The sequence below is a fragment of the Burkholderia sp. MSHR3999 genome (assembly GCF_000833595.1).
GTDB lineage: Bacteria > Pseudomonadota > Gammaproteobacteria > Burkholderiales > Burkholderiaceae > Burkholderia > Burkholderia ubonensis.
Map to the genome: position 1 here is coordinate 112,640 of NZ_JRFO01000001.1, position 57,671 is coordinate 170,310.

Below are 57,671 nucleotides of genomic sequence, written 5' to 3' on the forward strand. Positions count from 1 at the left end.
TTGACGAGCGATTTGACTTGCGAAAGCGGTGATCCCCGGTTCACCGAGATACGCGCGGAACCCGGTGTCGCCGTAGCCGTGCCAGGGGCTTTGCAGGAATAGCTCCCACGCCATGTGCCACATCGTGAGCCGCAGGCCGCCCGACGTGTCGCGATTTGACCCGTTCAGCCACATGTCGAGTTCGTGGTAGATGCTGGCGACCCGCGTCGATGTGTCGTCATGCAAGGACAGGACGATCGCGATCGTGGCGATGCCGAGCGCCGCAAGCGCGACGAAATGCTTGGCGCTGATCGACGGGCGCTTCAACACCAGCCACAGCGCTGCAGCAATCGGAATCAACAGGTACGCGGTGCGGGTTTGCGAGCCCACCACGAGATACAGGCCGGCGACGATACCGACGATCGACAATGCGCGCGCAGGCCGTGATTGACCTGGCTCGATGCCGAACAGGCTGAACATCGCGAGGATGAGCGCATAGACGCCGAACATGTCGGTGTCGACGAAGTAGGTCGCAAAACGCCCTCCCCAGATCGCCATCGCGTGTGGATCGAGCTTCACCTGGACGACGAGGATCAGCAGCGCGACGGGCGCGACGACACCGATCAGCCGCGCGAAATCAATCCGTTTGTAGCGGAAATAGAACAGCACGGCGATCGAGAGCAGGATGCGCGACGGCGCATCATAAGCCTTCGCGATCAAGTCGCCGCGCAGCGCTTGCCCGATGAGCACCGAGACGATCGGCAGCGCAAGCGCGATACACATCCACCACACCGCCGAATTCGAGCCGCGCTCGCGTGCGTCGCGCCGGATCGAGCCCGCTGCCGCCAGCGTCGGCGCCAGCAGCAGGAGCAGGCTCGCGTTGGTCACGCCACGCAGCGACAGGAACCCCATGATGCTCGCGGCCGCCACCACGATCACATACGCGTCGAGCCAGGGAGCGCCGGGGTGCCCAACATAGCGTGCAATACACTTGTTCATCATGATCGGTCGATCGGTGGAAAAACGTTCGTCGTTGGCAAGTCACGGCACCGGCTTGCGCGCGTGGTGCGAAAGTGTCGCGCTCAATGCGCGGCCGGCTCGATGAGCCACGTCGCGTACTTGTCGCGCGCGCCGGTAATCTGGGTCGGGAATTGCGGCGCCTCGACGGGCTGCGGCGCGTAGCGCAGCGGTCTGTCAAGCACGTCCTTCCCGGAACGGATCCGGCTCTCGATGAATTGCTGGTCCTGGAATTCCGGCTTCACGAATTTCTGGTCGGCGATGCTCTTCATCTTCACGATCATCATCTCGGGGCTCGTCACCCACGAGAAGTGCCAGCCCGCGTCGCGCACGTGCTGCACGCGATACTTGCGGAACCACGAGCGCTTCAGCGAGCGCAGCAGCCCGGACGACTTGTACGAGCGGACCGCGTTGACGTTGTTGAAGAACTGCTTCAGATGACGAAGGGTCGTGATCCGCGTGCCGATCCAGTCGGCGAATCCGTCGTTCTCGAGCAGCCGGTTGTTCAGGAAGTACGCGTAGCAATATTGGTGAAGGTCGGCGCGCAGGTAACGGCTCGGATCGTAGAGACGAATGCATTCGGGGCGCGGAATCTCGTCGAGATCGGACACGAGGATCAGGTCATCGGGCCTGGCGTCGTGAAGTCCGTTGATCAGGTAGCTGCGCTGGTAATTCTCGTTCTTCCAGTAGTCCGGCGGACCGGGGGGCAGGTGATCGACCTCGAGATAGCGGATCTTGTCCTTGAAGCGCTCGAAGCGACGGATGTCGAAGTTCAGCGGCTTCGGGTCGCCGACCTGCGTGTAGCGCGATTCGGCGATGACGAAGTAGTCGACGTGATCCCACAGAATCTCCATCCGGAGTTCCAGCAACATGTCTTCGTTGAAGTAGCAGAAGCAGTCGTAAACCTTGGGGGCCGTCGTATTGGACATTCAGCAAACACTCCAGATCACGGATTCGAGCGCGCCGAATCCCGGTACATAGCCGGATGCCGGCATGCGGCGCGGACATCGCCGCGCAGGAAAGAGTCGCGTGCGCAGGCGCACGTCAGAGCCATTCGAAGTCCTGCTCCTTGCGGGTGCCGTGCACGGTCATCCCGTAACGTGCGAGCTCCGTGTCGTGCCACGCGCGGTTCTGCCGGACACGCCGCATCTTGTTCAGCTTGCGCGTCAACCAGCTCTGACGGAGCAACTGGTAGTTCGTGCGATTGCCGAGGCCGCTTCGCGCGGAGAGTCCGCGCTCGCGCTTCATGGCGGTCTGCGTGATCGAGCCGTAGTGATGAAGCCATGCGCCGCCGACGATCGCGGACGGAATCCGTGCCTTGTCCAGCTCGTCGAAGAATAACGTATCTTCATAGCCGAGCAGGCTCGGCGTGGCGCGAAAGTAGCCGGCCTGCATCCAGACGCTGCGGTGCACGAGCAGGCAGACCGCGTGGCGCGCGCCGGGGCGCTGCACGTCGCGCATCTTATTGCTCCACGCGGTTGCGAGCGAATCGAAATCGTAGTCGAGCGGGCCTTCGATCATGGCCGGCGACGCGACGAGCAGGCCAAGCCGCTCCGCCGTGCCGATCAGGTTTTCGATCCAGTTCGCGGAGACGAGGACATCGTTGTTCATCACGACCGTCCACTCGGCTTGCTGATGCAGGATCCCCTGGTTCCATGCGGCGCCGCAGCCGAGGTTGTCGCGGTTGTGAACGTAGCCGCCGAGCGGCAGCGTCTGCAGATATTCGCGCGTCGAGTCGGTTGACGCGTTGTCGACAGCGACGACGCGATCAAGTGGCGTCCCGTGCTTGACCATGCTGTCAATACACTGACGCGTATAGTCCACTTGGTTGTAGCAGGCAAACGTAATTGAATACTTGTTTTTGTCCATGCGGACGCTTCCCCGTGCGCGGATGAAAATGGTGCAAGGCAGTCAGTTTTTATTGCGGAATTATACACAACCACCTGTCCGGATTCGGCTGGCGCAACGTAGCAAACACTGGTCATTCACCCGCGGTGCAAGGTAAAGACGGCGAGTTTGCTCAAGAAGCGAACTTGCTGCTCGCGTAAGGAATGAAGGGAGTTCCTGGTTGTTTGAGAAGGTGTGAAACGAAGATTCCGCACGTCCAGCGACCGTGTCCCGTGGCGTTCCGCCGTCAGCCAGGCGAGGCGAGTGTCGGCGCACCGGCCACCGTCGCTTTTGTCTGAAGCCATCAATCTGCAATCCAAACTACTTTGGGGCCTCGAGGCGTACCACGGCACGGCTTCCCGTCGCTTTAGCGTAGCGGAACGGTGTGCGCAGCCACGGCATCGTGCGATCACTCTCCATGTAAGCGATGGTCGAATGGGGCGTCCGCATCCTTTCGGCGACCTGTTCCTGAGTCAATCCGGCACGTGCAGCCGGGTCGGCCAGCACGCGCTTCTCCACGGTTGCAAGTTCAATCATCGTTCAATCCTCCATTATCCGGGCGAAGGCCGTTTTGATGGTTCGGCGCGGTATCTTCAGCGCCCTCGTCACGCTTCCCTCTAGCAAGCGCACATGAGGCAAGCGAACGCATTCTCATGAACACACAAGGCCGCGTTTATGTATCGATGGCGCAACCTATTCACCCAGCGTGATATCGAGAAACCAACTCGCGATGCGGTCGAAGTCGATCAGCCCCGGGGTGTGACCGCCATTCGGCGTAACACATTCAGCGACGGATAGGCGCTTCCGGCTTCATGGCGCCGGATTTGCAAGGTGGAGACGCTGGCGGCATCGGCCAATCTGGGGGGAAGTGCCTTCGTCTTCTACACGAATAGTGACAATATTTTCTACGCGAGGGGATTTCTCGTTCCATTGCCAATATAAATTGCTTTTATTATTAATATGCATTATTGGCAGAACGGGATATATTCGCTGCGGACTGCGGACGTGTGATATTACGAAGCGGCGTGGCCGGGTTCGATGAGTTCGGGTATTTCGTGGGAACTGGCGATGCGATAAGCGGATCGGAAAGGATGTTTTAAATCTCGCCTTTTCAAAATCGCTGCCTGCGTCCTTGGCTTCGGCGCTGGTCGGATAGGAACCGACCATGCCTGATCACAATCGCCTCCCTCCCGGTGAAGCGACGGGCGTTGCACTTCTTCCCGTTCGGCGATCTGAAGCCCGCGTCACGCCACGTTTTCCTACAGTCGCCTTTCATTTGTAAAAAATCGTGAGAATCAGCCGCCAGCGTGGGTTTAACTCCCGTTCAAGGACGCAAATCGGCAGACGAAAACCGTTAGAATCGCCGGCAACATGAAGTTCGGGGACGGCCGTCCCCACGAGAGAGCGTGTTGTCGCCGGACAACAAAACAACAACGGATTACGCATGAACATGACCGACTTGGTCCAGGCCATTCGTGGCGGCCTGATCCAGCAGGATCGTTTGCTGAAGACGGACATTCCGTCGTTGCCGGGCAATGCGCTCGTGCCGCGCCGGGCCGTGACCCATTCCGAACTGGGCCGCGACTTCAGCGTGACGCTCGACATGGTGTCGACCGCCGGCGATATCGAACTCAAGAAGCTGATCGCTCAGCCGATCACGCTCTGGATTCAGCAGGCGAACAAGTCGTATCTGCCGATCAACGGCTACATCCATACGGCCCGCAGGCTCGGCGCGGATGGCAGCCTGTCGAGCTATCAGCTGACTTTCGCGTCGTGGATGCACTTCCTCAAATTTCGCAGTGACATGCGGTACTGGCAGGACATGCCTGTCGACGCCATCATCGCGGACGTTTTCAACGCGCATCCGCAGGCCCGAGGGCGGTTCCAGTTCGTGCTGTCGAAGCCGCTGCCTTCGCGCTCGTATTGCCGCCAAAGCGAGACCGACTGGAACTTCGTGCATCGCCTGATGGAAGACGAGGGACTGTTCGGCTTCTGGCGGCATGACGAGGACGGCAACGCACACACGCTCGTCGTGACCGACGACCTGTATGCGGTCGACGATATGTCGCCGAAGTCCGTTGGATTCTATCGGGCGGGAACCGGCAGCGAAACCGACGCATTCACGCAGTGGGCCGGTTCGCGGACCCTGCAGAGCGCGCTGCACACGACGCGCACGTTCGACTACAAGGCGCCCTCCGCACCGCTGAATCCGAAAGGCACGACGTTGCCGACGAAGGCCGATCAAGGGAATCTGCCCGAGCAGGCCGAAGTTTACGAGTACACCGGCGCCTACACGTATCTGGATCAGGATCGCGGCGAGCACCTGTCGAAGATTCGCCTGGAGGAATGGGAGTCGCGTGCGAAGCGATTCTTCGGCGCGGGCGGCGTTCGGGGAATCGATGCCGGCCGGCGCTTCGTGCTGACCGACCATCCGGAGCACGACCGCGATCCGGACCGCGAACGGGAATTCGCGGCCATCAAGGTCTCGCGGTTCATCGAGAACAACCTGCCGCTCTCGGCGCAGGAAGCGAACTTTCCGCACAGCCTGCAAAGCGAACTGGCGCAAGCGAAGGCCGGCCGCTCGGGAGAGGCCGCGTTCAAGGTCGCGCATGAGGACGGCTCGGCGGGTTTCTATCTCGTCGAAGTCGAAGCGCAACGCGCGACGGTGCCGTACCGTAGCCCGTTCGAGCACGAGAAGCCGGTGATGCAGCTCGAGACGGCGATCGTGGTCGGTCCGAGCGGCGAAGAGGTCTACACGGACGAACTGAACCGGATCAAGGTGATGTTCATCTGGGATCGACAGAATCCGGGCAACGAACGCGCATCATGCTGGGTGCGCGTCGCGCAGTCGGATACCGGCGGCGGCTACGGGAGCGTGCACGTGCCGCGAGTCGGCGAGGAAGTGCTCGTCGGTTATCTCGGCGGGGACTGCGACAGGCCGATCGTCCTGCACCGCATCTACAACGGCGCGGTGAAGCCGCAATGGCATAGCAACGGGATCCTGTCGGGCTACCGGTCGAAAGAGTATTCGGGCGCCGGCTTCAACGAAATGGTGCTCGACGACGCGACGGGGCAGAACCGTGCGCGGCTGTTCAGCAGCAGCGCGAACTCCGGGCTTCACCTCGGCTACCTGATCGACCAGAGCGGCAACGCGCGTGGCGCGTATCTTGGTTCCGGTTTTGACCTGAAGACCGATTCGTACGGCGCGGTGCGCGCCGGGCGGGGTCTGTACGTCACGACGCATCCGAAGCAGGCGAACAGTCAGCCGCTCGACGTGAAGGAAGCGCAACAGCAGCTCGTCAATGCGGAAAGCCTGGTCGACACCCTGTCGGAAGTCAGCGAGCAGCACCATGCCGAGCCGCTCAAACCGGGCTACGACGCGTTGAAGAAGTTCGTCGATGCGACGCAGGACAGCGTGGCCGGCAGCGCGTCGGGTGGACGCACGGCAGGGGGCGGGACCGGCAGCGCAAATGCGTTCAAGGAACCGGTGATGCTGCTCGGCAGCCCGGCGGGCATCGCGTTGTCGACGCAGCAGAACGTGCATGTGGCGGCGGACCAGCATCTTAATCTCGTGAGCGGCCGGAGCACGCACATCGCCAGCGGCAAGTCGCTGATCGCGAGCGTCGCCGACAAGCTGAGCCTGTTCGTGCAGAACGCGGGGATGAAGCTGTTCGCCGGCAAGGGCAAGGTCGAGATCCAGGCGCAGAGCGACAACGTCGAGATGACCGCGCAGAAGACCGTCAAGGTGCTGTCGTCGACGGCCACGGTCGAGATCGCGGCGGACAAGGGCATCATGCTGACCTCGGGGGGCGCGTACATTCGCATCCAGGGAGGCAACATCGAGATTCACGCGCCCGGCAAGGTCGACGTCAAGGGCGCCCAGCACCTGTTCAACGGCCCCGCGAACATGTCGTACCCGTTGCCGCCGCTGCCCACGGGCGAACTGCTGGGCAAGCACAGCCTGCGCTTCGCGGCATTCGGCGCGGATCACGTCGCCAACGATATCGGCTGGGTCGGCAAGCCGTTCCAGATCGTCGACAGCGCGAACACGGTCCTTCACGCCGGACAGATCGCGGCAGACGGCCGGCTGCCGCGCGCAATCGTCGACCAGCCCGACACGCTGACGCTGCGGATCGGCTCGGACACCTGGCAGCCGCACCCGGTCACGACCGAACAGCGCGTGGCAGGCGAAGAGCATGAAGCCGAGACTGAACTGTCGCCCGACGATGACCCGTTCCACATTGCAAGCGAGGATCGCGGCGGGCAGTTCGTCGACGCCGATCATCTCGCGACCCTGATCACGCCCACCGTGTTGGCCCGCATTCTCGAAGGCGAAGCGTAACCCATGAAGACATCCCGTTTTTTGCGTAGCGTCGCGGCCGCCGCGACTGTCCTTGCCGCTGCCGCCCTGCCTTTGCGCAGCGCGCATGCCGAACAATATGAGCGCGGCGCCGTTCGCTGGAACGTCAAGGACGGTACGCTGATGTTGGTCTCCGGTGTGTTGTCGGACAATGTCCGCCTGCGTTACCGGAACTACACGCTCTATCTGCAGGCCGACGATCACACGCTGTACCTGATCCCGATCGTCAACGACAAGAAGAAGCTCAACGACTACAGTTTGTCGTTCAGCACGTTCAATGGCGGCGAAGAGACCATCACCGACGCGCTCGTCACCGTGAAAGGTCCGAACGTCTACCTCGTCACCGCGCACAAGGATGCCGTGCGCGGCTATAACCAGCCTGGCGTCGTGACCACGAAGACGTACCGCCTGTTCGCCGGCGGCGAAGCGGAATGGACCTATTACTTTGCCCCGGTTGCGGAGGGCAAGTACGCCGAGCAGCAGGACTATACGGTTGAACGCGCACTGTCCGAGACCGCGAAAGGTCTGCACTGAGTTCGTCATCGCGAGCATCACAACATGCCCAAATTCATTTCCGCGACACACGACAAAGCGACGCTGACGGTGCAGTACGTCGCCGACAATGGCGACATCCTGCTGCGCAGCGGCGGCACGATCCCGTGGCGATTCAACAATCCCGGCGACATGCGGCCGCCGCCGATGCACAAGGGCAAACGGCCCCCAGGCGTCGTCAGGACCCATATCGGCATCGGCGATTCCAAGAGCGGCGAGTTCTATATCTTTCCGGACTACGACACCGGCTGGAAAGAAAAATTTGCGTTGCTGCGCCGGAAGTACAACGCGATGTCGATCTCCGATGCGATGTATGTCTACGCGCCGCCGAAGGAGAACGACACGGAACGGTACATCGGGGCGATTTGCGAGGGCACGGGATACGACCGCACGCGCAGGCTCGACTCGATGAGCGACGCCGAACTCGAGTCGATGATGACCGTGATGAAGCAGCACGAGGGCTACAACAATCTCGTGAACACGCGACACGAACAGTGGATTCGCACGGCATCGGTGACGCTGTCGAACGGTGCGCAGCCCATCCCCGACCAGAAAGTCGTGGTGCGGGCCAAGGGCAAGGAGATCGTCGCGAAAACCGACAAGACCGGCCAGCTTCCTCTGATGCCGTTCGAGGCAGCCGGCGAGCAAATCCAGTTGTTCATCGAGCATGCCGCGGGGCTCAAGCAGATCGGCGAGATCGTGACGCAGGCGAAATCGGCCGCTTATGTGTTCTTTCACGACCTGATCACCGTGTCGGCGCCGACGGGCAGTCATTTCGCGAAGGATCCGGTCCGTCACGACAAGCCGGCGGGATTTCGCTATCGAATCGTCTCTGGCGATACGCTCGGCAAGATCGCCGCGAAATTCAAGGTGAGCGTCGAGCAGTTGCAAAAGGACAATCACCTGCATTCGACGCGAATCTTCGCCGGCGATTATCTGTACATCAACATGCCGAAGCCCGAGGACGGACATTCGCCCCATTCACGGGCGCAGCAGAAGCCGAAGCCTGAAGCCGCGCCGAAGCCGGCAAGCAGCGACCGGGGCGGCGCGCACGACGGCGGTTCGGCATCGAACGAGAAAGCGGGCGACCTCAGCGATATCGTGGCGTCAGTGCTCGGCCCGGTGAAGTCAGCCGGCGCGGGTGGCGCGCCCGGTGCGGCGAGCCAGCCGAAGCCGGCCAGCCGAACCCGCGAAGCACATCCGAGCGCGGGGGCTTCGCATGGCGAAGTGGCCAGCGCGGAAGCGCCGCACACCGAATCGGACGCGGCGGCCGCATCGGCGCCCGCGGCATCGTCGCTCCCCGCGGATGCGGCGAAGTCCGGCGGCGCGAATGCCACGCTCGATCGCAGCAAGCAGGGGCAGGGGCATCCGATGGCGGTGTTGCAGCAGGGTTCCAAGGAGGCACCCTGGATGGCGTTCGCGATCGAGCAGGCCAAGCTTTGGCATGGACAGAAGGAAGCCGTCATCACGAAGACGATCAACTACCATAACGAAGTCGGTGTTCACCTCAAATCACTGGTCGGGGACGGTAATCCGTGGTGCGCGTCATTTGCCAACTGGTGCCTGAATCAGGCGGGGTATGCGATGACGGCGTCGCCGGCGGATTCGCAGTCGTTCCGGTTCAGCAAGAATTTCGTGAAGATCGACAAGCCCGTGTTTGGCGCCGTGGCGATATACAAGCATCGCAAGGGCGGCCACGCGGCATTCGTCTATGCGCAGACGAGCACGGGCGCGCCGATTCTGCTGGGTGGCAACCAGAGCGATGCGATCAATTTCGGCACGCAGTTGCCGTCCGAGCTGAAGGGGTTCTTTGTCCCTGCGACCTATCTGCAATTCGCGAAGGAGCAGTTGGCCAAGGGCGTGAAGCTCGAAACGAGCACGCCGAAGGATCTCAACGATGAATTTCACATTGCCTTTGCCAAAAAGAAGAAAAATGCAGATCGTTAAGACGTGGTGCGTATCCGTGGTGTTTTCGATGGCAGTGGCGGGCAGCGCGTCCGCCTTTGCGCGACCGCCTTCTGAAGACTGCCTTACGCAGGCGGAAGTCAAGCAGCTCGACCGTGATTTCTGGGCGACGTTCCCGTCGCCCGACGCGTTCGCGGCGTATTCGGCGCCCAAGCTCACATTCGGCACGAACATCGCGGAGCTTTCGGAGTCGCTCGCGCATGCGTCCGGCGGCCCGGCGCGCGCGCGCGCTGTTGCGACCTTCCTTGGACAGCATCCGGACGTGTTCGGTGCGTTCAAGACCATGCATGACTCGACGTACGTGTATTACCCCGGCCGCGATCACCATCCGGATGCGGCGCGCACGTCGTCGACGCTTCCCGCGAATCAGTGCGTATCCGAGTTCAATTACGCGATCGATTTGAGCCGCGTTCAATGCGTAAGCGGTCAACGTCTCCGCGCATTCAGCTTGTCGTTCATCAAGGATCGCGGGCGTGTGATGCTGCGCAGCGGCGTGATCGGGCTGGATGAGTGCAACTGAAGTGCGAAGTTCGAAACGAGCACGCCGAAGAATCTCGACAAGAAATTGCGCATCGCTTTTGCCGAGAAGAAAAATGCAGATCGTCAAGACATGGTGCGTATCCGTCGTGTTGTCGATGGCTGCGTTGGGCAGCGGGTCCGCCTTCGCGCGTCCGCCTGCGGAGGACTGTCTGACGCAGGCGGAAGTCAAGCAGCTCGACCGCGATTTCTGGGCGACCTTCCCGTCGCCCGACGGGTTCGCCGCGTATGCGGCTCCTGGCTTCTCGTTCAATACCAACGTCGCAGATCTGTCGCAGTCGCTCGCGCATGCGCCAAAGGGCCCGGCGCGCGCGCGGGCCGTTGCCACCTTCCTTGGCCAGCATCCGGACCTGTACGGATCGTTCAAGACGGCGCTCGATTCGACGTACCTGTACTACCCGGGGCGCGATCACCACCCGGATGCGGTGCGCACGTCCGCCACGTTTCCCGCGAATCGATGCGTGTCCGAATTCAACTTCGCCGGAAACGAGAAAAGCAGCCAATGCGTGTACGGTCAGCGCACCCGTGCATTCGTTTTGTCGTTCATCAAGGATCGCGGGCGTGTCATGCTGCAGACCGGCATGCTCGGGATGGAGGCTTGCAACTGAACGACGCGCCACGCATCTCCCGATATCCGCATGCCCCGTTCTTCCCGCCACAAAAGCGTATCCTGACACGGTGTCGTGCAACGGCGGCGGCGCATCGATTCCGGCCGCCGCCCTGAGCGCGGCCGGCCGTTCCTACGCATCGCCCGCCTCCCCTGGCGCCGATATCCGGCCCGCCGCGCACGTCTTTAATGGAGGCGTCATCATGTCAGTCACGCACCATTCCGCAGGCTCCACGGCCACGGCAAGCGAGATTCGCGAGATCGTCGGTCCGATGGAAGACGAAGTCATCGCGCAGATCCTCGACATCGGCCCGACCAGCGCCGAAGTGCTGGATGCATACACGTGGCTCAGGGCCGACGACCGTCAGCAAATCAAGCTCGAACGCGAACTGCACGGCAAGGCCGCACGCGTGCTTGAAATCCTCGAGCAGGAAGAATCCGACGGCGACGACTGAACTCGCTGAACATCGAATCGCGCCGCGGGACGCGCCGTGCATGGCGTGCGGAGGGCGCTTGCGCGCCCCTTTTTTGGTGTCACGTACGCGTCACGACGACCCAATATGGTTTGACGTTCTCGCGACGGTGGCTTCGCCATTCGTGCAAACGCGCCGCCCAGGTCCGATATGCCGGCCGGGAACGTTTCCAGGGAGCGGAGCGCATCGCGCCATGCGGTGGAACCGCGAAGGTTCCACGCACGCGCCGCCGGCGACACCACGCGCGTGCCGCACGTGGCGACGCGGGATCGCGCGCATCAACCGCGCGCCTGCACCATTTCATTCCAGAAGATGATCGAAGGCGGCTCGTGCCGAACCGCCGGAGACACAGGGAGACACCGGGAGAAAAGGACCATGCTGAGTCCGCATGAATTCTCGTTGCTGCTGCGCATTGCACGTGCGCCGGACAGCGTCGATCTGGCCAATCCGGCCTTTACCGTGCTCGTCGAAAAGCACCTGGTGGAAGACACGCAGGCGCGTGCGCATCCGGCCGCCGCGCGCGCTGCGCTGACGCCGGTCGGGCAGGCATTGCTCGCACGTTTCGACGCGGCCGCCTGAACCGAAAGCAGGGCCATCGGCCGCCGCATCGATGCCTGCGCCGCGCTCGCCAACCGGCCGGCGAGCGCGCCGAACGATGTAATCGATTACTGCGCGACCGGCACCGTCACATCGCTGCCGAACCAGTGCATCGAAATCTTCTTCAGCGTTCCGTCCTGCTTCAGCGACGTCAGCGCGTCGTTGATCGCCTTCTCGAACTTCGGATTGCCCTTGCGGAACGGGATCGCCATTTCCTGCTTGCCGCCGTTCAGCACGGCGCCCGGGCGCAGCGGCAGGTTCGAGGTCTTGATCATGTAAGGCAGCATCAGGCGATCGTCGAGGGTCGCCTCGATCCGGCCGGCCGCGAGGTCGCGCAGCTTCTCCGGCGCGCCCGGATAGGTCTGCACCTCGATGCCGGGCACGGCCCGCGCCATCTGGTCATAGTTGGTGCCGAGCGTCACGCCGAGCTTCTTGCCCTTGAAATCCTCGAGCGACTTGAAGTCGCGCTTGTCGTCCTTGCGCTGGATCAGCTGCGCGGCGGAATATGTGTACGGCTGGCTGAAGTCGAGGACTTCCTTGCGCTGCGGCGTGATGGTGACCTGGTTGACGATCACGTCGAACTTGCCGGCCTGCAGGCCCGCGATGATGCCGCTCCATTCGGTCGGGACGAACTGCGTCTTCACGCCGAGCTTGGCGGCGACCGCCTTCGCGACGTCGACGTCGAATCCTTCGAGCTGCCCCGACGTGCCGCGCGAGTTGAACGGGGGATACGTGCCCTCCAGGCCGATCCTGAGCACGCCGGCCTGCTTCACCGAATCGAGCAGGTCCTCCGCGTGGGCGGCAACGGCGGTGAAGCCCAGGACCGATGCGAGCAGCAGGCCCGAGAGCAGGAACTTCGAAGGTTTCATCGCGTATCTCCAGAGTGATGTTGTAAAAGCCCGGCAGCGCCCGCTTGCCGACGACGGGCGCGAGACGCAACCGGGGTGGCCGGCAGGGCGCCAGGCGGCCGAAAACACGGGTAGCTAGACACTACTCGCAACCAGACGCGACCGGTAGCGGAATTGGCCCTGATTGCAACCGTCCGGGTGGCGGGCGGGTTCGGATGACTCCGTTAAATCAGGTCATTTATCTGATTTAACGTGCATTTTGCCGGTAAAATGCGCGCTGGCAGGAATTTGAAGATGCGCCATCCGAGGGTGCTTTAAAAGAAAAAACCGAGGCCATAAGAACATGCAGAACGTGATTGCCGCGCTGCGCGGGGGCTTGCTTCAGCAGGACCGCCTGCTGAAGCTCGACACGCCGCTCGGCGCGAACACGCTGACGGTGCAGCGCGCCGTCGGCCGCTCGCGCATCGGGCGCGCATACGAATTCACGCTGGACGTGCTGGCGGCGGACGGCGATGTGGAACTCAAGAAGCTGATCGCGCAGCCGGTGACGTTGTGGATCCAGCAGGCCGATCGCGACTACCGGCCGATGCACGGCTACGTGCATACCGCGCGCCGGCTGGGCGCCGACGGCGAGCTCACGACCTACCAGCTCGTGTTCGCCGATTTCACCCATTTCCTGAAGTTCCGCCGCGACCAGCGGATCTGGAGCGACGCGCCCGTCGACCAGATCATCAGCGACGTGCTGAACCGCCATCCGCAGGCGCGGGGACGTTTCCGCTTTGCGCTGTCGAAGCCGCTGCCGAGCCGCTCGTACACGCGCCAGCATGAGACCGACTGGCATTTCGTGCACCGGCTGATGGAGGACGAGGGCCTCTATTGCGCATGGCAGCAGGCCGACGACGGCCAGTCGCACACGCTCGTGATCACCGACAACCTGCAGGCGTTTGCGCCGCTGTCGCCGGAAACCGTGCGTTTCTATCGCGGGAGCGCCGCGAGCGAGACGGACGCGTTCACGCAATGGAGCGGCACGCGCACGCTGCAGAGCGTCACGCGTACGACGCGTACCTTCGATTACAAGAATCCGTCCGTGCCGTCGAACCCGAAAGGCACGACGCTGCCGACGATGGGTACGCAGGGCGAGCTGCCCGACCAGCTCGAGGTGTACGAGTACACCGGCGCTTACACGTACCTGGACCAGTCGCGCGGCGACCACCTGACGAAGGTCCGGATGGAGGCGTGGGAATCCGAGGCGAAGCGCTTTCGCGCCGCGGGCGGTGTGCGCGGCATCGATTCGGGACGGCGCTTCACGCTGTCGGATCACCCGGAGCACGATCGCGACCCGGCCGACCAGCGCGAATTCGCGGTGATCGAGGTCGCGTGGTGGATCGAGAACAACCTGCCGGTGTCGAGCGGCAGCGCGAGTTTTCCGCATAGCCTGAGCGAGGCGCTCGCGCAGGCGCAGGCCGGCTGCGCCGCCGATCCGGCATTTCGCGTGCCGCACGGCGACGGCTCGGTCGGCTTCTACCTCGTCGAGGTCGAAGCGCAGCGCGCGAGCATCCCGTACCGCAGCCCGTTCGAGCATCACAAGCCGGTAATGCATCTGGAGACGGCGATCGTCGTCGGGCCGCAGGGCGAGGAGGTCTACACCGACGAGCTGAATCGCATCCGCGTGCAGTTCGTGTGGGATCGCGTGAATCCGGGCAACGAGAACGCGTCGTGCTGGGTGCGCGTCGTGCAGTCGGATACCGGCGGCGGCTATGGCGGCGTGCACATCCCGCGCATCGGCGAGGAAGTGCTGATCGACTACGTCGGCGGCGATTGCGACCGGCCGTTGGCCGTGGGCCGCGTCTATAACGGCGCAGCGAAGCCGCAATGGCATAGCGACGGCATTCTGTCCGGGTACCGGTCGAAAGAGTATTCGGGCAGCGGCTACAACCAGCTCGTGATGGACGACGCGACCGGGCAGAACCGCGTGCAGCTGATGAGCAGCAGCGCGAACAGCCTGCTGCATCTCGGCTACCTCATCGACCAGAACGGCAACACGCGCGGGTCATATCTCGGCAGCGGGTTCGATTTGCGCTCGGATGCGTATGGCGCAGTGCGCGCGAGCCAGGGCCTGTACGTGACGACGCACCCGAAAGCGCCGAACAGCCAGCCGCTCGACGTGAAGGAAGCGCAGCAGCAGCTCGTGAACGCGGAGAGCCTCGTCGAGGCGCTGTCGGGCGCCAGCGGACAGCATCAGGCCGAGAACCTGAAGGACGCGCACGATACGCTGCGCGCATTCACCGACGCGACGCAGGACAGCGTGCCGGGCAGCGCGTCGGGCGGACGCACGGCGGGCGGCGGCACCGGCAACGCGAACGCGTTCAAGGAGCCGGTGATGCTGTTCGGCAGCCCGTCGGGCATCGGGATGTCGACGCAGCAGTCGGTGCACGTGGCGGCGAACGATCACGTGAACATCGCCAGCGGACGGAGCGTGCACGTCGCGGCGGGCAAGTCGCTGCTGGCGAGCATCGGGCAGAAGCTGAGCCTGTTCGTGCAGAACGCGGGGATCAAGCTGTTCGCCGGGAAGGGCAAGGTCGAGATTCAGGCGCAGTCGGACAGCATCGAAGTGACCGCGCAGAAGACGGTGAAGGTGCTGTCGGCGACCGACAGGATCGAGATCGCGGCCGACCAGGGCATCCTGCTGACGAGCGGCGGCGGCTATATCCGCATCGCCGGCGGGAACATCGAGATCCATGCGCCGGGGAAAGTCGACGTAAAAGGCGCGTCGCATGCGTTCAGCGGGCCGGCGAGCATGGGGTATCCGCTGCCGAGCCCGCGGCCGGATCAGCCGGGGCAGTTGGAGTTGCTGCACAAGTACGTGAACGGCGAAGCGGTCAAGGGCGGACTGTTCACGGTAAGGGACGTGAACGGCGCCGTGCTGAAGAAGGGCGCGCTCGACGGCAACGGCTATACGGTCGTGAGTGGCTTGCCGCCCGGTGCGGTGCGCGTCGAGTTCGGGAAGGACCCGCGCGAGTCGGATCAGCCGGCGAACTACTTCAAGGAGGCGAAGTGGCCGGCCGAACCTGTCGAGCCATCGCCCGAAGCCGCGCAGGCGGCTGCGACCGGTCAGCTCGCGAGTCAGTTGCAGGGCATGGCGCCTGCCGCGGCGAGCGCGGCCATGGGGCTCGTGAGCGGCGGGGCTGGCGCCGCATTGGGCGGGCTGGCGAGTGCCGCCTTGCCGGCTGCGGCGAGTGCGCTGGACGGTGCGGGCGTGGCATCCGCGTTGCAGACGGCCACGCGCCTGAGCGGCGCCGCGAAGCAGGTGGCCGGGATGGTGCAGGCGGCGCGCCAAGGCGGGCTCGCGGCGTTGGCCGCGCCGGCCGCGAATGCCGCGCTGAAGGGGGCGTTGCCTGGTATTGCCGGGAAGGGCGGCCCGATGGTGGCGTCCACGGCAGGCACTGCGGCGGGCGGCATGAAGCTGCCGACCAGTGGGTTCGGCGGACCGCTGAAATCCTGAGAGGGCGGCGCATCAGCCGCCAAGAACAACAAATCGCGACTTGAACGAACAACAACATGGCTCAACAACTTCCACCGGGCGCTGAAAAGGAACAGGCCGTTACCTGGCTCAGCGACATTTCACCGAAGGACGTCGCGCAGGGCGGCAACCGCTTCGATGCGTGGTTGCGCAAGATCAGTGGCAACCACGTCACGTTCGAGGACGTGAAGACGTTTGCCGGCGCGGTGCCGATCGTCGGCAACATCATGGCGGCGGTCGACGCGCTCGGCGATATCGCCGCGATCGTCCAGAAGCGCGGCGGCCAGGTGCTCGATTACATGAGCCTGGCGATCAACCTGATCGGCATCATTCCGTTGCCGCCGACGCTCGCGCCGTTCCGGATGTCGGCGCGCCCGCTGCTCGCGCTCGTGCGCAACCAGTTGCTGATCACGCGCAGCAATCTTGGCGCGGCGATCATTTCGGTGCTCGTCACGCATATCAACGCGACCTGTGCGACCGAGATCGAGGATTTCCTGAACAAGCTGAAGGCCGGGCTCGTCGAGCTGCTCGATGGGTGCGCGTCGAAGGCGGAAGAGCTGATGGTCGCGATCGCGACGGGCATGGACAAGGCGCTGCACGGCCAGCTCTTCGACAACAGCGGCAACCTGAAGCGTGCGGAGCAGCTCGCGAAGAAGATGGGCGATAACCGGCCGTGGTACAGCACCAGCCGGGTCGGCGACGGGATCGCGTTTGCGTGGGAGGGGTACAAGGCGCTCGGCAAGACCGTCGGGAACAAGGTGACCGGCGCCGCCGCGAAACTCGCGCCGGATGCGTGGCTCGAGCCGTTTCGCGGCACGGTGGCGTTTCTGCGGACGGAGGCGCCGAAGGTCGCGAAGTCGATTCGTTCGCTGGCCGGCAGCGAGGAAGGCAAGATGATGTGGCTCGTGCTGCAGCTGATCGAGGCTGTGGGGCGGGCCAGGGCGCGTGGGAAGCTGCATGAGAAGCAGGCGGATGTGAAGCCGGGAGGGAAGAGCCACGCCGAGAAGGAAAAGGCGCAGGGCGGGTTGGGGGCAACCGAGAGTCAGGCGCCGGTGGAGGGCCCGGGCAAAAGCAGTTGCAAGGCATGCGGGCTTGGAGAGTCGCCGGCGTCGATCGATTTCGCATTCGGGGACGAGCGGTTTTCCCACGTCGATTTCGACCTGCCGGGTGCGCTGCCGCTCGTCTGGGAGCGCACGTACCGGTCTCGGCTGTCCGCCTACGACAAGGGCGAACTCGGCGCGCGCTGGATCACGCCGTACACGACGCGCATCGATATCGACGGTGGCCAGTGGCGTTATCGCGACCCGGAGGGGCGCAGCGTCGACTATCCCGCCCTCGCGGCCGGCGACGTACACGACGACCTCTCGGAGAACCTGACGCTGTCGCGCCTCGACGATACGTGGGTGACGATTTCGTACGGCCATGACGCGCTGCACGTGTACGAGCGCCGCGGCGACGCGTTCCGCCTCGCGATGCAGAAGGACCGCGCCGGCAATACGATCACGCTCGACTACGACACGCTCGATCGCCTCGCGCGGCTGATCGACGCGAACGGCAACGTGCTCGCATTCGAGCACGACAAGCATGGCCGGATCGTGCAGATCGAGCAGGTGCTCGCAGGCGGCGAGCGTCGGACGCTTGCACGCTACGAATACGATACCGCCGGCGACCTCGTGCGCGCGGTCGACCGTCACGGCAACGCGCGAACCTATCAATACCACCGCCACTTGATTACCCGCTACACCGATCGCACCGGCCGCGGGATGACGCTCGAGTGGGACGGCGCAATCGCCGATGACAACGCGAATGCGAAGTGCGTACGCGAATACGCGGACGACGGCAGCCTCGACATCCGTCTCGCGTGGAATCCGAACATCCGCCTGACCTACGTGACCGACGCGCTCGGGCAGATCACACGCTACTACTTCAACATTCACGGCTACGCGTATCGGATCGTCTATCCGGACGGCAACGAGGAATGGTTCCGGCGCGACGAGCATCACAATCTGGTGCTGCATATCCTGCCGGACGGCAGCATCGAGCAGATGCGCTACGACGCGCGTGGCAACCTGACGCATCACGAGCGGGCGGACGGCAGCGTGGTCGAGATGGCCTACGACGACAAGGACCAGATGGTCCGGATGACCGATCCGAATGGTCATGTGTGGCGGCGCAAGTACGATGAGGCTGGTAACGTCGTCGAGGAACTCGATCCGCTCGAACATGCGACGAAGTACAGCTACAACGATAAAGGGTTGCCGACGGAGATCACCGATGCGAAGGGTGGATCGAAGGCGCTCGAATACAACGACGCCGGGCAACTGGCGAGATATACGGATTGCTCCGGCAAGAAGACCGAGTGGCGTTACGACGACATCGGCCGCGTGATTGAGGCGAAGGATGCGGCGGGCGGGACGATTGCCTACCGCTACGGTTCGAATGGACAACTCGCAGAAGTGCGTTCGCCGGCGGGTGTCGAACACGTGAATTACGACGCGGAAGGTCGGTTGCTGCGGCATACCGATCAGCTCGACCGCTCGACACGATACAGCTACGACGCGGTGGGCCGGATCGCGAGCCGCGCGGATGCGTTGGGACAGACGCTTGCATATCGCTACGACCGCCTCGGTCGACTGTCTGCGTTGACCGATGCGAACTTCGCGACGTATCAGTTCCAATACGATCCGGCGGGGCGGCTGATCGAGGAAACCGGCTTCGACGGGAAGGTGACGCGCTACGAGTATGACCCGGAGAGCGGCAGCCTTCTTGCGCTTAACGAGGCGGGTAGCGTGACGTCGATGGAAATCGACGCGCGCGGCCGCTTGATGAAGCGTGCGGCCGGCGACAGCGAAGAGCGTTTCGCGTACGACCCGAGCGGACGGTTGGTCGAGGCCGCGAACCGGTACAGCCGTGTGCAGTTCTTCTTCGATCCGGTTGGCAATCTCGTTCGGGAGCATCACGCGTATAGCGTATTCGGCGAATCGCGCAGCTATGTCTGGCATCACGAATACGACGAGCTCGGCAACCGGCGGCGGACCGTACGTCCGGATGGCCATGCGATCGACTGGCTGATGTACGGCTCCGGACACGTGCACGGGATGCTGCTGGATGGCGAGGAGCGTGTGCAGATCGAGCGCGATGATCTGCATCGGGAGACGGTGCGGATGCTGTCGAGCAAGGTCGGGCAGCGCACGATGTACGACCCGGCCGGGCGAGTGTTGCAGCAAACGGTTCAGCGGACGACGTCGCCGGCGCCGTTGGCGGAGCGGCGGTATCGCTACGATGCGGTGGGGCAGCTGTCGAGAATCGAGGACAGCCGCAAGGGCGGGACCGACTATCGATACGATCCGGTCGGGCGGCTGATCGAGGCGATCAGTCCGGTCGCGAAGGAGCGGTTTGCGTTCGATCCGGCGAGCAACATTATCGATCCGGTTCAGCAGCAGGCTGCGCCGGCTTCGCGACCCAGTCCGGTGAGGCCGGAAAGTACGCTGCCGGCGGAAGTGCCGAAGGTGCTCGGCAATCTGCTGAAAGCGTATGCGGGGATGCACTTCGAGTATGACGCGCGGGGGAATTTGGTCCGCAAGCGTACGCCTGCTGGTGAGCAGGAATACGAGTGGGACGAGTTCAATCGCTTGCTGGCTGCGCGGGTTGCGGAGACGTCGCGGCAGAGTCAGGCGCGGTATTTCTATGATGCGTTCGGCCGCCGGATCGCGAAGGAAGTGAACGGCGAGCGGACGGTGTTCGGGTGGGATGGCGATGCGCTCGCGTATGAAAGCGACGGCGAGCGCGGCACGCACTATATCTACGAACCGGGGACGTTCGTGCCGCTGGCGCAATATGTGACTGAACCGGTGGAGGGCATCGCGACGCCGGTGTGGAAGAGCACGGACCGGTACGTGCCGGAGGACGATCCGCTGCAAAAAGTGCCGGAGCGCCGGGCGGATGCGAAGCTGTTCTATTACCACTGCGATCAGATCGGCACGCCGCAGTTGCTGACCGATGACGACGGCGACGTCGTGTGGGAAGCGTCGTACAAGGCGTGGGGCGAAGCGCGGGAAGTGATTGCGCGGGCGTCGAAGGCGTCGGGGATCGTGCCGAGGAATCTGTTGCGGTTCCAGGGGCAGCAGGTTGATGAGGAGACGGGGCTGGCTTATAACCGGCACAGGTATTACGACCCGCAGAGTTGTAGATTCGCTTCGAAGGATCCGATCGGATTGGCGGGCGGGAGCAACGTCTATCAATATGCGCCTAATCCGGTCGATTGGGTTGATCCGATCGGACTGGCGAAATGCCGCCCCTGCCCCAAGGAATGCGAGAAGATTCTTGACGAGGCTGGCATTCAGGTGGGGAGCCATCGCGACATGCAGAAGGCAGCGGGTGGATTGTATGATTCGCACCACATCTATCAGGACGCTGCGGTGAGCTCATTGCCGAAGTACGGTTACTACGATGCACCAGCAATCGTGCTTCAAGGGCGAAATGAAGACGGTAGAACGCGTGGAACCCCTCACTATAAAGCAAACCGTGTTCAAGACCAGGCGGGTGGGGGTACTTTGGCCGCCGAGCGGCGTATTGGTTATAAAGCAATTAGAAGGGCGGGCCTAACGCCTGACCAAGCTAGATGCGCTCTTATGAAGGCGGATGGGTACTTCTCTGGCATCGGCGCGTCCGGTGCATCGGCAACGACCATTCCTAAGCGGAGGAAATGAAATATGCAAGCATTTGATAGAGATGAAGCCTATCGGCTCATGGATGATCTTCTAAAAGGAGTCCGTGGCAGGGTAATGGAAGATTTGGCGAAATTTGGGGTGACTCATGATATTTTTGAGGAAATTGAAGAAGAGTTGCAACGATCCGGGGAGGATGTCGAAAAACTGACTTTGCCGCCGCTCAATTTGGCATTTGTTCCGGATAAGACTGGCCGAATTCCATTTGATATATTCGAGACGGATGTCAATTCAAAATCGCGACGAGTTGCATGTCAATTGTGGTCTGGGGGTGAAAAGGCAGAATTGACACTGGTGGCGGATTTGTCAATTGAGCAGGGTGAAATGTCTCTTGCTTTTAGATTGCTGGAGACGCAGTGAGTATTGTTTCTTTGCCGTGAACGGGTGTTGTTGCATGGTTTCTTTGCCAGTATTGGTTAAGTGATGATATTTGATGGGCCGCAAATGCGGCCCATTGCTTTTTTGGGTAGCAACGGGCAAGCAAGAATGCAGATTTGACGGGGAATCGCGACGCCGGTGTGGAAGAGCACCGATCGGTACGTGCGGGAGGACGATCCGCTGCAGAAGGTACCCGAGCGGCGGGCGGATGCGAAGCTGTTCTACTACCACTGCGACCAGATAGGCACAACCCAGTTGCTGACTGACGGCGATGGCGACGTCGTGTGGGAGGCGTCGTACAAGGCGTGGGGCGAGGCGCGGGAGGTGATTGCGCGGGCGTTGAAGGCGGCGGGGATCGTGCCGAGGAATCCGTTGAGGTTCCAGGGGCAGCAGGTTGATGCTGAGACCGGGCTGCACTATAACCGGTATCGGTATTACGACTCTCGCATCGCGCGCCTCATCTCAACTGATCCGATTCGGATACTAGGAGGCTTGAACTCGTATCGATATGTACCGAATTCGACTGTTTGGGTCGACCCATTGGGGCTGACGGCAAAGAAGGTGTTATGTTATGCATTGCTCGCAAAAATAAAAACGAAAACAACGCTTCTTAGGTTGGAGATGGATAAATATAGCCCGAAGGACGCTGCTTTGGGTGGACATACTCACGCTCATGGAATTACGGTGCCTGGCGGTCACTATAAAGAGATACGGGATTTGCAGCGCGGCATAAAGAATTCGCTTAAAGATTGCACCGATAAGGATTGTCATTGCGAGTGCAATCTAATTAAGGCTCGGCCGATATTGGATTCTGCGGATAGGTATTCGAATAAAGAGGTGGAAATTCCTCCTGGTGTTGTTTGTATACCGATTGCGAGTAATAGATGATGGGTGATGAAGTTATTGTTGATATTTTTGAGGCTGCCGATGAATTCGCGGCGGGTAACTTGTCGCCAATAACCAGGCTGCTGCCAAGAATTGACAGAGGGGGGTTTCTTGAGGGGGGCGATACTTTTCTATGTTGTGAGGAGTCGAGAAATATTTGACTTTATCGACGAAAAGGGAGTGAATTTTCTACAGAAAAATGAGCTTACCGGGCATAATCTTTTGCACGATGCGATTCTGGAGGATGGCTCGGAAATTTTTGAGAAAGTGCTCTCATGGTATTCGAGTCGGGGTGTGGTTGATGATCCAGATATTAACGGGATAACACCATTGTCGTCGGCGTTGAAGTTTGGAAAGGTTGAGCGGGTTGAGAGATTGATCGATTCCGGTGCAAATATGTTGTCGGTTGCATCAAATGGTGTCACGCCGATTAAGCAAGCCTTGTATTGTCTTGGGGGCGAAGATGTTGCGATTTCTGAGTTGGATGTGTTGTTTAAAAAGGGAATTGCGGTAAGTTCGAGCGAAATTCAAGATCTTGTCGAGTCCGCGGTGTTTCTGGGGAGGAAGAAAGTTTCGAAATGGATTGAGGATAATGTGAGGCTTGGGTGAGCTGAGGGGCGTCATTTCATCGTGCGACTCCTCAGGGTCTCGGCATCGCCAGACTGAAGCTCAGCTGCCGGGCGGTGCGCAGTGCAAGCGGAAATGCCCGCCGGTGAAGACCCCGCCGGAACGAACCAAACGGTCGATCGGCTTCGCGTTTGGTGATGAATGGATCGCTCACGACGATTTCACGATCGATGGTCCGTTGCCGATCACGTGGCAGCGCACTTATCGCTCGTTCTTCGCCGCGAACGATGAACGCGGCGAGCTTGGCGCGCGCTGGATCACGCCTTACACGACACGCATCGATATCGTCGATTCGAAGCTGGTCTATCACGACGCGGAAGGCCGCAGTCTCGACTATCCGCTGCTCGCCGCAGGCAGCGCCCACGACGATCTTGCCGAAGACCTCACGCTGCTGCGCCTCGACGATCGGTGGTTGACGCTGACGCGCGGACACACGCTGCTCGAGGCGTACGAGCGGCATGGCAATGTATTCCGCCTTGCGTTCATCAAGGATCGCGCGGGCAATCAGGTCACGCTCGATTACGGCGAACAGGGCCGGCTGTATCGACTGATCACGCCGCATGCGCAGGTCGCGTTTCGCCATGATGCGCACGGACGCATCATCGAAATCGCACACCATAACGCTCAGGGCGAACGCCTCGGCACGCTCGCGACCTACGAATATGATCGCGACAACGATTTGATTGCCGCGGCCGACCGCTACGGCAACCGGCGCGAATACCGCTATCGCGACCACCTCGTCACGCGTTACACCGATCGGACCGGCCGCGGCGTCAATCTCGAATGGCGCGGCACCAGCCCGACGGCCAAATGCGTTCGCGAATACGCCGACGACGGCAGCGACGAAGTGCGGCTCGCGTGGCATCCGGACTTCCGGATGGTCAGCGTGACCGATGCGCTCGGCAACGTCACGCATCACTACTACGACGTCAAGGGTTTCTCGTTCCGCGTGATCCATCCGGATGGCAGCGAGGAATGGATGTATCGCGATGCGAATGACAATCTCGTCCAGTTCATCCATCGCGACGGCACTGTCGAACACTTGTCGTATGACGCGCGTGGCAATTTCGTGCGCCACCAGCGTGCCGACGGCAGCGTAGTCGAGATGGCATACGACGAGAAGGCTCAACTCGTTCGCGTTACCGATCCGCTCGGGCATCCATGGCTGCGCGAATACGACGACGCGGGCAACGTGGTCGCGCAGATCGACCCGCTTGGCCGCAAGACAGAGTTTGCGTACGACGGCAAAGGGCTCGTCACGCAGATCAAGGACGCGAAGGGTGGCGCAAAGTCGTTGAAGTACGACGAAGCCGGACGGCTGACGAGCTATACCGACTGCTCGGGCAAGACGACACAATGGACGTATGACGAACAGGGCCGGCTGGTCGCGACGAAAGATCCGGCGGGCGGTACGACGACGTTCCGCTATGGCGTGAACGGGCAATTGGTCGAACTGGTCTCGCCGGCGGGCCGAGAACAATTGAGCTACGACGCGGAAGGACGTCTGCTGACTCGTACCGATCCGTTGAGCCGAGTGACGCGTTACGGGTACGACGCAGCGGGGCGTATCAACATCCGGACCGATGCGCTCGGACAGGTGCTTTCATACCGTTATGACCGGCTGGGGCGTCTTGTCGCGCTGACCGATCCGAATCATGCGACTTATGCATTCCAATATGACGCGGCCGGCAGGTTGATCGAGGAGATCGACTTCGACGGAAAGGCGACGCGCTACGCATATGACGAGGCGAGCAGCCGTCTTGAATCGGTCGACGAGGAAGGCCTGGTCGTGCGGATGTCCCATGACCGCGGCGGTCGGCTCAGTGGGCGTTCGGTTGAGGATCAAGAGGAGCGCTTCGCTTACGATCCTTTAGGGCGCTTGATCGAAGCAAGCAATCGACACAGTCGCATCCATCGGTTCTTCGATCCGGTCGGCAATCTGGTGCGTGAGCATCACGCGTACGACGTATTTGGCGAGCGCAGGAGTTTCGTGTGGCATCACGATTACGACGAACTCGGCAATCGGATCAGGACGGTTCGACCGGATGGTCACACGATCGACTGGCTGACTTACGGCTCCGGGCACGTGCACGGCATGATGCTGGACGGCAAGGAGCTCGTGCAGATCGAGCGGGATGATCTGCATCGGGAGACGTTGCGCACGCTGGCGAGCAAGGTCGATCAGCGTACCGTTTACGACCCGGCAGGGCGATTGCTGCAACGGACGGTGCAGCGCGCGAATGCGCCCGCGCCGTTGGCGGAGCGCCGTTATCGTTACGACGGTGCGGGACAACTCACGCAGATCGAGGACAGCCGCCGGGGATTGACGGACTATCGCTACGATCCGGTCGGTCGGCTGATCGAATCAATCGGACCGGCAGGCAAGGAGCGGTTTGCGTTCGATCCGGCGAGCAATATCGTGGATCCGGGGCATCCGGAAACAGCGCGTCCTGCGACACGCTCGAGTCCGGTGCGTCCGGAAAGCACGTTGCCGGCCGAGGTGCCGAAGGTGCTCGGCAACCTGTTGAAGCGGTATGCCGGACAGCGTTTCGAGTATGACGCGCGCGGGAACCTCGTGCATCGAATGTCTCCGGCGGGCGAGCAACATTACGAGTGGGATGCGTTTAACCGGCTGCGGGCGGCGCGGGTGGAAGAGGCGTCGCGAAGGAGTGCGTCGCGGTATTACTACGATGCGCTGGGTCGGCGGATCGCCAAGGAGGTGGACGGCGAGCGGACCACGTTCGGCTGGGATGACGACAGGCTGGCGTACGAGAGCGAAACGCAAGGCAGTACCCATTACGTGTACGAGGCGGATTCATTCGTGCCGCTGGCGCAGTACGTGAGTGCGCCGGTCGCAGGGATTGAGACGCCGGCACGGACGGAGGCGGACCGATACACGCCGGAGGACGATCCGCTGCAGCGCGTGCCGGAGCGAGTCGGCGAAGCGCACGCGTTCTATTACCACTGTGACCAGATCGGCACGCCGCTGCTGATGACCGACGAACTGGGGGACGTGGTCTGGGAGGCTTCGTACAAGGCGTGGGGCGAAGCGCGGGAGGTGATTGCGCGGGCGTCGAAGGCGGCGGGGATTACGCCGCGGAATCTGCTGAGGTTTCAGGGGCAGCAGGTTGATGGGGAGACGGGGCTGCATTACAACCGGCATCGGTACTATGATCCGGCGTCGGGACGCTTCGTGTCCAAGGATCCGATCGGGCTGGATGGTGGGATCAATGTCTACCAGTACGCGCCCAATCCAGTGCAGTGGGTCGATCCGTTAGGTTTGTCGAAGCGTTGTCCCTGTGATTGCCCAGCAGGAACAATAGATCCCTCTCAGGTGCATTTTATGCAAAGCAGCGCAAAGAATGTCACAGGTGACTACACGGTTCTCGGGAACGCACAAGGTTTGCGGGATGGAACACTCGATCCTAATATATTGAAGACCAAGATTTGGAAGGATGGTACTGGGAAGCTGTGGACGCTCGATCACCGGCGGCTCGCGGCATTCAAATTGGCACGCAAGTGCATGCCATATCAAATGGCGTCACAAAAAGAGATCGATAATCAGATGTGGAAGATGAGTACCAAGAATGGTGGGACATCTATCCGCTTGAAGATGGAGGATGGTCAGTCAATGACCGTTGAGTGAAATGACGATTGACAGAAAGAGAGTGGCGGAAATCAAGACAAGGGAAGACTTTGTTGATTTTATGGTTGCCTTTGTGAAATCAATAAGAAGTGGGGAGCCGATCGAGAACAACACTGTTGATTCGTATCTTGAGGCAATGGCTTCCTGGGTTGAAGATATGGATGGCTATTACGAGAATATGGGTATAGCTAATGAGGTGAAGCTGGATACGATGAATTGGAGGGTTCTCGCGGATATTGTGGTTGCCGCAACAATGTATGAATAGACTGAAGTAAGAGCCAAGGGCCGCGTGAGCGGCCCTTGTTGTGGTGTGATGAGTCGAAGCTCGGTGTTCAGGTAGCGGTGATGGTGAGCTTGCCGTGTTCGACGTGAACGCGGAGCTTCTGCCCGGCGTGGAAACCTGCATCGTGGGCGAGCCACCGGCCGGTGATCTTGAGCCACAGGTACAGCGGCTCGCAGTGGCTGTCGTCGTAGAGGGCCTGCCGTCCGTAACGGTCCATGTCGCGCTTGCGCTGCATCGTGATGAACCGTTCCGTGACGGGGGGACGTGCTTTAAGATTGGTGTCAGCCATGATCAACTCCTGCGTTGAGTTGGTGGTGGTCAGCGGGCCGTGGGTGTTGGCGCACTCACGGCCCGCGCTTCGTTTACAGCTTACTGTTTCGCTTGTTTGCTACCTGATTCTTGATGATAAGTGCATCGAGAAGCTCCCTCGCGAGTTCACGGGCATGTGCGGGCATCCGCGATACCGCCTCGAATTGATACCGCAAGTCGTCGTCAGGTCCGCGCTCATCGTGATCGAAGACGATGGCGTCAGCGCTGACGCCTAGCGCGATTGCCAGTCGACGAATCACGTTCAGGGACGGGTGAGCGTTCCCACCTTCATAGCGCCGGATTTGCAGAACGGCGAGCGCGGCCGCATCCGCTAGGGCTTGCTGGGTAAGGCCACGCGCTTTGCGTAGCACGTTTAAACGTTCCGAGAATTCCATTCGCCAGATCCAAGGTGAGGGCGTTCGCTTTTGAAACGAATGCTGACATTTTTGGGGTGTTCGAGGAGCGCCTGCTAGATACTCAATATAGACCGCTTTTAATTTCGAGATGCTTGATTGGCCGAAGGTTATATAAGTCGAACACGGTTCCGTACCGCGGTATGAGTACGACCCGCAGAGCGGCAGCCTGCTTGCGGTGAACGAAGCAGGGGCGGTGACGTCGATGGATGGCGACGCGAATGGTCGCCCACTAAAGCGCGCGAATGCGCCCGCGCCGTTGGCGGAGCGCCGTTATCGTTACGATGGGTCGGGACAACTCACGCAGATCGAGGACAGCCGCCGGGGACTGACGGACTATCGCTACGATCCGGTCGGTCGGCTGATCGAATCAATCGGACCGGCAGGCAAGGAGCGGTTTGCGTTCGATCCGGCGAGCAATATCGTGGATCCGGGGCATCCGGAAACTGCGCGTACTGCGACACGCTCGAGTCCGGTGCGTCCGGAAAACACGTTGCCGGCCGAGGTACCGAAGGTACTCGGCAACCTGTTGACGCGGTATGCCGGACAGCGTTTCGAGTATGACGCGCGCGGGAACCTCGTTCATCGAATGTCTCCGGCGGGCGAGCAACATTACGAGTGGGATGCGTTTAACCGGCTGCGGGCGGCGCGGGTGGAAGAGGCGTCGCGAAGGAGTGCGTCGCGGTATTACTACGATGCGCTGGGTCGGCGGATCGCCAAGGAGGTGGACGGCGAGCGGACCACGTTCGGCTGGGATGACGACAGGCTGGCGTACGAGAGCGAAACGCAAGGCAGTACCCATTACGTCTACGAGGCGGATTCATTCGTGCCGCTGGCGCAGTACGCGAGTGCGCCGGTCGCAGGGATTGAGACGCCGGAACGGACGGAGGCGGACCGATACACGCCGGAGGAAGATCCGCTGCAGCGCGTGCCGGAGCGAGTCGGAGAAGCGCATGTGTTCTATTACCACTGTGACCAGATCGGCACGCCGCTGCTGATGACCGACGAACTGGGGGACGTGGTTTGGGAGGCTTCGTACAAGGCGTGGGGCGAAGCGCGGGAGGTGATTGCGCGGGCGTCGAAGGCGGCGGGGATTACGCCGCGGAATCTGCTGAGGTTTCAGGGGCAGCAGGTTGATGAGGAGACGGGGCTGCACTATAACCGCAACCGTTACTATGACCCACACTCCGGCCGGTTCATCAGTAAGGACCCGATTGGGCTGGCCGGTGGACTGAACGGGTATCAATACGCGCCCAATACGACGGGATGGGTTGATCCACTTGGCTTGACCAAGAGCTGTTGCGATTGCAAAAAGTCCTACCTCTATCGAGGAGTACACGCTAACCACCCAGCCATCGATCAGGCAAGAAACGGTGTTGTGGAACCAGCGCTAAAATCTGGCGGGGTCTCTGCGAGCGAGCACAATGAAGGCGGGGTGTCCGACAAAAGCCAATTTACGTCTTGGAGCCGTAGTGAAGAGATTGCACGGTGGCATGCGAACAAGTCGGGGCCAGGCGGTGTCCTTCTTCGCGTCCCCACTGGGGCTCCCGGAAAGGATGATTGCTGGTCTTGGGAAATGTCGGACGATGTTTTCGCGGAAGACGAGGTCTTGCTCAAGGGGAGAAGGACCGGTATCGAGGTGCTGACGCCATGACGCTAACAGAGAAAATCGAAGCTCATTTTCGCGTAAGTGAAAAGTGCAAAGGGTTTCTTTTGACAATTCAGCCTCATCTTCGCGATGAGGAATTCGAGCTGACTCTCGGCATCACGTCGGGACAATCAGTCGCGGAAGCTCTAGGCACAGCCCGAATACAAAAGAAAACCACAGGCCAAGCGGGAATTCAGTCTTTTGGCTTCGTCGAGTTAATTGCCGCGCTGGAAGAGATGCCGCCTCAGCATTTGATTGGTGTGGGAACCTTATCCAGTAATAATTGGGCTGGGCGAGTCGTGTTCACGCTATACGGTCCGAAAGATTTTATTGGCCTCGTAATCGTGAGGCGGCGGGACGGTTCACGCAAGAAAGTGCCGCCAAATTGGGACGGTACTCGTGAGGGGCTCGGGTAACATGACGTATGCCTGATTAACAGGCTTCTAGAGAGTTGACTGGTCTGCACTATAACCGGCATCGGTATTATGATCCGGGCTTGGAGCGGTGCATATCGAAGGAGCCGATTGGGTTGGCGGGTGGGATCAATATTTAAGGCCACGAAAGGCTCCGGTACTTAGGTAGGTGTCGGTGTGTATGAGGTGTCAGGGGAAATATAGTCGATACTAATTCCATGAGCCTAGCACTGAATTTTAGGGGTGGAGGGCGCTATGCCATGGGATCTCGATAGGTTTAATTGGGCTGAATACTCGACCGCTAATGGGAGTGCGGTGGACGTGCCTGCGGCAATCATCGGACTCGGAAGTGCTAAAAGTGAAGACGAGGCGGATGATTTTTATTGGAAGATCGACAATGTTGTAATCTTGCAGGGAAGCCTGTATCCGTCCGCCCTGCCGACGATTCCGTGTGTGATTGATGCAATTCAAGGTGCAACGGAAGTGTCTCGGGCAAGGCTGCTTGAGATTCTCGCTCAGATAGGCTTGGCTAGCGTAAAGGAGGATGGACATCCCGACGAGGATTTCCGTTTGGCATGTCTTTGCGAGATTTCAAGGGGTGTATCTCTATATTTTCATTTTATCGAAAGCGAGAATATGGATGAGGTCCTTAACTGTATTGATCTCATTTCTATATGTGCGATTCATGATAGATTGCTGAAGTCGAGGGCTATTTGGTTTCTGAATAAGGTGTCGATGGCACGGTCGGATGAGGGGGTTGGTGAGTTGATTGAAAATTGGATTAACGACATTGGGTAGGATTTTTGGGTGCGTATGAGTTGGTTGGGGTGAGGGGCGTCGCCATTGGAGTTTGCAAAGAAAAGGTGGCAGGTAAGAAAAGGTGCTTAAAATTCTAGGGGAAATTTTGGCTCATTAATTCTAGTGAGTGAATTTTCATTTTTAAGTATGTGTGTCGCCATGGGCATTGCCGTCGCGTGGTCAGTGATTTTTCTGAGAAGAGTTTTGATGCGGAAAAAGATCACCTGGGGCGACGTCAAGACGTGGACCAAGAACGTCATCGAGTCGCTTTTTGGGATGGGGGAGCGCGACATGCGGACGACAGGCTTACACACCTCGCCGCGTTCATCGGATACGGCGGTCCTGGTAATTTGCAGGAAATTCTGGGGCTTGAGATGGGCCTGGCGGCATTAAAAATCAAGGGCCGCTGTCGCGACTCTTGGTGTCGGCAGGTCATCGGATGCTCAACAAGAACCATCGACCATGGGCGTGTCCAAACGGCGCGAGGAAATATGACGAAAATCTGGACCACGGAGGCGGACTATCCGGAAAGTCGGATGGCACTCTACGACGAGGCAAAAAGTGGGGTAGATCGCTTCGAACTGCAGGCGGCAAAGCCCCTCGTAAGACCCGCCTCCTTGTTTTTCGAGCTTCCCCAAAAAGGGCTGCCAAAGATTCGAGACTACGGCGTCATCTGGTCAGACATCTTGATTCCGCTCGTAAGTGAAGCGGTGCGTGTTGCGATTGAAGAACTGGCGAATGATGATGTTCAGTTCATCCCGGCAGTTATTAGATCGAGCGGAGAGGCTATTGATGGCTCGTACTTCCTTCTCAACCCGACGAGGAAAGTTGACGTGGTTGATCACGACGCGTCCGAGCCGATAGTGGTGAAAATCTCGGGATTTCCTGATACCAAGGTCGGTTTCAGAAGGATGGTCTTGCGCCCCGATTTCCCGGCCAATGGCATTGGTCGGCAATACGATTCCCCGACATGCATTGTCGTCGGGGATCAACTGGCCGATGCTGTATTGCGCGCCACGAAGAATGGAGTCAGGTTCACTACTGGTATTCCACCGGCCGGTTAATGACAAACTGACCCGCGATGAACCGGCCAACCCGCGGCGGACCGTGCGCCCGGACGGGATCGTCGTACACGAGGAGTTCGTCAGCGTCGACGACTTGACGAGATGACCCGGTATCTGCCGATGCACCGTGATGCTGGTCTGACCAGTCAGGCCTTAAGATCCCCCGACAGCGGTCGTTAAACATGGCGTTGCCCGCCGTTTCGGCGACCCATTCCACATCAAGCGGCAAAGGGGAGATCGAAGTCATCATGCTGTCATCGATTCGCACACGGATACTCGCGACTTGCGTCGCCATCGTGGTCACGGCGCTGGCCGCCACGGGCGGCCTGATCTATTACGTCGTGAAGCATCACAACGACGACGCAATCGACCAGAACCACAAGTCGATCCTCACCGGGCACGCGCTCGCGATCGACGAGTGGGTCGCGAGCCGGGGCAGGGAAACCCAGGCGCTGGCGGACACGATCGCGATCGGCGAAGGCGATCCGCTGCCGGCGCTGAAGCTGCTGGGCAAGTCGGGCGGCTTCGAAGTGCTGACGCTCGGCCTGCCGGACAAGACGGCCTTCTCGAACGTCCCGCTCGCGCCCGGCTACGATCCGACCGCGCGCCCCTGGTACAAGCAGGCGATCGGCGCCGGCCATCTGGTCGCGACGGCGCTTTACCGCGACGCCTCGAGCGGCAAGCCGGCTTTCGCGTTCGCGGTGCCCATCGTGCGCGACGGCGCCGTCAAGGGCGTCATGGCCGCAAGCCTCTTCATGCAGAGCGTGAGCGCCATCGTGACCGCCGTGCACCCGACGCCGTCGAGCTTCGCGTTCCTGGTGGACAAGAGCGGACGCGTGATCGCCGCGCCGAAAACCGATCTGATCATGAAGCAGGCGACCGAACTGTCGCCGGCGCTGGATTCCGAGCACCTCGACGCGCTGAAGTCGGCGTCCGCGCCGGTGGCCGTGGACATCGACGGTGCGACCAAACTGCTGCGCGCCCAGCCGATCGCCGGCACCGACTGGTCCCTCGTGCTCGCGCTCGACAAGTCGGACGTGACGACCGGCATGCGCGCGGTGGCGACGACGACGCTCGCCGCGATCCTGATCGTCGCGATCATCGCGGCGGCGCTCGTCGGCGCGCTGACGAACGCGGCCTTCAAGCGCATCCTGCTGGTGCGCGACGCGCTCACCGACGTCGCCAGCGGCAGCGGCGACCTGACGAAGCGCCTGCCCGCCGACGGCGAAGACGAAGCCGCGCAGATCGCGCATGCATTCAACCTGTTCGCCGAAAAAATCAGCACGATCCTGCTGCAGATTCGGGAGTTCAGCGAATCGGTCAACGTGGCGAGCGCCGAGATCGCGCAAGGCAACCAGGATCTGTCGAGCCGAACCGAGCATGCCGCCTCGAGCCTTCAGGAGACGGCCGCCGCCCTCGAGGAAATCGCCGGCACGGCCCGCAACTCGGCCGATGCGGTGACCCAGGTGAGCCGGCTGGCGGATTCGGCGTCGGATGTGGCAGTGCGCGGCGGCGCGGTCGTCGGCGAGGTCGTCTCGACGATGCACGACATCACGCAAGCGTCGACGGAGATCGCCAACATCATCGGCGTGATCGACGGCATCGCGTTCCAGACCAACATCCTCGCGCTCAATGCGGCGGTCGAGGCCGCGCGCGCGAACGAGCACGGCCGCGGCTTCGCGGTCGTGGCGGGCGAGGTGCGCGCGCTCGCGCAGCGCAGCGCGCAAGCGGCCAGGGAGATCAAGCAGCTGATCCACTCGTCGGTCGAGAAGATCGAGGGCGGCTCCGGCCTCGTGCAGACGGCCGGCGCGACGATGGACGAAATCGTCGAAAGTGTGCGCGGCATCACGAGCGTGATTGCCGAAATCACGGTCGCGGCGACGGAGCAGAGCACGGGGCTCGCGCAGGTGAATCAGGCCGTATCGCAGCTCGATAACGCGACGCAGCAGAACGCGGCGCTCGTCGAGCAGTCGGCTGCCGCCGCGACGCTGTTGCGCGAGCAGGCAGGCAAGCTCGCGGAGACGGTCGGCGAGTTCAAGCTGGCGGAAGGTCGCATGTCGACGCTACAGGCCGGGTGACCGGCGGCACCTTCCCGTGCGCGCGCACTTGAATGCGAAGCCGGCCGGGCGGGTCACGCCTGACGCGGTCGATCGCCGCATGCCGAGATTCATTGGCATAATCACGGCCCGCCGCGACGCGACGTGTCGCGGCCCGATCGATCCTTTGGCTTATTTCTGCGGCAACGATGCTGACCTCGACTTCACCGGCGACCGAAGTCTCGCTGAAACGTATTCTGGAACAGCCCGGCGACTTCTCCGGCTGGCTCTACCTGCCCCCGACGCCGTGGACGCTGGACACGGTCGGCGCGTTCGCGCCCGACACGACGGACCCGGACGAGGACACGGTGCCCGACATCGCGAAGCAACCGGGCTGGCGCATCACGCTCGACAGCGCGACGATCGAGAGCGTCGTGATCAACGCGCACGAGCAGGTGGACGATCCAGGCATCCTGCAATTGTTCGACGCATTCGTGTACTACGTCGAGAACGATGCGTTCATTCTGCTTTGAGGCCGGCGTCCTGACTGCGCATCCATGCCCTTCCGATACGGGAACACGATGCAGGATCAGGATCTGAACCGGACGGTCGGCGAGATTCGCAGCCTGCTCAGCGGCGGCGCTGCGGCCGCCTTGCCGGGCGTGACCGGTGCGACAGTCGCGCCGGCGCCTTGTGAGGACGACGTCATCATCGCGTGGCTGGCCGCGCTCGGCGGTGCCGATCTCGTGATCCCGTGGTCCGCCGACGATCTCGTTCTGTACGGAAACGACGCGAGCCTCGCGGCCGGGCAGGTCGGCTATCGCGTCGACGCAGCTGGCCGCCGTTTTGGGGGGCTGGCAGGATGACTGGATCGTGCTCGGTCAGATCGGCAGCGATCCCGTCGTCGGCGTGCGTTGTGATGACGGATGCAGGGTGCTTTTCGCGCGCCACGGTGCGGGCGCGTGGACGCCGGCGCAAGTGGCAGGATCGCCGGCGCAGTTCGCGACCGCGTTGCGTATCTGGTGTGCGTTGCGAATCGGGCAATATGCGAACGACATCCTCGACGACACGTATGCGATCCGGTCGGCGTTTCCTGCCGATCTTCGCGCGCGGATCGGCGAAGTGCTGCCGGATGCGGAAGCGGCGGTCTTCATGGAGATGGTCGACGACTAGAAGCCTCATGGACCAAACGTTGACCAAGATCGTCTTCGAGTTGAAGATCGACGCCGACGGCTATCCGCCTGTCGCATTCGAATCGATGTGGGGGATCGAAACGCATCGCGGTGCGCACGTGATCGATAACGTTCCGTACTACGTCTATGGCGTCAGCAAAGGTGATACGGTCGCGGCGAGCGTCGTCGACGGCGAGCATCGGGCGTTATCGGTCGTTGCGCGTGCCGGGCATTCGACGTTGCGTGTCTTCGCCGAGCCGCCCGGCGAGCGCGCGGCGATCATCGCGGCGCTGGAGCGGATGGGCGCGCGGTGCGCAGTGACGCAGCGCGTGTCGCTGATTGCGGTCGATATCCCGCCGGATGCCGATTTCGCGACGATCGACGGCTTTTTGGCTGCGAGTTGCGATGGAGATCGGGTTGCGTACGAAGATGCCTGTCTGCAGCATGGCGGGCTCGACCGCGACCGGATGAGTGAATGTGCGACCCTTGCCACGATTCCGTTGCGGTTGAACTGACGCCGCGATGGCGCGGCCGGACGCCGGCGCAACCATGCGCCGATGAGGTGAGTTCCCGATGCGAGTGATTAATTCGAGTCGGCATCGGGTTCATCTTCTGAACGGAGTGCGACAGTGAGAACACACGCAATCGGAACGTCGACGACTGCAATCGAGGCCGCCGAGGCGGAACTCGGGCGGACGCTGCCGAAGTCTTTTGTAGCGTGGCTGTTGCTGAACAACGGCAGATCGCTGGGCGCGCTGGTTGTGTTCCCGGTCTTCGATGCCCGCAATCCGCGCAAGACGTGGGACTCGATCGTGCGGCACGTCAACGAAGACTGGCGGGCGTGGCGGGATACGCTCGCCGAAACGCCGGTCGACTTGTCCGGCCTGTTGCCGTTTGCCGAGTTCGGAACCGGCGACTACTACTGCTTCGACTATCGGCGGCTTGGCGTGACGGGAGAACCCGTCGTCGTCCGCTGGTCGCACGAGACCGGCGAAACGGTTCACGTGGCCGAGGATTTCGCGGCCTTTCTCGCAATACGCGATCGGGTTGCCGGATAGCGGCTCGCGCGTTCCGCGTCGGGCAAGTTGCGCACGAACAGAAGAAATGACGAAGATGGGTGGATCGAGCGATGACGCCAATGTGCGACGGAGAACCGGCTTGAATGCGAGGCAAATCTTTCGAAAAGCGCTGATGCTGCTCGATCGTGGCGCGGCTGAGCGCGGCGAGGGCGCGTTGCGCATGGCCGTCGATGCGGCGGAGCGTGAAGGCGACCGCGTGGCGCTCGTGCAGGCGCTGGTGTGTCTCGGCGATCTGTTGTGCGACACGTCCCGCTACACCGCGGCACGACCGCTTCTCGAGCGCGCGCTCGGCGCGGCAGGCGGCGACGATGGCGACGACGCGCTCGCCTGCGAACGCGACCGCGCCGCACACCTGCTGAAACGCATGCCATCTGTCGACTTCAAGAACAGAACCTGCACGATCGACGATTTCATCGCGCTCGTGCGGGCCAAGGCGGATCGCGCCGAGGGCTATGACCCGACATGCCTGTACGACGTCTATGGCGAAGACACCGATGGCGACGACTTCCGCGTCGCACAGACGATCTACGTCGGCGATACGGTCCAGGTCGATGACGACGATCGCGCGATCTATCCGGAGCCGGTGAGCGCGCTCGGCTACGTGTTCCTCTATTCGGGCGAACACTTTCAGGACGTCGTCGATCTCGCATACAGGCAGAAGCCCGATGCGTCGATCGAGGACATCGTAAGGTGTCTGAACCATTTCGGCCGCTACGACGATTTCCTCGATCTGGACGCCGGCCCGTCGCCGGAATGACGCGGCGACAACGACCATGCATCGGCACAAGCTCGACAACGTGTTGAAGCTCGACGCGCCCGCGCGCTGCGACTACTTCGTCCGCAAAATCGCGGACTTCGCAGCGGTGTGGGGGCTGTTCGACGCAGGATGGGCGACGGCGCGGCAGGGCGGTGCGATCGTGATCCCGTTCTGGCCGGAGCCGGCGTTCGCTGCCGTGTGCGCGGACGCGGCATGGTCGGCCTGTCGGCCGAGGCCGATTGCACTGGCGGATTTCCTGTCGCGCTGGCTGCCGGGGATGGCGCGCGACGGCCGCCTCTGCGCGGTGTTTCCTGTCCCCGGGCAAGCCGGGCTGCCGATGCAGCCGCTGGACTTGCTCGAACGGATCGCGCAGGAAGCGCGGCAATACGAATAAGCGGCGCACGAAGCACCCTGCGGGGAGCAGCCCCGTCCACGCCGCGCCGTTAGGGTCTGTTTACATACGGAACGCACATGCGTTGCCACGAGAACGGCCGCTCGCGAGGCGCGCGACGCGGCGAATACTGGACGTATTCGCAAGGAGCGCAACGCGGCGAGCGGCCGTTCTCGTGGCAACCCCAAACTTAAATTTCATTCCACGGGAATGCCCGAAATCGCCCGTATGGCGGCGTCGCGCGTCGCTTGTTTGGCTCGGCCAAACGGCGCTCCTTGCTCCTTGCCCTACGAGCGATTTCGGGCATTCGCATGTGCGTTCCGTATGTAAACAGACCCTAGCCCCTTACGGCAACGAAATCGTCAAATTCGCCGATTCCGGCCCGACCTTGATGACCTGCGAATACGGCGCAAGCGCCTGCAGCGTCTTGTCCTTCAGGTACGTGTTGAGCCCGAGATACGCGAGCAGCGCGACGAGCCCGAACACCGCGCCGATCGCCCACACCGGCACTTCGCGCTTCAGCCGGTGCGCGATCTGGTCCGGCAGCGCCCAGTGCGGCGCGAACGGCGCGCGCTTGCCCTTCATGTGCGCGATCTCGTCGCCGATGCGCGCGGTCAGGTATGCGAGCTTTTCCGGCCCTTCGAGCAGGTACTTGCCCTGGAAGCCGAGCAGCAGGCACATGTGGAACACCTCGAGCGACTGCAGCCGCGCCGCGCCCTTCGCGCGGCAATCCTCGAGATGCTGGAAGAACTTCTCGCCCGCGAGCTGCTCGCCGAACAGCGCGAGCTGCAGCGGCCGGCGCTCCCAGTCCGGGCGGATCTTGTACTGCGACGACAGCACCGTCTCGTCTACTGCCGCGCAGAACGCGAACTTCGCGCTGTACACGTCCTCGGCCGAGATGTTCAGCTTCTTCGCGCCGCGCTCGTAGTCGGCGAGGAATTCCTGGATGCGCGTGCTGAACTCGCTCGCGCTCTCCGGCTCGCGGCCGTTCTTGAGCAGGAACAGCATGTAGAAGCCGTCGTACAGCAGGTCGAGCAGCGAGCGCGCCTGGAACGCGGAATCGGTCGATGCCGGGGCGATGGGAGTCGGCGCGTTGTCGCCGAACAGGGAAGGCGCGTAGCTCATGATGTGACCGCGATCAGTTCGAACTTCAGGTCATTGATGCCAGTCGGCGCATAGATCATCGCGGACTGGGCCTGCAGCATGCGCTCGTACAGCGCGCCGCGCGAATCGAGCGCGAAGTAGCACGCGCCCGGGCGCACCGGAATCGCGGGCGGCACTTGCGGCGTATACGACAGCCGCACGCCGGGCATCGCCGACAGCACGAGCTTGTCGACGTCGTCGGGCGCGCCGACCTTGAAGCGGGCCGGCACGGCATCGACGAGCTCGACGCTCGGCAGGTCCGCGGACACCGCGAGGTAGAACGCGGTCTTCTCGTCGATCTTGCCGGAATCGAGCCGGCCGAGATGGAACGACGGGCGCACCTCGTCGAGCGTGATCGCGAAGTAGCGCGTCGAGATCACGGTATCGAGCAGCTCGCGCAGGATCAGGTCGAGACGCGCGAAGCCCGGGCCCGGATCGTCGTGGCGATACGCGGGCAGGTCGGCGAGCGTGTAGCCCTTCGAGAACGTCATCAACTGGCCGGCGAGGCGCAGCAGCTCCTGGAACAGCCGCTCCGGATGCAGCGCGGCATGCTGGTGCAGGTGCGCGAGCGTCGCGAACGCGGCGTTCGCGGTGTGCAGCAGCCAGAACGACGCGATGTCGCCCGAGCGGAATTCGATGATGTTCTTCGACGGCTCGCGGTGAAAGCCGTACAGCGCGTTCACCTTCGCCTGCAGCGCGTCGATCAGCTGGCGCAGCCGCTGGTGCAGGATCGGCGACGCCTCGATCGCGAGACACGGCGGCACGAAGCTGTCGTCGATCTCGAAGCCGGACGTCGCGGTGCGGCGCACGCGCACGAGCGGCACCGACAGCAGCTGGTCGCGCGGCTCGCTGTGCGCGATCAGCTTGACCTGCGTCTTCAGGAACGTGACGTCGGCCTCGGCCGCGTCGGTGAAGTTGTCGGCGACGCTCGTCTGTTCGCTGACGAAGCGCGTCGTGAAGCCGGCCGCCGGATCGTCGTTGTAGTTCGCGCCGTTCTCGCGCAGCGGGTGCAGCGCGAGGTAGAACACGAACTCGTTGATGCCCTCCGGCAGCGTGTCGAGCGCGACCGGCGGCGGCAGGTCGTCTGCCTGCGGCGCGGCGTACAGCGCGCCGTCCGGGAACACGAGCGACAGCTCGGCGAGGCGCAGCACGTTGCTGCCGAGCGCGTCGCGGTCGAAGCGCACCGTGCGCACGCCCCAGTTGTACGGCTGGATCGCCTGGATGGATTCGAACAGGCGCGCCTCATGGTACGCATCCTGTCGCTGGAAGTGTTGAGGCCGGAGGAACAGCCCCTCTCCCCATAGCACCTTGGCCGAATAACTCATGTCAAACCCGGTTAATGTCGTGATGCGAAGTAATCGATTGGTCGCGCCCGAATTAAATCGCCAATTTGTTAACTCTTGTTAATTGACATTCATGCGTCATGCTTAACCGCAGCGGACCGACGAAAGCAAATTGAGCGGTTGCGAAGGCGCGCCTTGTTGCGGCGCGATGACGGCACCGCCGGTGACGGTCATCGCGCAATTATGCAGGCCGATGATTATGCCGGATTTCTCCGACTTCGCCGGATCGAATGTCAATTTCCAGCGCTGCAGCGCCGGGTCGCGGAACAGCGCGACGATGCCGAACGCCTGCGCTTCGCGCGACACCTTTTCGGTCGCCGTATAGCGCTGGCCCGGAATCAGCGTGATTTCACGCACGTTCAGCAGGTCGGCGCCCAATGCGGCCTTTTCCTTGTTCGGATCGGTAAAACTGTCGAACGGCGCCTGCTGGAACGAGGTCGGGTCCTTCAGCGCATAGAGGCGCACGACGAGCGCGAGCGGCTTGTTGTCGTTCGCGGCGTTCAGGTTCGAGGCCGCGGCGAGCGTAATGCCGACGTTGCGCGGCGGCTTCTGCGAATCGGGCAGGTCGGGCTTGCCGACGCCGGCGGCCTGCATCACGGCGCTCGCGGCCGAGCCGATGAGCGGGGCGGCCGCACATCCGGCCAGAAGCGCGCAGGCGGCCAGCGGCAGCGCGTAGCGAATCATGAGCGATTTCATCGTTGTTTCCGGCTTGCCGCCTCTACTCCCTGTCAAAACTACCGGCTATTGCCGCATCCATCGGAATGGCGGAATTTCATCGTTCAGCTATTAACCAAGGCGCGCATCCGTCGCGGCAGTTGCCCGGCAATTTTTTCCGTATTCCGGGTCGCGTGCCGCGGGACGAGTAAAACTTGCGCGCCCGATCCGCGCGAACGCTTCCCACTCTGACGCGCGGCGTCATGCGAGGTGGTACGCGCGGTTTTAAAACGAGTTACTCTGCACGCGGCGATTGAATTATGAAAAATTGATCGGTACTATACCCGCGCGCTTCTCGCAAAGCAAAAGAACCAGATTCTCAACGATTTAAAACTCACGCGCCGGTGGATATAACGATGAAAGACCGTCTCTTCGCAAAACTTTCTGGGGTCGTGGTGGCTTGCGGCGTGATCGCCGGCTGTGCAAGCACGCCCACGCCGCCGAGCGCCGAGGTGTTCAACAAATCGCTGGCCGACGCGGATGCGGTGGCGAAGTCGGGCGACCAGGACCGCGCGCTGGGCCTGTACCAGGCGCTGGCGAAGGCGGACCCGACGCGCGAGGAGCCGTGGTCGCGCATCGCGCAGATCCAGTTCGCGCAGAATCATTACGGCCAGGCGATCGTCGCCGCGCAGGAAGCGCTGGAGCGCGACAAGACCGATCGCCAGGCGAAGAGCGTGCTGGCGGTCGCCGGCCTGCGGATCGCGACGCAATCGCTCGGCGAGCTGCGCCAGGATTCGTCGCTCGCAGGCGACGCGAAATCGGATGCGCAGCAGCTCGCGAAGCAGCTGCGCGACACGCTCGGCGAATCCTCGCTGTTCCCGCCGGAGCAGCGCAGCGGGAAGGTGCGGCAGACGCGCCGCACGGTTCACCGGGCGAAGGGGGCGGCCGCGCCGGCCGCCGAAGCCGCGGCGCCGGCCGCGAACGCGGCCGCGCCCGCCACCCCGCCGCAGAAGAGTGGCGGGGCGGACCCGTTCAGCGCGCTGCGCTGATCGGCACGACAACTACATGACAAACTGAACCTGGGAGCCGTCGATGGCCAAGAACGAGAGCATTCAGAAGCGCCTGCAGAAAATACGGCCGCCGCGTGTCCAACTGACCTACGAGGTCGAGAAGGGCGACGCGATCGAGGTGAAGGAACTGCCGTTCGTCGTCGGGGTGGTCGGCGATCTGGCGGGCCAGTCGGAAATCGAGCAGCCGAAGCTGCGCGACCGCAAGTTCGTCAATATCGACCGTGACAACTTCGACGACGTGATGAAGGCGATCGAGCCGCGCGCCGTGTTCCAGGTGGAAAACCGCCTGAGCGAAGGCGGCGGCAAGTTCGCTGTCGACCTGAAGTTCCGCGCGCTGTCGGATTTCAGCCCGGATGACGTGGTCCAGCAGGTCGAGCCGCTGCGCCGCCTGCTCGAGGCGCGCTCGAAGCTCGCCGACCTGCGCAACAAGCTCGCCGGCAACGACAAGCTCGAGGACCTGCTCTCCGAGGTGCTGCAGAACACGCAGCAGCTGCAGGAGCTCGCGAAGGGCGCCGAGGGCGGCAAAGACGGCGACAAAGACGGCGAATGACGACGGGGTGTTGAGATGAACCAGCAAACGGCTGCGGCCCAGACGAGCGGCGCGGAATACGCCGCCGGGACTTCGCTGCTCGACGAGATCGTCGAGAAGAGCAAGGTCGCGAAATCCGATTCCGAGCATGCACGCGCGAAGGACCTGATCGGCGAACTCGTGCACCAGGTGCTCGACGGCACGGTGATCGTGTCGGACAACCTGTCGGCGACGATCGACGCGCGCGTCGCGGAGCTCGACAGCTTGATCTCCGCGCAGCTTTCGGCCGTGATGCACGCGCCGGAATTCCAGCGCCTCGAAGGCACGTGGCGCGGCCTCGACTACCTGGTCAAGGAAAGCAACACGGGCCAGACGATCAAGATCAAGGCGCTGCACGCGCCGAAGCGCGAGCTCGTGCGCGACTTCAAGAGCGCGAGCGAGTTCGACCAGAGCGCGCTGTTCAAGAAGGTCTACGAAGAGGAATTCGGCACGTTCGGCGGCTCGCCGTTCGGCGCGCTGATCGGCGACTACGAGATCTCCCGCCAGCCGGAAGACATGTACTTCATCGAGCAGATGTCGCACGTCGCGGCCGCCGCGCACGCGCCGTTCATCGCGTCGGCGGCGCCGGAGCTGCTCGGCCTCGAGACGTTCTCCGACCTCGGCCGGCCGCGCGATCTCGGCAAGGTGTTCGACACGGTCGAATACACGAAGTGGAAGTCGTTCCGCGATTCCGAGGATTCGCGCTACGTCGGCCTGACGCTGCCGCGCTTCCTCGGCCGCCTGCCGTTCAATCCGAAGGACGGCCAGATCGCCGAAAGCTTCAACTTCGTCGAGGACGTCGACGGCACCGACCACGACAAGTACCTGTGGTGCAACGCGGCATGGGCATTCGCCGCGCGCCTGACGGCGGCGTTCGACGACTTCGGCTGGTGCGCGGCGATCCGCGGCGTCGAAGGCGGCGGCCTCGTCCAGGACCTGCCGACCCACACGTTCAAGACCGACGACGGCGAGGTCGCGCTGAAGTGCCCGACCGAGATCGCGATCACCGACCGACGCGAGAAGGAGCTGAGCGACCTCGGCTTCATCCCGCTCGTCCATTGCAAGAATTCCGACTACGCCGCGTTCTTTGCCGCGCAATCGGTGCAGAAACCGAAGAAATACAGCACCGACAGCGCCAACGCGAACGCCGTCCTGTCCGCCCAGCTTCAATACATCTTCTCGGTATCGCGCGTCGCGCACTACCTGAAGGCGATGATGCGGGACAAGATCGGCAGCTTCGCATCGGCACAGAACGTCGAGACGTTCCTCAACCGGTGGATTTCGCAATACGTCCTGCTCGACGACAACGCGACGCAGGAACAGAAGGCGCAATTTCCGCTGCGCGAGGCATCCGTACAAGTGTCAGAGATTCCGGGCAAGCCGGGCTCGTATCGTTCGGTCGCGTTCCTGCGCCCGCACTTTCAGCTCGACGAACTCTCGATTTCTCTGCGGCTTGTCGCTGATCTGCCCAAACCGGCAAATTCATAAGCGAAGAATCGCCCGGGCGGGCCGCCTGGGTAGGACGTTAAAACCACCTCTTTGGGGAGTCGAAGGCCATGTTAGACATGTATCTGAAGTTCGGTAATCCGGCCATCAAGGGCGAGTCTGCGGACAAAGACCACGATGCCTGGATTGAACTGAAATCGTGGGACCATTCCATCATCCAGCCGCGTTCGGCGACGGCGTCGACGGCCGGCGGCCATACGTCGGAGCGTTGCGAGCACGGCGACATGGTGTTCACGAAGGAAATCGATTCGTCGAGCCCGCTGCTGTACCAGCACGCGTCGGGCGGCACGACGTTCGATGAAGTCACGATCGACTTCATGCGTTCGGACGGCGAAGGCCAGCGCGTCAAGTACCTCGAGGTCAAGCTGAAGTACGTGATCATCTCGAGCGTCACGCCGAGCGTGCAGAAGGAAGGCCTGCCGCACGAGACCTTCTCGCTGAAGTACGCTGCCGTGCAGTGGAAGCAGACGCAGCAGAAGATCGGCGGCAACCAGGGCGGCAACACGCAGGGCGCCTGGAGCCTGACGAAGAACGACAAGACCTACGCGGTCTAACGTCGGTTGCGGCAACGGGGCGTCGCGTCCCGTTGCCGTTTTTCGCAGCGTATGCCGGCCTGATGAAACGATTCGAACCGAGCTTTCTCGACAAGCTGTTCGACGATGAACCGCACCTGCCGGCTTCCGCGGCGATGCGGCAATTGTCGCTGGAAGAGCTGAAGAACACGGTCGCCCGCGATGTCGAGGCGATCCTCAATACCCGTATCGCGCACACCGATCACGAGCTGGCGACGCTGCCGGAATGCCAGAAGTCGGTGCTGACCTACGGGCTGAACGATTTCGCGGGCCTGAGCCTCGCGAGCCACTACGACCGCACCTACATCTGCAAGTCGATCCAGCAGGCGATCGCGCGCCATGAGCCGCGGCTGCAGCAGGTGCAGGTGACGTTCGAGCTCAACGAGCAGTCGACCAACGCGCTCTATTTCGCGATCCAGGCGCTGCTCGTCGTGCATCCGGCCGAAGAGCCGGTCAATTTCGATGCGATGCTGCAGCCGTCGACGCTCCAGTATTCGGTCACACGCGCGCGCGCCGCGAAAGCGCAGTAACTTACGCCGCCGCGCGGGCCGGACCGTCCGGCGCGGCACGCAATGAAAGAGGTTCGGGGTCGTCGATGGAAGAATTGCTGCCGTATTACGAGCGCGAATTATCGTTTTTGCGGCGCTATTCGCGCGATTTCGCCGAACGCTACCCGAAGATCGCGGCGCGTCTCGCGCTCTCCGGCGAGCATTGTGAGGATCCGCACGTCGAGCGGATGATCGAGTCGTTCGCGCTGCTCGGCGCGCGGATCAACAAGAAGCTCGACGACGACTACCCCGAATTCACCGAAGCGCTGCTGGAAGTGCTGTATCCGCACTACCTGCGGCCGTTCCCGTCGTGCTCGATCACGCAGTTCGCGCTCGGCGCGCCGGGCCAGCAGACCGAGCCGGTCGTCGTCGAGCGCGGCACCGAGCTGAAGAGCCGCCCGATCCGCGGCGTGCAGTGCCGGTTCCGCACCGCCTACGACGTGACGCTCGCGCCGATCCGCATTTCCGAGGCGCGCTACACGCCGGTCGCGCTCGCGCCGAGCGCGACGGTGCTGCCGCCCAACGCGACCGGCGTGATCTCGATCACGTTCGAATCGCTCGCGGCGCAGCTCGACCTCGGCGCGCTGAAGCTGCCGACGCTGCGCGCGCACCTGCACGGCGAGCAGTCGTTCGTCGCGGCGCTCACCGATTGCCTGTTCGTCAACGTGCTCGCCGCGTACGTCGAGCCGGAGCGCAACGGCCGCTGGACCGCGCTGCGCAAGCTGCCGATCGCGCAGGCGGGCTTCGACGAGGGCGACGCGCTGATCGACTACCCGGCGAAATCGCATCCGGCGTACCGGCTGCTGACCGAGTATTTCGCGTTCCCAGACAAGTTCGACTTCGTCGATTTCGACCTCGCCGCGATTGCGCGCGCGTCCGGCCGCTGCCAGCGCTCGACGCTGCATCTCGTGCTGCAGGACGTGCGCGGCGATTCGCACGTCGCGCGCCTGCTCGAACTGCTGAGCGCGAACCATTTCCGGCTGTTCTGCACGCCGATCGTCAACCTGTTCCGCCAGCACGGCGAGCCGATCCGCATCACGCACCGCGCGGTGTCGTATCCGGTGATCGCCGAGGCGCGCCGCGCGTTCGCGTACGAGGTGTATTCGATCGACTCGGTGAAGCTCGTGCGCCAGCAGGCGCACGAGGAATCGGTGATCGAGTTCCGGCCGTTCTATTCGCTGCACCACGGCGAATCGGCGCGGGTCGGCCATTACTGGTTCGCGCGCCGCAACGACTGGGTCGCGCAGAGAAGCCCCGGCTACGAGACCGAGATCTCGATCGTCGACATCGATTTCGAGCCGACGTCGCCGCAGACCGACACGCTGAGCCTCGACCTGACCTGCACGAACCGCGACCTGCCGGCGATGCTGGCGTTCGGGCTCGAGGGCGGCGACCTGTTCCAGGAAGGCGGCGCGCAGACGAGCAGCATCGCGATGCTGCGCCGCCCGACACCGAGCGTGCGCTTCGAGCGCGGCCGCTCCGCGCACTGGCGGCTCGTGTCGCATCTGGCGCTCAACCACGTGTCGCTCGTCGATCACGGCCTCGCGCCGCTGAAGGAAATGCTGACGCTGTACGACCTGCGGCGCACCGCGGTGTCGATGCGGCAGATCGACGGGCTGGCGGGCATCGAGCAGCGCGGCGCCGTGCAATGGCTGCCCGGCAAGCCGTTCGCGACCTTCGTGCGCGGCATCGAGATCCGCGTGACGGTCGACGAGGAGCATTTCGTCGGCTCGAGCCTCGCGTCGTTCGTGCGCGTGCTCGACAGCTTCTTCGGGCTGTACGTCCACCTCAACAGTTTCGTTCAACTAGTCGTCGTGTCGAAGCGCACCGGCGAGGAGATCATCCGATGCAAGCCCCGGACCGGCGAATCGATCCTGGCGTAGTCCGCGCGCTGCTCGACGAGCCGCACCGCTTCGAGTTCTTCCAGGCGGTGCGCGTGCTCGAAGGGCTGTTCGCGCGGCAGGCGACCGATGCGCCCGGCGCGTGGCGGCACGGCGACGTCGTCGCGCAGCGCATCGCGTTCCGCAACACGCTGTCGCTCGGCTTTCCGGCGAGCGAGATCGAGCGCGTGCGGTCGTTCGACGACGACGGCGCGCCGCTCGACGCCGACGATGCGCGCGACGCGGCGCTCGCGGCCGGCGAGCTCGGCCGCGTCGAGCTGACGCCCGCGTTCTTCGGGCTGCTCGGCGGGCAGGGCGCGCTGCCGCTGTACTACACGGAGCAAATCGGCGCGCGCGAGTACCTGAAGCGCGACCACGCGGCGCGCGCGTTCTTCGACGTGTTCTCGAACCGCGCGACCGCGCTGTTCTACGCCGCGTGGAAGAAATACCGGCTGCCGTTCCATTACGAGCTCGACCGCGACGAGCGCTACCTGCCGCTCTTGCTCTCGATCGCGGGCGTGACGAGCGACGAGGTGCGCGACAGCCTGCAGGCGGGCGCGGGCGGCGTGCTCGACGAGGCGGTGGCCGGCTACGCGCTGGCCGCGCGGCACCGGCCGATGTCGGCCGCGTACCTGCAGCGCACGCTGTCCGACTACTTCCGCGTGCCGGTGAAGATCGACCAGTTCGTCGGCAAGTGGTACGACGTGCCGGCCGACCAGCTGAGCGTGCTCGGCGAGGTCAACGCGGTGCTCGGCGGGACCGCGCTCGTCGGCGAGCGCGTGTGGCAGCGCGACATGCGCGCGCGGATCGTGGTCGGCCCGCTGGCGAAGCGCGACTACGAGGCGTTCCTGCCCGGCGGCCCGCGGGCGGTCGGCCTCGAACGGATGCTGACGCTGCTCGCGGGCGTCACGCTCGAATATGAGGTGTCGCTCGTGCTGAAGCGCACCGAGGTCGGCCCGAGCCGGCTCGGCGCGGGCGCGCGGCTCGGCTGGGACGCCTTCCTCTGCACCCGCGACGCGTTGCACGACCGCGCGGATGCGCGCTACGAGCTGCACGTGATCCACTGAAATACCCGAACACAACAACACGCGACGCAAACGAACCTGAGATCGACGCCATGAGCACGCCCCTGAAGACCCTGATCACGAAACTGAATCCGCTGTGCCGGCAGGCGGCGCAGCACGCGGCGAGCGCGTGCCTCGCGCGCGGCCACTACGAGGTCGATCTGGAGCACCTGTTCCTCGCGCTGCTCGACGAGGCGAGCGGCGACCTGCCGCTGGCGCTGCGCGCGAGCCGCATCGATCCGCACGCGCTGCGCGCGGACCTCGAACGCGAGCTGACGCGCCTGAAGACCGGCAACACGCGCACGCCGGTGTTCTCCGTGCACCTGATCGCGCTGTTCGAGCAGGCGTGGCTGATCGCGTCGCTCGATTCGCAGCTCGGCCGCATCCGCTCGGGGCATCTGCTGCTCGCGCTGCTGACCGCGCCGGACCTCGCGCAATTCGCGCAGCGGATGTCCGCGCAGTTCGCCGAGATCCGCGTGACGGACCTGAAGCACAAGTTCGACGAAATCACCGCCGGGTCGAGCGAAGCCGAGCCGCGGCAGGCGGAAGCGGGCGACGGCGACGGTGGCGACGCGCCGGCGCTCGACGCGGCGCCCGCGGGCGGCCCGTCGAAGACGCCCGCGCTCGACACCTACACGACCAACCTCACGCAGCGCGCGCGCGACGGCAAGATCGATCCGGTGATCGGCCGCGAGGCGGAGATCCGCCAGGCGATCGACATCCTGATGCGGCGCCGCCAGAACAACCCGATCATGACGGGCGAGGCGGGTGTCGGCAAAACGGCCGTGGTCGAGGGGCTCGCGCTGCGCATCGCGGCCGACGACGTGCCGCCGCCGTTGCGCGGCGTCGCGCTGCACGTGCTCGACATGGGCCTGCTGCAGGCCGGCGCGAGCGTGAAGGGCGAGTTCGAGAACCGGCTGAAGAGCGTGATCGACGAGGTGAAGAAGAGCGCGCATCCGATCATTCTGTTCATCGACGAGGCGCACACGATCATCGGTGCGGGCGGCCAGGCCGGCCAGAACGACGCGGCGAACCTGCTGAAGCCGGCGCTCGCGCGCGGCGAGCTGCGCACGATCGCCGCGACGACGTGGAGCGAATACAAGAAGTATTTCGAGAAGGACGCGGCGCTCGCGCGGCGCTTCCAGGTCGTGAAGGTCGAGGAGCCGAGCGAGCCGCTCGCGGCCGCGATGCTGCGCGGGATGTCCGGGCTGATGGAGAAGCACTTCAACGTGCGGATCCTCGACGACGCGATCACCGAGGCCGTGCGCCTGTCGCACCGCTACATCAGCGGCCGCCAGCTGCCGGACAAGGCGATCAGCGTGCTCGACACCGCGTGCGCGAAGGTCGCGCTCGCGCAGAGCGCGACGCCGGCCGCGATCGACGACACCAGGAAGCGCATCGAGCGGATCGACGCGGAGATCGCGTCGCTCGAGCGCGAGGCGGCGAGCGGCGCCGCGCACGACGAGCGGCTCGGCGAGCTGCGCGGCGCGCGCGACGCGGCGCTCGAACAGCTCGCGGCGGACGAAGCCCGTTACGAAGGCGAGCGCGCGATCGTCGCCGAGATCACCGAGTTGCGCGCGGCGCTCGACCGCGCGCGCGGCCCGTCGGAGGACGGCGAGCCGGTCGACGTGCAGGCCACCCGCGACAAGCTCGCCGAGCGCGTCGCCGCGCTGCATGCGCTGCAGGGCGGCGAGCCGATGGTGCCGCTGCAGGTCGACGGTCACGTGGTGGCCGAGATCGTCGCATCGTGGACGGGCATCCCGCTCGGCCGGATGGTGAAGGACGAGATCGGCACGGTGCTGAACCTGCAGCCGCTCCTCGCCGCGCGCGTGATCGGCCAGGACCACGCGCTGGAGGCGATCGCGCAGCGCGTGCGCACCGCGTCGGCGAGCCTCGAGGACCCGAACAAGCCGCGCGGCGTGTTCATGTTCGTCGGGCCGTCGGGCGTCGGCAAGACCGAAACGGCGCTCGCGCTGGCCGACATCCTGTACGGCGGCGAGCGCAAGATGGTCACGATCAACATGAGCGAGTACCAGGAGGCGCACAGCGTGTCGGGCCTGAAGGGCTCGCCGCCGGGCTACGTCGGCTACGGCGAGGGCGGCGTGCTCACCGAGGCGGTGCGGCGCAATCCGTACTCGGTCGTGCTGCTCGACGAGGTCGAGAAGGCGCACCCGGACGTGCTCGAGATGTTCTTCCAGGTGTTCGACAAGGGCGCGATGGACGACGCGGAAGGCCGCGAGATCGACTTCCGCAACACGCTGATCATCCTGACGTCGAACGTCGGCTCGTCGGCCGTGATGCAGGCCTGCCTGAACAAGCCAGCCGAGGAGCTGCCCGATCCGGACGCGCTCGCCGAGGCGCTGCGCCCGCAGCTGTACAAGACGTTCAAGCCCGCGTTCCTCGGCCGCATGAAGGTCGTGCCGTACTACCCGATCTCCGATGACGTGCTCGCCGAGATCATCGAACTGAAGCTCGACCGCATCCGCCGCCGGATCGACGCGAACCACAAGGCCGTGTTCGAGTGGGACGAGTCGCTGGTCGACGCGGTGCTCGCGCGCTGCACCGAGGTCGATTCGGGCGCCCGCAACGTCGACCACATCCTGAACGGCACGCTGCTGCCGGAGATCGCCGGCCACGTGCTGGGCCGGATCGCCGACGGCGCGGCCATCGCGCGCATCGCGGTGCGCGCGGACGACGCGGGCGCGTTCGAATACACGGTCGAATGAGCGGTCGGATGAGCGCCGCGCGCGAAACCTCATGCATCAACGGATTCACTGAACCATGCCGATCAATCTTTCCGACTTGCTGACGCCGATCAGCGACGCGTCGCCGTGCGGCGACGACCTGCTGTTCTCGAACGATTTCGACGCGATCCAGGAGGCGCGGCGCTTCGACGACCCGTCGCTGGACCAGGGCGAATGGGTGACCGAGATCAAGGAAGCCGACTGGAGCTTCGTCGTCACGCGCTCGAGCGAGCTGCTGCGCACGCAGACGAAGGACCTGCGGCTGGCCGTGTGGCTGACCGAGGCGCTCGCGCTCGAGGACGGCATCACGGGCCTCACCGACGGCTATTCGCTGCTCGAAGGGCTGTGCCGCCAGTACTGGGACACCGTGCATCCGCTGCCGGAAGGCGACGACACCGAATACCGGCTCGGCAACGTCGCGTGGCTCGCCGGGCGCACCGCCGAGCTGCTGCGCGCGGTGCCGCTGACCGACGGCGCGTCGAACGCGTTCAGCACGCTCGACTGGGAAGTCGCGCAGCACGTCGCGCAGGCGGTGAAGCGTGACCCGGAGCACGCGAACGACATCGCGCGCGGCAAGCCGTCGGTCGAGCAGATCGACGCGTCGCGGCGCGTGACGTCGCTCGCGTTCTATTCCGCGCTGCTCGGGAACCTGAAGGCGTTCGAATTTGCGCTCGACGCGTTCGAGGAGACGCTCGACGCGCGCGCAGGCGATGCGGCGCCGAGCTTCCGCCAGGCGCGCGACGCGTTCGAGACCGTGTACCGGCTCACCGAGCGCTTCGCGCGCGAGCAGGGCTATACGGGCGCGCAGCAGCAGGCGCAGTCGCAAGCGGCGCCGCCGGCGGCGCAGGAGCGCATCGAGCCGAGTTTCGGCGCCCCGCATTACACGGAGGAGACCCTCGTGCAGCAGCAGCCCGTTTTGCGTCCGGCGCCGCAGATGATCGCCGGCATCCAGAATCGTGCGCAGGCGGTCGACCAGCTGCGCGCGGTCGCCCGCTATTTCCGGCAGACCGAGCCGCACAGCCCGGTCGCGTATCTCGCGGACAAGGCGGCCGAGTGGGCCGACATGCCGCTGCACAAGTGGCTCGAGAGCGTGGTGAAGGATGACGGGGCGATGTCGCATTTGCGGGAGCTGCTCGGCGTGAAGCCGGAGTAAGGGCGAAGGTTCGGGACGTTACGAGGCAAGACTGACCGGCGAGCCGCCGCGGGCTCGCGACCAACGTGCGGGTGAACGACGATGAACATGGCCGAATTGGCGCAGGCGATACGTAGCGGCCTGGTCCAGCAGGACCGCTTGCTGAAGACGGAGATTCCGTCGCTGCCGGGCAACGCGCTCGTGCCGCGGCGGGCGGTGACCTGCTCGGAGCTGGGCCGCGACTTCAGCGTCGCGCTCGACATGGTATCCACCTCGGGCGGCATCGAGCTGAAGACGCTGATCGCGCAGCCGATCACGCTGTGGATCCAGCAGGCGGACCGGTCGTATCTGCCGGTCAACGGCTACATCCATACGGCCCGCAGGCTGGGCGCGGACGGGAGCCTTTCCAGCTACCAGCTGACCTTCGCGTCGTGGATGCACTTCCTTCGCTTCCGCAGCGACATGCGCTACTGGCAGGATCGCAGCGTCGACGCGATTCTTGCCGACGTGTTCGATGCGCATCCGCAGGCGCAAGGGCAGTACCAGTTCGCGCTGTCGCGGCCGCTGCCGTCGCGCTCGTACTGCCGCCAGAGCGAGACCGACTGGAACTTCGTGCATCGCCTGATGGAGGAGGAAGGGCTGTTCGGCTTCTGGCGACAGGGCGAGGACGGCAAGTCGCATACACTCGTCATCACCGACGATATCCATGCGGTCGACGAGATGTCGCCGAAGACGGTCGGCTTCTACCGGGCGGGAACGGGCAGCGAAACCGACGCGTTCACGCAATGGGCGGGCTCGCGGACCTTGCAGAGCACGCTGCACACGACGCGCACGTTCGACTACAAGGCGCCGTCCGCGGCGTCCAGCCCGAACGGCACGACGTTGCCGACGAAGAGCGGCCAGGGGAGCTTGCCGGAGCAGGCCGAAATCTACGAATACACGGGCGCCTACACGTATGCGAATCAGGCGCGCGGCGAGCATCTGTCGAAGGTCCGCCTCGAGGAGTGGGAGTCGCGCGCGAAGCGCTTCTTCGGCACCGGCGGCGTGCGGGGAATCGATGCCGGACGGCGCTTCACGCTCGCTGACCATCCGGAGCACGATCGCGATCCGGACGGCGAGCGGCAATTCGCGGCCATCAAGGTGTGGCGGTACATCGAGAACAACCTGCCGATCTCCGCGCAGGAAGCGAACTTTCCGCATAGCCTGCAGGACAGGTTGGCGCAAGCCAAGGCTGGCTGCGCGGGCGCGGCTGCGTGCCAGGTCGCGCACGACGATGGGTCGGCGGGCTTCTATCTCGTCGAAGTCGAAGCGCAGCGCGTGTCCGTGCCGTATCGCAGCCCGTTCGAACACGAGAAGCCGGAGATGCAGCTCGAGACGGCGGTCGTGGTCGGGCCGAAAGGCGAGGAGGTTCACACCGACGAACTGAACCGCATCAAGGTGAGGTTCGTCTGGGATCGGCAAAATCAAGGCGACGAACGCGCGTCGTGCTGGGTGCGCGTCGTGCAGTCGGATACCGGCGGCGGCTATGGAGCCGTGCATATTCCGCGGGTGGGCGAGGAAGTGCTGATCGGTTACATCGGCGGGGATTGCGACCGGCCGATCGTCCTGCATCGCGTCTACAACGGGGCAGTGAAGCCGCAATGGCACGGCAACGGGATCCTGTCGGGGTTCCGGTCGAAGGAGTACTCGGGTGCCGGTTATAACGAGATGGTGCTCGATGACGCGACGGGGCAGAACCGCGCACGGCTGTTCAGCAGCAGTGGGAATTCGCTGCTTCATCTCGGATACCTGATCGAGCAGAGCGGCAATGCGCGTGGCGCGTATCTTGGGTCGGGTTTCGATCTGCGGACGGACGCTTACGGTGCGGTGCGTGCTGCGCAGGGGCTGTACGTCGCGACGCATCCGAAGCAGGCGAACAGCCAGCCGCTCGACGTGCGCGAAGCACAGCAGCAGCTCGTCAGTGCCGAAGGGCTGGTCGAGGCGTTGTCGCAGATGAGCCAGACGCATCAGGCGGAAGGGCTCGGCGATGGGCACGACGCGTTGAAGACGTTCACCGATGCGACTCGGAGCAGCGTGTCGGGGGCGTCGTCGGGTGGCAGGACGGCCGGCGGCGGGACAGGCAGCGCGAATGCGTTCAAGGAACCGGTGATGCTGTTCGCGAGCCCGTCGGGCATCGCGCTGTCTACGCAGCAGTCGATGCACGTGGCGAGCGACCGGCAGGTCAATTTCGTCAGCGGTCAGAGTACGCATATCGCCAGCGGGAAGTCGCTGATTGCGAGTATTGCCGAGAAAGTCAGCTTTTTCGTGCAGAACGCAGGCATGAAGCTCTTTGCCGCGAAGGGCAAGGTGGAGGTGCGGGCGCACTCGGACAATATCGAGCTCACTGCGCAAAAGACCGTGAAGATGCTGTCGGCGACCGAGAATGTCGAGGTGGCCGCGAAGCAGGAAATCCTGCTGACGTCGGGCGGCGCCTACATCCGGCTCAAGGGCGGCAACATCGAGATTCATGCACCGGGGAAAGTCGATTTCAAGGGCGCTCAGCACGCGTTCAGCGGTCCGGCGAGCATGCCGTATACGCTGCCTGCTCTTCCAGTGTTGGTGACGCCACAGGTGTATAGCCAGCGCGTTGAAGTCAAGCGGATGTTGGGTCAGGAATTCGGCATTCCACTCGGACGTGTGCCTTACGCATTCAAGGATGAATCAGGCGCAGTCGTGAGTAGCGGATTGTTGGATTCGAACGGCATGACGAGCCGTGTTTTTACCCGGAACGAATCGAACTTGAAGCTGTATGTGGGCGATGACCCGTGGCGAATGTTTATCGACTCGGTCCACTTCGCCGAACACGACGACACGACGCAGGTTTAAGGATTACAGACAATGGCGATCAATTCTGGCGACGCGCCAACGCGACTGTTCCCGCCGAGCGCGCAAGGGGACAATATCGACGATGTGAAAGCAAATGCCCCCAACGACATGGGTGTAACGGAGGCAATGCCATTTGACTCCAATGCTGTAGAGGCTGGGCCGGCGCATCAGCAGGAGCAAATGACCGAATCTTCCGCGGTCTCGTCGGTGCCGCCTGCGGCCGACCAGAATACGCCGATCGATCAAGCTGTCCAGAGCATCCCGGCTACGCAAAGTGCTTTGGATGGCGTAGATAAGGGGGATGCAAACAGCAAGACGAGTGAACAGCAGACGGAACAGGCTGATGCAGTCACTTTGCCAAAAATCGAATGCCGTTTCATTGGCCTCGACGGTAGCCCGATTAATGGATTGAGCTATCGACTGCAGTCGGGAAGTATCATCGTCGATGGCGTGACCGACTCTGATGGACTAGCGGCACCAGTCAACATTTATACGCCCGGCGCGGATTGCTCCATCTCAGTCAAGACGGACGCCGGCGCTTATAAGCAGGTGGCGCGTTTCACGGTTCCTGGCGTGGACAGTACGATCACGATGATGAGCCCGAGTATGCTCCTCAAGACGTCGACCCAGTTGCATGGAGGGGCGGAGGACGACGTGCACAAGGAGCCTCCATCGCAAACGCAAGTGGATGATGGCGGCGCGGAAGCTCATCCCGCGTATGCAGACGATGCTGGTGGAGGTACGCCGCGAAAGACACCGGTCTCGACTGCCTCAGCTGCGTCGGGCGGTGCGGCAACATCCCCACCTCCCGTACGTGTGTCGACTTCGTCGATGGATGCGACAGCTGCGCAATCCACCGGTACTGCTGCGAGCCCCGCGGCCACTCAATCGCCGGGAATGTCGTCAGGGGCGGCGAATACATCGTCTGCGCGGACGGCTTCCGCCACTCAGCCGACGCCAGTGAGTAAGCCGTCGACGAGTACGAGGACATCGACGGCTAAGCCGGCCGGAACGAAGGGAGGGGCCGGCAGGGCACCCACTGCGCCGACCGTTGTGACAAAGCGAGATTCGGTCGGGCATCCACAGGCGCAGCCGGAAGAGACGTGGAGCGATTGGGCCGGGCATAAGATCAATGCTGCTTGGCATTTCATCGAGAACTGGCTCGGGATGGATACGAACCCAGTCGCGGGAAAATCGGCAGGCTCAGCGAAGCCCGCAGCGTCCGCCTCTTCGACCGCTTCTGAGCAAGCCGCAAAGGTCGATCTTGGAGCAGTCGCAAAGAAGATGAGCGACCTCGCTGAGGAGCAGACGACATATGCGATGCCATCGTCGTCCACGGTCGTGAACCTCAAGCAGATTGCAGACGGCACAATCCAGTATGGAACCAAGGAAACGAAGAAGTCGCGTGGTCAGTGCTACATGTACGTTAAGGTCGCGCTCTGGAAAGCAAACGCGATCAAATTCGTCCGCGAAAAGAACGGTACGTTTGCCGGAGCAGGCGGCAGCTATGCGAAGGTGGCCGGAGCATTTCTGGAGTCGCAGGGTTTCGTCAATGTTACGAGCCAATTGCCCGACGCGCGTTGGGCATTGCCCGGCGACGTGATCGTATACCACGTGATGGGCGATGCTGAAACCGCCGACGGGAAAGGCCAACCAGGCCATATCGACATCCGTACGTATCACTATTACGTCAGCGATTTCAAGCGCAATTATCTATGTGTCAGCGGTGTCGGTCCTGGTAAGACCCGGCACTTTTATGAACCGATTGGAATCTACAGGAAACAAGGCTTCAGTGACCCGCTGCCGCTTGCACGCATGAAGGCATTCCTGAAGATCATCCGTAGCCGGGAAGCGAAGACGTTCCTTGAACTGGCTGGGGACGCGAAGACGTATTACGCGTCCCAGGGCGTCTACACTCTGTCAGGTGCGCTCAAGGATTTGTCGACGTACCCGAATGGCGCGCATCATCAAGGTGCGTATCAGATGACTAAAGCTGCATGGCTCGCCGGGCAGCGACCGGAGCAGGGTGCTTTGCCTGCCGACTTTCAGCCCGCTACCCAGGATCGCTACGCGGTGTTTTTAATGGAGGGGCATCCCGGCCGCTTCGACAAGAGCGGTCAGCCGCAACCCACGGCTCTCGGTTACGTCAGAACGGGCGAGATCGAGAAAGCCGTGGCATTGCTGCGCAACGAATGGGCATGTATGCCAGGCACGAGTCAAGATCAAGGCTACACGATGGCGCAACTCAAGGCCGATTTCGATAAGTATGTAAAGGAGTTCAGTAATTGAAACTGCGTGCGTCGTTGTTCCTGTCGATATCGATGCTGGCTTGGTGCGCGGCATTGGAGGCTCAGGTGGCTCGCGTTGCAGCGGCGGACGCCGCGCAGATCGAGGCGACCGTCAAGCAATACTACTCACTGTCACACGCTGACGCGTCGTGCCGTTTCAGCCGTACCGACGGCAACGGCATGCCGCTGGACCGCCGCGTGCATCACCGCGCGTATCGCGACGCGCAGTATACGAGGGTATTCAAAACGGTCTTTTCTCATGCACTGTTCGCGCTGATGAAAAGAACGTGCGTCGATTCCGACAAGGTGACTGGAATGCTCGACGTACGCTTGTCCGACTCCGAGATCGACAGCGATCCATCGAACTATGGCAATGACGTGCGAATGAAGGTTACGCGTCCCGTGAGGATCCTGGTCGCGGATCCATCGCGCGTACGAGTCCGTGTCGACTGGTCCGAGATGGTGAAGGGCACCCGCAAGGCTTATTCGGTGGGGCGCTCGGACGTCATCCTCGTCAAGGAAGGCGATGCGTGGTTGATCGACGACGTTTATTCACTGGGTGTGGCGGATGGACCGCCGTCGCAGCTCGATATGTCGATCCAGGATTTCGAGCAGTCGCCGGGCGTTGTCCGTCTGCGTGGGAACGCGCCGTAGCGCATGGTGAGCGGCGTGCTGACGTCGCCCTCACAAGGTGGCGGCTGCCCCCCAAGCCCCCCGCAACTCGCTGCCCGATCCCGGAACTCGATCGTGCGCATTGCGAGCGTCCAGTCGAGCAGCCCGTGATCTCATTCGCGACCGGCCGGCAGATCGCCAAAATCAGGCAAGACCCGGCCGGCGCGCAATGCAACGTTCATGTCCGCCGACAAGCGTCGAACACGGACCCGCACAATCCCGGCCCCCCGCCTACTGCCCCACCCGGAAATCGATCCGTCGATTCCGCGCCCGCCCTTCAGCCGTATCATTCGGCGCGATCGGCTGATCCGGGCCCACCCCCGTCGTCGTCATCTGCTGCGACGCGATCCCCTTCGTGATCAGATAGCCCTTCACCGCATCCGCGCGCGCCTGGCTCAGCGCGATGTTCGACGCGCGGTTCCCCGAATTGTCGGTATGCCCGATGAGATCGACCGTGCGGTTCGGCATCTTCGAGAGCGCCGCGGCCATCTGGTCGAGCACCACCTTGCCTTGCGGCGTGAGCGTCGCGCTGCCGGTCTCGAACTCGATCGTGCGGTTCGCGAGCGTCTGGTCGAGCAGCCCCTGCTCCGACGCCGACACGCGCAGCCCGTTCTTGATCGTGTACGTCGGGTTCAGCGTGTTCGCCATGTCGCT

General features: G+C 63.0%; 47 protein-coding genes and 4 pseudogenes (2 of these 51 running past the window's edge). 39 read left to right on the forward strand and 12 right to left on the reverse strand.

Annotated features, from left to right (window positions below):
- The 4 genes from KY49_RS00625 to KY49_RS00640 form a co-directional block, all read right to left on the reverse strand.
- Positions 1 to 981, reverse strand: the 5' portion of a protein-coding gene (locus KY49_RS00625) for an O-antigen ligase family protein (protein WP_231636323.1). 312 nt of this gene lie to the left of the window's left edge; 981 of the gene's 1,293 nt are visible here — the first part of the coding sequence; the start codon lies at positions 979 to 981; the stop codon falls past the left edge of the window.
- Positions 982 to 1,061: 80 nt separating this feature from the next.
- A complete protein-coding gene (locus tag KY49_RS00630; RefSeq protein ID WP_042582963.1) occupies positions 1,062 to 1,925 on the reverse strand; it encodes a beta-1,4-mannosyl-glycoprotein beta-1,4-N-acetylglucosaminyltransferase in 864 nt (287 codons plus the stop codon).
- Positions 1,926 to 2,040: 115 nt separating this feature from the next.
- Positions 2,041 to 2,865, reverse strand: a complete 825-nt coding sequence (locus tag KY49_RS00635; RefSeq protein ID WP_042582964.1) for a glycosyltransferase family 2 protein — start codon at positions 2,863 to 2,865, stop codon at positions 2,041 to 2,043.
- Between the two features lie 339 nt (positions 2,866 to 3,204).
- Entirely contained in the window at positions 3,205 to 3,420 is a 216-nt protein-coding gene (locus tag KY49_RS00640) for a helix-turn-helix domain-containing protein (protein ID WP_042582965.1), read from the reverse strand.
- A 907-nt stretch (positions 3,421 to 4,327) separates the two neighbouring features.
- Here KY49_RS00640 and KY49_RS00645 point away from each other — a divergent pair.
- The 7 genes from KY49_RS00645 to KY49_RS00675 all read left to right on the forward strand — a co-directional run bounded on the left by KY49_RS00645 (position 4,328) and on the right by KY49_RS00675 (position 11,956).
- Positions 4,328 to 7,225, forward strand: a complete 2,898-nt coding sequence (locus KY49_RS00645; protein ID WP_042582966.1) for a type VI secretion system Vgr family protein — start codon at positions 4,328 to 4,330, stop codon at positions 7,223 to 7,225.
- A gap of 3 nt (positions 7,226 to 7,228) precedes the next feature.
- A complete protein-coding gene (locus tag KY49_RS00650; RefSeq protein WP_042582967.1) occupies positions 7,229 to 7,777 on the forward strand; it encodes a hypothetical protein in 549 nt (182 codons plus the stop codon).
- A gap of 150 nt (positions 7,778 to 7,927) precedes the next feature.
- The gene (locus tag KY49_RS00655; protein ID WP_231636325.1) at positions 7,928 to 9,742 is read left to right on the forward strand and encodes a TIGR02594 family protein; all 1,815 of its coding nucleotides are present in this window, start codon (positions 7,928 to 7,930) and stop codon (positions 9,740 to 9,742) included.
- Positions 9,729 to 10,280, forward strand: a complete 552-nt coding sequence (locus tag KY49_RS00660; RefSeq protein ID WP_033355802.1) for a hypothetical protein — start codon at positions 9,729 to 9,731, stop codon at positions 10,278 to 10,280. The genes KY49_RS00655 and KY49_RS00660 overlap by 14 nt, the downstream gene beginning before the upstream one ends.
- A gap of 73 nt (positions 10,281 to 10,353) precedes the next feature.
- Positions 10,354 to 10,905: a hypothetical protein gene (locus tag KY49_RS00665; protein WP_052495599.1), complete on the forward strand. Its 552-nt coding sequence runs from the start codon at positions 10,354 to 10,356 to the stop codon at positions 10,903 to 10,905.
- A 202-nt stretch (positions 10,906 to 11,107) separates the two neighbouring features.
- Complete coding sequence (locus KY49_RS00670; RefSeq protein WP_029226620.1) at positions 11,108 to 11,359, forward strand: hypothetical protein; 252 nt, start codon at positions 11,108 to 11,110, stop codon at positions 11,357 to 11,359.
- 393 nt (positions 11,360 to 11,752) lie between these two features.
- A complete protein-coding gene (locus tag KY49_RS00675; protein ID WP_042582969.1) occupies positions 11,753 to 11,956 on the forward strand; it encodes a hypothetical protein in 204 nt (67 codons plus the stop codon).
- A gap of 86 nt (positions 11,957 to 12,042) precedes the next feature.
- Here the strand turns inward: KY49_RS00675 and KY49_RS00680 are convergent, their stop codons facing one another.
- Positions 12,043 to 12,843 carry a transporter substrate-binding domain-containing protein gene (locus KY49_RS00680; RefSeq protein WP_042582970.1) on the reverse strand — a complete coding sequence of 267 codons (801 nt, stop codon included), beginning with the start codon at positions 12,841 to 12,843 and terminating at the stop codon, positions 12,043 to 12,045.
- A gap of 322 nt (positions 12,844 to 13,165) precedes the next feature.
- Here KY49_RS00680 and KY49_RS00685 point away from each other — a divergent pair, with 322 nt between their 5' ends.
- The 7 genes and pseudogenes from KY49_RS00685 (at position 13,166) to KY49_RS00700 (ending at position 26,870) form a co-directional block, all read left to right on the forward strand.
- Entirely contained in the window at positions 13,166 to 16,324 is a 3,159-nt protein-coding gene (locus KY49_RS00685) for a type VI secretion system Vgr family protein (RefSeq protein ID WP_042582971.1), read from the forward strand.
- Between the two features lie 56 nt (positions 16,325 to 16,380).
- Positions 16,381 to 21,051, forward strand: coding sequence for an RHS repeat-associated core domain-containing protein (locus KY49_RS00690; protein ID WP_082062286.1), 4,671 nt, complete (start codon positions 16,381 to 16,383; stop codon positions 21,049 to 21,051).
- 3 nt (positions 21,052 to 21,054) lie between these two features.
- On the forward strand, positions 21,055 to 21,429 hold the full coding sequence (locus tag KY49_RS34890; protein WP_080415583.1) for a hypothetical protein: 375 nt from the start codon (positions 21,055 to 21,057) through the stop codon (positions 21,427 to 21,429).
- Between the two features lie 141 nt (positions 21,430 to 21,570).
- A pseudogene (locus tag KY49_RS38375) lies at positions 21,571 to 22,002 on the forward strand (RHS repeat-associated core domain-containing protein); the annotation flags it as partial.
- A 510-nt stretch (positions 22,003 to 22,512) separates the two neighbouring features.
- On the forward strand, positions 22,513 to 22,941 hold the full coding sequence (locus tag KY49_RS36735) for a hypothetical protein (RefSeq protein WP_156162405.1): 429 nt from the start codon (positions 22,513 to 22,515) through the stop codon (positions 22,939 to 22,941).
- A 49-nt stretch (positions 22,942 to 22,990) separates the two neighbouring features.
- Positions 22,991 to 26,257 (forward strand): annotated as a pseudogene (locus KY49_RS34900) (RHS repeat-associated core domain-containing protein); the annotation flags it as partial.
- Positions 26,258 to 26,606: 349 nt separating this feature from the next.
- Complete coding sequence (locus KY49_RS00700; protein WP_042582972.1) at positions 26,607 to 26,870, forward strand: DUF7660 family protein; 264 nt, start codon at positions 26,607 to 26,609, stop codon at positions 26,868 to 26,870.
- Between the two features lie 67 nt (positions 26,871 to 26,937).
- Here KY49_RS00700 and KY49_RS00705 read toward each other — a convergent pair whose 3' ends face one another.
- Both KY49_RS00705 and KY49_RS34905 read right to left on the reverse strand, forming a co-directional pair.
- Positions 26,938 to 27,177 (reverse strand): SymE family type I addiction module toxin, encoded by a 240-nt coding sequence (locus KY49_RS00705; protein ID WP_042582973.1) that lies wholly within the window; start codon positions 27,175 to 27,177, stop codon positions 26,938 to 26,940.
- 73 nt (positions 27,178 to 27,250) lie between these two features.
- Positions 27,251 to 27,592, reverse strand: a complete 342-nt coding sequence (locus KY49_RS34905) for a helix-turn-helix domain-containing protein (RefSeq protein ID WP_071755163.1) — start codon at positions 27,590 to 27,592, stop codon at positions 27,251 to 27,253.
- 262 nt (positions 27,593 to 27,854) lie between these two features.
- Between KY49_RS34905 and KY49_RS34750 the strand changes: the two are divergent.
- The 5 genes and pseudogenes from KY49_RS34750 to KY49_RS38380 all read left to right on the forward strand — a co-directional run.
- Positions 27,855 to 28,904, forward strand: a pseudogene (locus KY49_RS34750) (RHS repeat-associated core domain-containing protein); the annotation flags it as partial.
- 356 nt (positions 28,905 to 29,260) lie between these two features.
- Complete coding sequence (locus tag KY49_RS36740) at positions 29,261 to 29,674, forward strand: hypothetical protein (RefSeq protein WP_156162407.1); 414 nt, start codon at positions 29,261 to 29,263, stop codon at positions 29,672 to 29,674.
- Positions 29,675 to 29,712: 38 nt separating this feature from the next.
- Positions 29,713 to 29,808: pseudogene (locus KY49_RS34910) on the forward strand (RHS repeat-associated core domain-containing protein); the annotation flags it as partial.
- A 118-nt stretch (positions 29,809 to 29,926) separates the two neighbouring features.
- Positions 29,927 to 30,469 (forward strand): hypothetical protein, encoded by a 543-nt coding sequence (locus KY49_RS36745; protein ID WP_156162408.1) that lies wholly within the window; start codon positions 29,927 to 29,929, stop codon positions 30,467 to 30,469.
- A 176-nt stretch (positions 30,470 to 30,645) separates the two neighbouring features.
- Positions 30,646 to 31,533, forward strand: coding sequence for an imm11 family protein (locus KY49_RS38380; protein WP_231636326.1), 888 nt, complete (start codon positions 30,646 to 30,648; stop codon positions 31,531 to 31,533).
- On the opposite strand, the gene KY49_RS36750 is transcribed toward KY49_RS38380, so the two are convergent.
- Complete coding sequence (locus KY49_RS36750) at positions 31,508 to 31,783, reverse strand: hypothetical protein (RefSeq protein ID WP_156162409.1); 276 nt, start codon at positions 31,781 to 31,783, stop codon at positions 31,508 to 31,510. The genes KY49_RS38380 and KY49_RS36750 overlap by 26 nt on opposite strands.
- Between KY49_RS36750 and KY49_RS00730 the strand changes: the two genes are divergently transcribed.
- From KY49_RS00730 to KY49_RS00765, 8 genes are all read left to right on the forward strand, one after another.
- Complete coding sequence (locus KY49_RS00730; RefSeq protein ID WP_042582977.1) at positions 31,782 to 33,611, forward strand: methyl-accepting chemotaxis protein; 1,830 nt, start codon at positions 31,782 to 31,784, stop codon at positions 33,609 to 33,611. The genes KY49_RS36750 and KY49_RS00730 overlap by 2 nt on opposite strands.
- Before the next feature lie 167 nt (positions 33,612 to 33,778).
- Positions 33,779 to 34,102 (forward strand): DUF7716 domain-containing protein, encoded by a 324-nt coding sequence (locus KY49_RS00735; protein WP_042582978.1) that lies wholly within the window; start codon positions 33,779 to 33,781, stop codon positions 34,100 to 34,102.
- A gap of 48 nt (positions 34,103 to 34,150) precedes the next feature.
- On the forward strand, positions 34,151 to 34,435 hold the full coding sequence (locus KY49_RS00740) for a hypothetical protein (protein WP_042582979.1): 285 nt from the start codon (positions 34,151 to 34,153) through the stop codon (positions 34,433 to 34,435).
- Positions 34,436 to 34,442: 7 nt separating this feature from the next.
- Positions 34,443 to 34,742 carry a hypothetical protein gene (locus KY49_RS00745; protein WP_156162410.1) on the forward strand — a complete coding sequence of 100 codons (300 nt, stop codon included), beginning with the start codon at positions 34,443 to 34,445 and terminating at the stop codon, positions 34,740 to 34,742.
- A 19-nt stretch (positions 34,743 to 34,761) separates the two neighbouring features.
- Positions 34,762 to 35,256 (forward strand): DUF4265 domain-containing protein, encoded by a 495-nt coding sequence (locus tag KY49_RS00750; RefSeq protein WP_197083545.1) that lies wholly within the window; start codon positions 34,762 to 34,764, stop codon positions 35,254 to 35,256.
- A gap of 114 nt (positions 35,257 to 35,370) precedes the next feature.
- The gene (locus KY49_RS00755; RefSeq protein WP_197083546.1) at positions 35,371 to 35,799 is read left to right on the forward strand and encodes an SMI1/KNR4 family protein; all 429 of its coding nucleotides are present in this window, start codon (positions 35,371 to 35,373) and stop codon (positions 35,797 to 35,799) included.
- Positions 35,789 to 36,577 carry a DUF7716 domain-containing protein gene (locus KY49_RS38385; RefSeq protein WP_231636327.1) on the forward strand — a complete coding sequence of 263 codons (789 nt, stop codon included), beginning with the start codon at positions 35,789 to 35,791 and terminating at the stop codon, positions 36,575 to 36,577. The genes KY49_RS00755 and KY49_RS38385 overlap by 11 nt, the downstream gene beginning before the upstream one ends.
- 16 nt (positions 36,578 to 36,593) lie before the next feature.
- Positions 36,594 to 36,971 carry a DUF2750 domain-containing protein gene (locus tag KY49_RS00765; RefSeq protein ID WP_042582982.1) on the forward strand — a complete coding sequence of 126 codons (378 nt, stop codon included), beginning with the start codon at positions 36,594 to 36,596 and terminating at the stop codon, positions 36,969 to 36,971.
- Between the two features lie 342 nt (positions 36,972 to 37,313).
- On the opposite strand, the gene KY49_RS00770 is transcribed toward KY49_RS00765, so the two are convergent.
- The 3 genes from KY49_RS00770 to tssJ form a co-directional block, all read right to left on the reverse strand.
- Positions 37,314 to 38,093, reverse strand: coding sequence for a DotU family type IV/VI secretion system protein (locus KY49_RS00770; RefSeq protein WP_042582983.1), 780 nt, complete (start codon positions 38,091 to 38,093; stop codon positions 37,314 to 37,316).
- Positions 38,090 to 39,436: a type VI secretion system baseplate subunit TssK gene (gene tssK / locus KY49_RS00775; RefSeq protein WP_042582984.1), complete on the reverse strand. Its 1,347-nt coding sequence runs from the start codon at positions 39,434 to 39,436 to the stop codon at positions 38,090 to 38,092. Before tssK ends, KY49_RS00770 begins: the two co-directional genes overlap by 4 nt.
- 102 nt (positions 39,437 to 39,538) lie before the next feature.
- A complete protein-coding gene (gene tssJ / locus KY49_RS00780) occupies positions 39,539 to 40,138 on the reverse strand; it encodes a type VI secretion system lipoprotein TssJ (RefSeq protein WP_029227080.1) in 600 nt (199 codons plus the stop codon).
- A 386-nt stretch (positions 40,139 to 40,524) separates the two neighbouring features.
- On the opposite strand from tssJ, the gene KY49_RS00785 reads away from it, so the two are divergent.
- The 12 genes from KY49_RS00785 to KY49_RS00840 all read left to right on the forward strand — a co-directional run bounded on the left by KY49_RS00785 (position 40,525) and on the right by KY49_RS00840 (position 56,999).
- On the forward strand, positions 40,525 to 41,157 hold the full coding sequence (locus KY49_RS00785; protein ID WP_042582985.1) for a tetratricopeptide repeat protein: 633 nt from the start codon (positions 40,525 to 40,527) through the stop codon (positions 41,155 to 41,157).
- A 43-nt stretch (positions 41,158 to 41,200) separates the two neighbouring features.
- Complete coding sequence (tssB, locus tag KY49_RS00790) at positions 41,201 to 41,728, forward strand: type VI secretion system contractile sheath small subunit (protein ID WP_042582986.1); 528 nt, start codon at positions 41,201 to 41,203, stop codon at positions 41,726 to 41,728.
- Positions 41,729 to 41,743: 15 nt separating this feature from the next.
- Complete coding sequence (gene tssC / locus KY49_RS00795) at positions 41,744 to 43,234, forward strand: type VI secretion system contractile sheath large subunit (protein ID WP_042582987.1); 1,491 nt, start codon at positions 41,744 to 41,746, stop codon at positions 43,232 to 43,234.
- 68 nt (positions 43,235 to 43,302) lie between these two features.
- Positions 43,303 to 43,806: an Hcp family type VI secretion system effector gene (locus KY49_RS00800; RefSeq protein WP_010096526.1), complete on the forward strand. Its 504-nt coding sequence runs from the start codon at positions 43,303 to 43,305 to the stop codon at positions 43,804 to 43,806.
- Positions 43,807 to 43,868: 62 nt separating this feature from the next.
- Entirely contained in the window at positions 43,869 to 44,354 is a 486-nt protein-coding gene (tssE, locus tag KY49_RS00805) for a type VI secretion system baseplate subunit TssE (protein ID WP_042582988.1), read from the forward strand.
- 65 nt (positions 44,355 to 44,419) lie between these two features.
- Positions 44,420 to 46,255, forward strand: coding sequence for a type VI secretion system baseplate subunit TssF (tssF, locus tag KY49_RS00810; RefSeq protein WP_042582989.1), 1,836 nt, complete (start codon positions 44,420 to 44,422; stop codon positions 46,253 to 46,255).
- Positions 46,219 to 47,319, forward strand: a complete 1,101-nt coding sequence (gene tssG, locus KY49_RS00815) for a type VI secretion system baseplate subunit TssG (protein WP_042582990.1) — start codon at positions 46,219 to 46,221, stop codon at positions 47,317 to 47,319. Before tssF ends, tssG begins: the two co-directional genes overlap by 37 nt.
- A gap of 50 nt (positions 47,320 to 47,369) precedes the next feature.
- Complete coding sequence (gene tssH, locus KY49_RS00820; protein ID WP_042582991.1) at positions 47,370 to 50,042, forward strand: type VI secretion system ATPase TssH; 2,673 nt, start codon at positions 47,370 to 47,372, stop codon at positions 50,040 to 50,042.
- A 55-nt stretch (positions 50,043 to 50,097) separates the two neighbouring features.
- A complete protein-coding gene (gene tssA, locus KY49_RS00825; RefSeq protein ID WP_042582992.1) occupies positions 50,098 to 51,213 on the forward strand; it encodes a type VI secretion system protein TssA in 1,116 nt (371 codons plus the stop codon).
- Positions 51,214 to 51,294: 81 nt separating this feature from the next.
- Positions 51,295 to 54,057 carry a type VI secretion system Vgr family protein gene (locus KY49_RS00830; protein ID WP_231636328.1) on the forward strand — a complete coding sequence of 921 codons (2,763 nt, stop codon included), beginning with the start codon at positions 51,295 to 51,297 and terminating at the stop codon, positions 54,055 to 54,057.
- 12 nt (positions 54,058 to 54,069) lie between these two features.
- Complete coding sequence (locus tag KY49_RS38390) at positions 54,070 to 56,346, forward strand: flagellar hook-length control protein FliK (RefSeq protein ID WP_231636329.1); 2,277 nt, start codon at positions 54,070 to 54,072, stop codon at positions 56,344 to 56,346.
- On the forward strand, positions 56,343 to 56,999 hold the full coding sequence (locus KY49_RS00840; protein WP_231636330.1) for a hypothetical protein: 657 nt from the start codon (positions 56,343 to 56,345) through the stop codon (positions 56,997 to 56,999). The genes KY49_RS38390 and KY49_RS00840 overlap by 4 nt, the downstream gene beginning before the upstream one ends.
- A 249-nt stretch (positions 57,000 to 57,248) precedes the next feature.
- On the opposite strand, the gene KY49_RS00845 is transcribed toward KY49_RS00840, so the two are convergent.
- Positions 57,249 to 57,671, reverse strand: partial view of an OmpA family protein gene (locus tag KY49_RS00845; RefSeq protein WP_042582993.1) — the 3' end only. The gene runs 525 nt beyond the window's last position; 423 of the gene's 948 nt are visible here — the last part of the coding sequence; the start codon falls outside the window, past its right edge; it ends in the stop codon at positions 57,249 to 57,251.

What these genes read in the sequence shown, in the direction of transcription:
- KY49_RS00630 (WP_042582963.1), bottom strand. Translation starts at nt 1,925, where the DNA reads ATGTCCAATACGACGGCCCCCAAGGTTTACGACTGCTTCTGCTACTTC.
- KY49_RS00635 (WP_042582964.1), bottom strand. Translation starts at nt 2,865, where the DNA reads ATGGACAAAAACAAGTATTCAATTACGTTTGCCTGCTACAACCAAGTG.
- KY49_RS00640 (WP_042582965.1), bottom strand. Translation starts at nt 3,420, where the DNA reads ATGATTGAACTTGCAACCGTGGAGAAGCGCGTGCTGGCCGACCCGGCT.
- KY49_RS00645 (WP_042582966.1), top strand. Translation starts at nt 4,328, where the DNA reads ATGAACATGACCGACTTGGTCCAGGCCATTCGTGGCGGCCTGATCCAG.
- KY49_RS00650 (WP_042582967.1), top strand. Translation starts at nt 7,229, where the DNA reads ATGAAGACATCCCGTTTTTTGCGTAGCGTCGCGGCCGCCGCGACTGTC.
- KY49_RS00655 (WP_231636325.1), top strand. Translation starts at nt 7,928, where the DNA reads ATGCGGCCGCCGCCGATGCACAAGGGCAAACGGCCCCCAGGCGTCGTC.
- KY49_RS00660 (WP_033355802.1), top strand. Translation starts at nt 9,729, where the DNA reads ATGCAGATCGTTAAGACGTGGTGCGTATCCGTGGTGTTTTCGATGGCA.
- KY49_RS00665 (WP_052495599.1), top strand. Translation starts at nt 10,354, where the DNA reads ATGCAGATCGTCAAGACATGGTGCGTATCCGTCGTGTTGTCGATGGCT.
- KY49_RS00670 (WP_029226620.1), top strand. Translation starts at nt 11,108, where the DNA reads ATGTCAGTCACGCACCATTCCGCAGGCTCCACGGCCACGGCAAGCGAG.
- KY49_RS00675 (WP_042582969.1), top strand. Translation starts at nt 11,753, where the DNA reads ATGCTGAGTCCGCATGAATTCTCGTTGCTGCTGCGCATTGCACGTGCG.
- KY49_RS00680 (WP_042582970.1), bottom strand. Translation starts at nt 12,843, where the DNA reads ATGAAACCTTCGAAGTTCCTGCTCTCGGGCCTGCTGCTCGCATCGGTC.
- KY49_RS00685 (WP_042582971.1), top strand. Translation starts at nt 13,166, where the DNA reads ATGCAGAACGTGATTGCCGCGCTGCGCGGGGGCTTGCTTCAGCAGGAC.
- KY49_RS00690 (WP_082062286.1), top strand. Translation starts at nt 16,381, where the DNA reads ATGGCTCAACAACTTCCACCGGGCGCTGAAAAGGAACAGGCCGTTACC.
- KY49_RS34890 (WP_080415583.1), top strand. Translation starts at nt 21,055, where the DNA reads ATGCAAGCATTTGATAGAGATGAAGCCTATCGGCTCATGGATGATCTT.
- KY49_RS00700 (WP_042582972.1), top strand. Translation starts at nt 26,607, where the DNA reads ATGACGATTGACAGAAAGAGAGTGGCGGAAATCAAGACAAGGGAAGAC.
- KY49_RS00705 (WP_042582973.1), bottom strand. Translation starts at nt 27,177, where the DNA reads ATGGCTGACACCAATCTTAAAGCACGTCCCCCCGTCACGGAACGGTTC.
- KY49_RS34905 (WP_071755163.1), bottom strand. Translation starts at nt 27,592, where the DNA reads ATGGAATTCTCGGAACGTTTAAACGTGCTACGCAAAGCGCGTGGCCTT.
- KY49_RS36740 (WP_156162407.1), top strand. Translation starts at nt 29,261, where the DNA reads ATGACGCTAACAGAGAAAATCGAAGCTCATTTTCGCGTAAGTGAAAAG.
- KY49_RS36745 (WP_156162408.1), top strand. Translation starts at nt 29,927, where the DNA reads ATGCCATGGGATCTCGATAGGTTTAATTGGGCTGAATACTCGACCGCT.
- KY49_RS00730 (WP_042582977.1), top strand. Translation starts at nt 31,782, where the DNA reads ATGCTGTCATCGATTCGCACACGGATACTCGCGACTTGCGTCGCCATC.
- KY49_RS36750 (WP_156162409.1), bottom strand. Translation starts at nt 31,783, where the DNA reads ATGATGACTTCGATCTCCCCTTTGCCGCTTGATGTGGAATGGGTCGCC.
- KY49_RS00735 (WP_042582978.1), top strand. Translation starts at nt 33,779, where the DNA reads ATGCTGACCTCGACTTCACCGGCGACCGAAGTCTCGCTGAAACGTATT.
- KY49_RS00740 (WP_042582979.1), top strand. Translation starts at nt 34,151, where the DNA reads ATGCAGGATCAGGATCTGAACCGGACGGTCGGCGAGATTCGCAGCCTG.
- KY49_RS00765 (WP_042582982.1), top strand. Translation starts at nt 36,594, where the DNA reads ATGCATCGGCACAAGCTCGACAACGTGTTGAAGCTCGACGCGCCCGCG.
- KY49_RS00770 (WP_042582983.1), bottom strand. Translation starts at nt 38,093, where the DNA reads ATGAGCTACGCGCCTTCCCTGTTCGGCGACAACGCGCCGACTCCCATC.
- tssK (WP_042582984.1), bottom strand. Translation starts at nt 39,436, where the DNA reads ATGAGTTATTCGGCCAAGGTGCTATGGGGAGAGGGGCTGTTCCTCCGG.
- tssJ (WP_029227080.1), bottom strand. Translation starts at nt 40,138, where the DNA reads ATGATTCGCTACGCGCTGCCGCTGGCCGCCTGCGCGCTTCTGGCCGGA.
- KY49_RS00785 (WP_042582985.1), top strand. Translation starts at nt 40,525, where the DNA reads ATGAAAGACCGTCTCTTCGCAAAACTTTCTGGGGTCGTGGTGGCTTGC.
- tssB (WP_042582986.1), top strand. Translation starts at nt 41,201, where the DNA reads ATGGCCAAGAACGAGAGCATTCAGAAGCGCCTGCAGAAAATACGGCCG.
- tssC (WP_042582987.1), top strand. Translation starts at nt 41,744, where the DNA reads ATGAACCAGCAAACGGCTGCGGCCCAGACGAGCGGCGCGGAATACGCC.
- KY49_RS00800 (WP_010096526.1), top strand. Translation starts at nt 43,303, where the DNA reads ATGTTAGACATGTATCTGAAGTTCGGTAATCCGGCCATCAAGGGCGAG.
- tssE (WP_042582988.1), top strand. Translation starts at nt 43,869, where the DNA reads ATGAAACGATTCGAACCGAGCTTTCTCGACAAGCTGTTCGACGATGAA.
- tssF (WP_042582989.1), top strand. Translation starts at nt 44,420, where the DNA reads ATGGAAGAATTGCTGCCGTATTACGAGCGCGAATTATCGTTTTTGCGG.
- tssG (WP_042582990.1), top strand. Translation starts at nt 46,219, where the DNA reads ATGCAAGCCCCGGACCGGCGAATCGATCCTGGCGTAGTCCGCGCGCTG.
- tssH (WP_042582991.1), top strand. Translation starts at nt 47,370, where the DNA reads ATGAGCACGCCCCTGAAGACCCTGATCACGAAACTGAATCCGCTGTGC.
- tssA (WP_042582992.1), top strand. Translation starts at nt 50,098, where the DNA reads ATGCCGATCAATCTTTCCGACTTGCTGACGCCGATCAGCGACGCGTCG.
- KY49_RS00830 (WP_231636328.1), top strand. Translation starts at nt 51,295, where the DNA reads ATGAACATGGCCGAATTGGCGCAGGCGATACGTAGCGGCCTGGTCCAG.
- KY49_RS38390 (WP_231636329.1), top strand. Translation starts at nt 54,070, where the DNA reads ATGGCGATCAATTCTGGCGACGCGCCAACGCGACTGTTCCCGCCGAGC.